The sequence below is a fragment of the Phenylobacterium sp. genome (assembly GCF_031984885.1).
In the GTDB taxonomy this organism is placed as follows: domain Bacteria; phylum Pseudomonadota; class Alphaproteobacteria; order Caulobacterales; family Caulobacteraceae; genus Phenylobacterium.
The window spans coordinates 109,203-163,660 of record NZ_DAMABV010000004.1; the positions used below are offsets into that span (position 1 = coordinate 109,203).

Below are 54,458 nucleotides of genomic sequence, written 5' to 3' on the forward strand. Positions count from 1 at the left end.
TGATCGACCGGACCAACGCCCGCGCCATCCTGGCCGGCGACGGCGGCCCCAATCCGCGCCTCGAATACCTGCGCGGCCAGGACCCGGTGAAGCAGGGCGACCGCATCGTCACTTCCGGCGACGGCGGCGTGCTGCCGCGCGGCCTGCCGGTCGGCGTCGCGGTCAAGGGGCTCGACGGGCGTTGGCGCGCCGTGCTGGCCTCGGACGCCGCCCCGGTGGACTTCGTCCAGGTCATGCTCTTCCAGGACTTCTCGCAACTGGCCGCCGCCGCCGCGGCCGAGCTGAACCGCATGCCCGTGCCGCCGCCGGCCAACCCGGCGCCGACCGTGGGCGTGACCTCGATCCCCGTCGCCGCCGCGACCCAGGCGCCGGCCGCGCCGCGCCCGGCCGGAACCGCGCCTGCGCCGGCTCCGAAGCCGCCCGCGCCGAAGCCCGCCGCGCCCCGGCCCGCGGCCCCGCAGCCGCAGGTCAGCCGCCCCGCGCCGCCGCCCGCCGCGCCGAGCGCGCCGGCGGTCCAGCCGCCGCCGTCGGAGGTTCCGTTCTAGATGGCCGGCGCACGCCCCTTGGCCCCCTGGCGCTGGATCGGCGTCCCGCTCGTCCAGTGCCTGATCCTGACCGTCCTGTTCTCGCTGCCGTTCCGGCCCTTCGGCCTCAGCCTGCCTGAGCCGATCTTCCCGCTGGCGCCGACCTTCGCCTGGGCGGTGATCCGCCCCTCGATGCTGGCCCCGGTCGGGGTGCTGCTGATGGGGCTGTTCCTGGACATCTTCTGGGGCGCGCCGATGGGGCTGTGGGCGCTCTCGCTGCTGCTCGCCTACGGCGGGGGCCTGGTGGGGCGCAGCATGATGGCCGGCCAGAGCTTTCCGGCGATGTGGGCCTGGTACGCGGCCGTCACGGCGCTGGCCATGGGGGCGGCGTACCTGTTCACGATGGTCGGGGCGCATGCGACAGCAGATCCCGTCGCCGTCGGCTGGCAATTCCTCGCCACATTCATATTGTTTCCCTTCGCTCATCTGCTCATCGATCGGTTCGAGGATGCAGACGTGCGTTTCCGTTAGGGTCCCGAAGCGATGGCCGAGCCGTCGATCTTCTTTTCCGAGGTCAATGAACGGCAGGGGGTCTTCCACCGCCGGATGTTCCTCATGGGCGGCATCGCCGGGCTTGGCCTGACCGCGCTGGGCGCGCGCCTGGCCCACCTGCAGATCATCGAGACCCAGCGCTACGAGAAGCTGTCGGCCTCGAACCAGTTCAACTTCCGCCTGGTCCCGCCGCCGCGCGGCCTGATCGTCGACCGCAACGGCGCGGTCCTGGCCTCCAACCGCCCGAACTTCCGGCTCCTCGTCTCGCGCGAGGACAACAACATGGACGTCGAGGGCACGCTGAAGACCCTGGCGACCTTCGTGCCCCTGGACGAGGCGCGCCAGTTGCGGCTGATCAAGGACATTCGGCAGAGCCCCAAGCGGGTCCCGGTCTCCGTGGCCGAGGACATGAGCTGGGACGAGTTCTCGGCCATCAACGTCCGCGCCCCTGAACTGCCGGGCGTCACCGCCGACATGGGCGAGGTGCGGGTCTATCCGTACGGCGGCGCGTTCGCGCACGTCATCGGCTACGTGGCCAAGGTCAACAAGGAAGACCTGACCTCCACCGGACCGAACTCCGATCCCATCCTGCTCAATCCAGGCTTCCGCATCGGCCGCCAGGGGGTCGAGAAGGCCTTCGACCTGCAACTGCGCGGCAAGCCCGGCGCCAGGAAGGTCGAGGTCGACGCCAACGGCCGCGAGGTCCGCCAGGACGAGGCGGGCGACATCCCCAGCATCCCCGGCAAGCGCGTCGAGCTCACCCTCGACGTCGACGTCCAGAACCGCGCGCTCGAGGTGATGGGCGACGAGAGCGGGGCCATCGTCATGATGGACTGCCGCACGGGCGACCTGCTGTGCATGGCCTCCTCGCCCAGCTTCGACGCCAACCGTTTCGTCCGCGGCCTGTCGGGGCCCGAGTACCGGGCGCTGGCGCAGTACGAGCGCAAGCCGCTGCTCGACAAGGTGATGACCGGCACCTATCCGCCGGGCTCGACCTTCAAGCCGACCGTGGCCCTGGCCGCCCTGACCGCCGGGATCGACCCCGAGGCCCGGGTTCACTGCTCGGGCGGCTGGTACTGGGGCGGGCGCACCTGGCGCTGCTGGAGGCATGGCGGGCACGGCTCGCAGAACATGCACGACGCCATCAAGAACTCCTGCGACGTCTATTTCTACCAGACGGCGCTGAGGATCGGGCCGGACCCCATCGCCAAGGCGGCGCACGCCATGGGCTTTGGCCAGATCTTCGACATCGGCATTCCCGGCCAGAAGAAGGGCGTCGTCGGCTCGCGCGAATGGAAGCGCAAGGCGGTCAAGCGCGAGCCGGTCTGGCAGCCGGGCGACTCGGTCAGCTACGGCATCGGCCAGGGCTACGTCGCCGTGAACGCCCTGCAACTGGCGGTGATGACCGCGCGCCTGGCCAATGGCAAGAAGGCGCTCAATCCGCGGCTCATCAAGTCGGTCGGCGGGGTGGAGATGCCGCATGGCGACGACGCGCCGGACCTGCCGTTCACCAAGGAACAGCTCGACTATGTCCGCGGCGGGATGGTCGCCGTGGCCAACGACACCGGCGGCACCGCCTATCGCCAGAGCCAGCTCGGCCTTGGCGACATCCAGATGGCCGGCAAGACCGGCACCGCCCAGGTGCGCTCCTATGCGGGCCTGGCCTCGCGCAGCAGCGCCGGGGTCACCTGGCGGCTGAAGGACCACAACCTGTTCGTCGCCTTCGCGCCCGTCGACGATCCGCGCTACGCGGTGGCCGTCATCGTCGAGCACGGCGGCCTGGGCGGCGCGACCGCCGGCGCGCCCCGCGCCCGCGAGGTGATGCGCGTGGCGCTCATGAAGGATCCCGAGCTGCGTTCGCGCATCGAGACGGCCATGCCCATGCCCGAGGCGCCTGAGCCCGCAGAGGCCGAAGGCGTCGCGCCCGAGGCTCCGACGCCGACGCCCGAGCCGGCGCCCGCAGCGCCGGCCACGACCGCCGGAGGCGCGACATGACCGTCAGCGCCCTGACCCGGCCGGGCGAACGCGATCGCCTGGTCGTCAAGCTCACCGAGGTCGACTGGCTCTTCGCCCTGGCCCTGTGCCTGATCGCTGGCGCCGGCGCCCTGATGATGTTCTCCATCGCCGGGTCGTCGTGGGAGCCGTGGGCCGCGAAGCACCTGACCCGCTTCGCGCTCTGCTTCGTCCTGATGATCGGCCTGGCGATGATCGACCTGCGGGTCTGGTTCGCTATCGCCTATCCCTTGTACGGCATAGGCCTGCTGCTGCTGGTGGCCGTGGAGGTGGCCGGCGACGTGCGCATGGGCGCCCAGCGATGGCTGGCCTTCGGGCCGTTCAGCTTCCAGCCGTCCGAGATCATGAAGCTCGGCATCGTGCTGGCCCTGGCGCGGTTCTACCACGGCATCCCGGCCGACAGCGCCCGGCTGTCCTGGTGGCTGCTGGTCCCGGCGGCGATGATCGGGGCGCCGACCGTGCTGGTCATGCACCAGCCCGACCTCGGCACCGCCATGCTGATCGCCATGACCGGCGTGGCCATCGTGGTGCTGGCGGGGCTGTCCTGGCGGATCATCTTCGCGGGCGTCGCGGCGTTCGTCGCGGCCGTGCCGCCGATCGTGATGTTCGTGCTGCACGACTACCAGCGCAAGCGCGTGCTGACCTTCCTGGATCCCGAGAGCGACCCCTCGGGCTCGGGCTACCACATCCTGCAGTCCAAGATCGCGCTCGGCTCGGGCGGCTTCTTCGGCAAGGGCTACGGGCTCGGGTCGCAGAGCCAGCTCAACTTCCTGCCCGAGAAGCAGACCGACTTCATCTTCGCCACCCTGGCCGAGGAGTTCGGCTTCCTGGGCTGTTTCTCGATCCTGTTCCTCTACGGCGCGGTGATCTTCATGGCGCTGCGGACCTCGGCCCTGGCGCATTCGCACTTCGGCCGGCTGTCGGCCGCCGGCACCACCGCGACCTTCGCGCTCTACGTCCTGATCAACGGGGCGATGGTCATGGGCCTGGCGCCGGTGGTGGGCGTGCCCATGCCGCTGCTGTCCTATGGCGGCACCGTCATGCTGACCGTGATGATCGGCTTTGGCCTGGTCCAGGCCGTGCGCGTGCACCGCTATTCCGAAGTCACCAGCGGCAAGGGCGCCTTCATGTAGGTCAGGCGACCCTGACCACCGTCTCGCCTTCGCCGACCGGCGGCTCGAAGCTCCGCACGAACTCCGCCAGTTTCCGGTCGTCGATCGGCAGGGCGGCGTTGGCGTCGAACCGGGCGGTCCTGGCGCTCAGGCGCAGCCTCAGGACGTCGACGTCCGCCTTCAGATAGATCAGCCGCCAGGTCCCGCCGGCCGCCGCCACGGCCGCCTTGAAGTCCTCGCGATGCGATCGGCTCCAGAAGCTGGAATCGACCACGACCGCGTGTCCCTCCTGCAATTCGTCGTGGAGGCGCGCGCGGATCGCCGCCCGGGCGGCCTCGACGTGCCCGGGGTAGGCTTCGGGCGGATAGTCCAGCCCATAGCGGCCGTGGCGGCGCCAGATCTCCTCGTCGATCGACAGCCGCGAGAAGCCGGCACGCTCCAGCTCCATGGCGAAGGTGGTCTTGCCGCTGCCGGCGATCCCGCACATCAGCACGGCCAGGCCGGGCAGGGGCCTCAGCGAAACCAGCGCATCGGCGAGGGTGACGGCCACGGCCTTGCGGGAGCTCCTACAGCTTGAGCGCCTGATCGGTCGCCCGCACCAGGCCATCGACGATCCCAGGCTCGGTCGAGGCGTGCCCCGCGTCCCAGACGATGTCGAAATTGGCTTCCGGCCAGGCGGTCTTCAGCCGCCAGGCGCTGTCCATCGGGGTGACCACGTCGAACCGGCCCTGGACGATCCAGCCGGGGATGCCGCGGATCTTGTCGATGTTGTTCAGGATCCAGCCGTCTTCCTTGAAGAAGCCGCCGTTGGCGAAGAAGTGGCATTCGATCCGCGCGAAGGCGATGGCGAAGTCGATCTCGTTGAACTTCGAAGGCCGCGCCTCGGGCCCGCGGATCGAGATCGTATCGCCCTCCCACTGGCTCCACGCCGCCGCCGCCTCGGCCTGGATGCGCCGGTCGGAGTGGGTCAGGCGCTTGTGATAGGCGCTCATCATGTCGCCGCGCTCGGCTTCCGGGATCGGCGCGCAGAACCGCTGCCAGGCGTCCGGGAACAGCATCGAGGCGCCCTCCTGGTAGAACCAGCGCAGCTCGCGCTGGGTCAGCAGGAAGATGCCGCGCAGGACCAGCGCCTCGACCCGATGCGGATGGGTGATGGCGTAGGCCAGGGCCAGGGTCGAGCCCCAGGAGCCGCCGAACACCGTCCACTTCTCGACGCCCAGGTGGATGCGCAGCCGCTCGATGTCCTCGATCAGCGTCCAGGTGGTGTTGTCGTCCAGGCTGGCGTTCGGCCGCGACTTGCCGCAGCCGCGCTGGTCGAACAGGGCCATCCGCCACTTCGCGGGGTTGAAGAACCGCCGCATGGTCGGGTTGATCGCTCCGCCCGGACCGCCATGCAGGATCACGCATGGCTTGCCGTCTCGATTGCCGCACTCCTCGTAGAAGATCTCGTGCGCCCCGCCGGTCGGCAGCCAGCCATAGGCGTAGGGCTCGTTGTCCGGAAACAGCCCCTTGCGGTGCGCGGAGGTCGAGACGGTGAGCGGCGGGGTGTTTCGTTCCATCCCCGGCAGTCTACTTCGGGAAGCGCCGCTCCATCCAGTCAAGGATGAGGCGATTGACCTCTTCGGGCTTTTCCTGCTGCGTCCAGTGGCCGCTGTCCTTGATCAGCGCCTTCTCCAGGTCGCCGATCACCTCTTCCATGCCCTCGGCCATGGCGGGCGACAGCACCACGTCCTTCTCGGCCATGATCATCAGGCAGGGCACGCCGTCGATGCGCGTGGGCAGGTCCGCCGAGCGCTCCCAGTTGCGGCTGAAGTTGCGATACCAGTTGATCCCGCCGGTGAAGCCGCTGGCATGGAAGGTCTCGACGAAGGCGGCCAGTTCCTCGGCGTTCAGCAACTGGTTGGCGGTGTCGGACTTGTCCCAGGCCTTCAGGGCGTCGCCGAAGGCAAAGGTCGATCCGCCCTCCGGAGCCGCCGCCGCCTGCGCGACCGCCGCCGGCCGGCGCATGAAGAAGCGGATGGTCTTGTCGACATCGGCGGCCAGGGCGGCGTCGGCGATCCCCGGCTTCTGGAACCAGACGATGTACATGTCCTCGCCGAACACCTTGCGCATGCCCTCGATCGGATCCAGCGGCGCGCGGCGCATGAACGGGGTGTTGAGGCCGATGATCCCGGCGACGCGGTCCGGGTGCATCAGCGGCAGTTGCCAGACGACGATCCCGCCCCAGTCGTGGCCGACGAACACGCCCTTCTCGGCGCCCAGATGGTCCAGCAGCCCGACCAGGTCGCCGGTCAGGTGCTCCATGTCGTAGTCGGTGACGGCCTCGGGGCGCGAGCTCAGGCCATAGCCGCGCTGGTCGGGCGCGATCGCCCAGACGCCGGCCGCCTCGCAGGCCTTGAGCTGATGGCGCCACGAGAACGCCAGCTCCGGAAAGCCGTGGCAGAAGATCAGCGGCGCGCCCCGGCCGCGCGGTCCGACCTCGTAATAGGCCATGTCGATCCCGTTGACCTGGGCGTGCTTCACGGGCGGCATCTGGCGGGCGAGGGCGGACGACATGCGGGCTTCCTCCGGATCTGTTCGCGGCCACCATGCCAGGGTTCCTTGCGCGGAAGGCAAGCGGTGCTTGGCGCCGGCGCGGCGAATGGCGCTAGAAGGGCGCGATGACCAGCCAGCAAGCCGCCGCCGACCGCACGCCCTGGGGACTGGTGTTCCTGCTCGGAGCCCTGACCGCCTTCGCCCCCATGTCGATCGACATGTACCTGCCCAGCCTGCCGGCCATCGGCGCGGACCTGGGGGCCACCGCGGCCCAGACCCAGGGGACCGTCGCGGCCTTCTTCGCCGGCATGGCCATCGGCCAGTTCTTCTATGGCCCGGCGTCGGACCGGTTCGGCCGGCGCGGTCCGATCCTGTTCGGCGTGGTGATCTATGTGGCGGCCTCGATCGCCTGCGCGCTCTCGACCTCCGGCGACATGCTGATCGCCGCGCGGTTCGTCCAGGCCCTGGGCGGCTGCGCGGGCGGCGTCGTGGCCCGGGCCGTGGTGCGCGACCGCTTCAACCACACCGAGACGGCGCGGATGCTGTCGCTGCTGACCCTGATCATGGGGCTGGCGCCGATCCTCGCCCCGATGCTGGGCGGGGTGCTGCTGACGCTCGGCGGCTGGCGGCTGAACTTCTGGGTGCTGGCGCTGTTCGGCCTGGCCTGCGGCGCGGCGACCCTGCTCTGGCTGCAGGAGTCGCGCTCGGACGAAACCGCCGCCCAGGCGGCGTCGGAAAACCCGATCAGGGCCTACCTGGCCCTGCTGCGCCAGCCGCGGCTGGTCGGCTACGCCCTGGCCGGGGCGCTCAACGGCGCGACGCTCTTTACCTATATCTCCGCCTCGCCCGACCTGCTGATCGGGACCTACGGGATTTCGCCCTCGCACTTCGGCTGGGTGTTCGGCCTCAACGCCGCGGCGGTGATCGGCGCCAGCCAGGTCAACCGCTACCTGCTGCGCCGCTCCACCCCCGACCAGGTCCTGGCCCGCGCCAGCAGCGCCGCGGTGCTGGCCGCCATCGCCCTGGCGTTCGCGGCGGTCAGCGGCTTCGGCGAACGCTGGAGCGTCCTGCCGCTGCTGTTCGTGCTGCTGGCCAGCTACGGCTTCATGCAGGGCAACACCATGGCCGGGGCGCTGAACGTCGACCCGCGCCGGTCCGGGTCGGTCTCGGCCCTGATGGGCGGCGCCTCGTTCGGGGTCGGCGCCCTGGCCGCCAGCCTCTCGGGAGCGTTCCATGATGGCACGCCCCGGCCGATGGCGATCGTCATGGCCCTGGCCGTCATCGGCTCGGCCGCGGCCCTGCGCACGCTGGCCCTGCCGCGGAGGGCTCAGGCCTGAGGCTTCTCCAGCGCCGCCCAGGCCAGCATGGCCCAGCCGGCCAGGAACAGCAGCCCGCCGATCGGCGTGATCGCCCCGAACCAGCGCGGCGCGCCCAGGGCCATGGCGAACAGCGAGCCCGAGAAGATCGCCACCCCGGCCAGGAACAGGGGCGGGACCAGCCTCGCGCGCCGTCCGCCCTGGCCGGCCACGACCACGGCGGCGAACACCGCCAAGGCGTGCAGAAAGGCGTAGGTCGCCCCCGTATGCATCCATTCCCTGGCCTTGGGATCGGTCACGCCATGGGCCGCGAAAGCGCCGAAAGCCACGGCGAGAAAACCGCACGAAGCGGCGGCGGACATCCAGGCACGCAGATTGCTCATGCACTCTGCCTAGCGACTCTGGCTAACGATGGCCACAAGTACAGGGGAGGTGGGGAATGAACCCGGCATCGGTTGCGGACTATCGCGAGCTTGCGAAACGACGGCTGCCGAAGATGTTCTTCGAGTACATCGACGGCGGGTCCTACGCCGAGGTCACCCTGGAGCGCAACGTCGCCGACCTCGAGGCCCTGGCCCTGCGCCAGCGGGTCATGCGCGACATGACCCAGCTCGACATGTCGGTGGAGGTGCTGGGCCAGAAGATGACCATGCCCCTGGGCCTGTCGCCGGTCGGCATGGCCGGGATGTACGCCCGCCGCGGCGAGGTCCAGGCCGCCAAGGCCGCCGCCGTCGCCGGGGTTCCGTTCTGCCTGTCCACGGTCGGCGTCTGCTCGGTCGAGGAAGTCGCCGAGGCCGGCAAGGCCCCGTGGTTCCAGCTCTATATGCTCAAGGACCGCGGCTACATGCGCGAGCTGCTGGGCCGGGCCAAGGCCGCCGGCTGCCCGGTGCTGGTCTTCACCGTCGACCTGCCGCTGCCGGGCGCGCGCTATCGCGACGTGCGCTCGGGCTTTACCGGGGCGACCGCGCTGTCGGGCGCCATGAACACGGCATGGCAGGGGGTGACGCACCCCGAATGGCTGTGGGACGTCTGGCTCAACGGCCGCCCGCACAGCCTGGGCTCGGTCGCCGGCGCCATTCCCCAGGGCCGCAGCGTCACCGACTTCCTTAGCTGGATCGCCAAGAACTTCGACCGCTCCGTCACCTGGGCCGACCTCGATTTCGTGCGTGAGATCTGGGACGGCCCCATCGTGGTCAAGGGCGTGCTCGACCCGGAAGACGCCCGCGACGCGGTCCGCGCCGGGGCGCAGGGGCTGGTGGTCTCCAACCACGGCGGACGCCAACTGGACGGCGTGCGCTCCTCGGTCTCGGCCTTGCCGGCGGTGGTCGACGCGGTCGGCGGCGACCTGGAGGTGTTCATGGACGGCGGCGTCCGTTCGGGCCTGGACGTGCTCAAGGCGCTCAGCCTCGGCGCCAAGGCCTGCTTCATCGGCCGCGCCTGGGCTTATGCGCTGGGCGCGGGCGGGCGACCGATGGTCGCCAAGATGCTCGGAACCCTCCGTGCGGAGCTCGCGACGGCCATGGTGCTGACCGGCTGCAATGCCGCGCGAGACGCCGATAAGTTGCTACTAGACGTCGCACCTTAGAAAAACTTTTCAATTCCCGATGCTCGCGCCCATCGACAAGGGCTGATCTTGCCGGGTAAATGCGCGCCGAATTTGCGCGCAACAACGGTCGACGAAAGCCGGCCCTGGCGCGCGCCTGAGTTTTGAGAGCGAGGTATCCTGATGGGAGCTCCCGAGCGGCAAGGTCTGTACGACCCGCGCAACGAACATGATGCGTGCGGCGTGGGTTTCGTGGCCAATATCAAAGGCCGCAAATCGCACGAGGTCGTGACCGCCGGCCTGGAGATCCTGATCAACCTGGATCACCGCGGCGCGGTCGGCGCCGACCCGCTGGTCGGCGACGGCGCCGGGATTCTGATTCAGATTCCGGATCGCCTGCTGCGCGACTGGGCGTCCAAGGAAGGCGTCGACCTGCCGCCGGCCGGCGAATACGCCGTGGCCATGTGCTTCCTGCCCCGCGACGACGCGGCGCGCGAGGTCGTGACCGCGCAGTTCGAGCACTTCCTGAAGGTCGAGCATCAGCCGCTGCTGGGCTGGCGCGACGTGCCGGTGAACACCGAGGGCCTCGGCGCGGCGGTGCTGGCCGACATGCCGGTGATCCGCCAGGCCATCATCGGCCGCGGCCCGAACATCCGTAGCCAGGACGCGCACGAGCGCAAGCTGCTGGCGGTCCGCAAGCAGACCCAGAACCCGCTGGCCGAACTGGCCGTGAAGCACGGCCTTCCCAGCATCGCGGACCTGTACGTGCCCTCGCTGTCGACCCGCACCGTGGTCTACAAGGGGCTGCTGCTCGCCGGCCAGGTGGGGACCTTCTACCAGGACCTCCTGGACGAGCGCTGTGAATCGGCCCTGGCGCTCGTGCACCAGCGGTTCTCGACCAACACCTTCCCGTCCTGGAAGCTGGCGCACCCCTACCGGTTCATCGCCCACAACGGCGAGATCAACACCGTCCGCGGCAACGTGAACTGGATGAACGCCCGCCGGCGCACCCTGGAAAGCGACCTGCTGGGGCCCGACCTCAACAAGATGTGGCCGCTGATCCCGCATGGTCAGTCGGACACCGCCTGCCTCGACAACGCACTCGAGCTGCTGGTCGCCGGCGGCTATCCGCTGGCCCACGCGGTCATGATGCTGATCCCCGAAGCCTGGGCCGGCAATCCGCTGATGGACGCCAAGCGCAAGGCTTTCTACGAGTACCACGCCGCCCTGATGGAGCCGTGGGACGGCCCCGCCGCCGTGGCCTTCACCGACGGCCGCCAGATCGGCGCCACCCTCGACCGCAACGGCCTGCGTCCGGCCCGCTTCATCATCACCGACGAAGACCATGTGATCATGGCCTCGGAAGTCGGCGTGCTGACGGTTCCGGAGGAGCGCATCGTCCGCAAGTGGCGCCTGCAGCCCGGCAAGATGCTGCTGATCGACATGGAAGAGGGCCGCATCATCGAGGACGAGGAGATCAAGCGCTCCCTGTCCGAGGCCGAGCCCTACGCCGAGTGGCTGCGCGACACCCAGTTCAAGCTGGAAGAGCTGCCCGAGATCGCCTTCAACGAGGCGCTGTCGAACGACGCCGCCCAGTTGCTCGATCGTCAGCAGGCCTTCGGCTATACCCAGGAGGACGAGCAGTTCTTCCTGGCCCCGATGGCGGCCACCGGCGAAGATCCGATCGGCTCCATGGGCGTCGATACGCCCATCGCCGTGCTCTCCAAGCGCTCGAAGCTGCTCTACGACTACTTCAAGCAGAACTTCGCCCAGGTCACGAACCCGCCCATCGACCCGATCCGCGAGGAACTGGTCATGAGCCTGGTCTCGATGATCGGCCCGCGTCCGAACCTGCTGGGCCGCCACGCCGGCGCCCACAAGCGCCTGGAAGTGTCGCAGCCGATCCTCACCAACGAGGACCTGGCCAAGATCCGCTCGATCAGCGAACTGCTGGACGGCTCGTTCCGCACGGCCACCATCGACACCACCTGGCCGGCGGACGAGGGCGCCGAGGGCCTGGAACGGGCGCTTGAGCGTCTCTGCCGCGAAGCCACCGACAACGTGCTGGCCGACAAGAACATCCTGATCCTGTCGGATCGCCGCGTCGGTTCGGACCGCATCCCGATCCCGGCGGCGCTGGCCACGGCCGCCGTCCACCATCACCTGATCCGCCAGGGCCTGCGCATGCAGACCGGCCTCGTCATCGAGACCGGCGAAGCGCGCGAGGTGCACCACTTCTGCGTCCTGGCCGGCTACGGCGCCGAGGCGGTGAACCCCTATCTGGCCTTCGAGACGCTGGAGAACCTGCGTCAGCGCGAGGGCATCGGGCTCTCGGCCTACGAGGTCCGCAAGAACTACATCAAGGCCATCGGCAAGGGCGTGCTGAAGGTCATGTCCAAGATGGGCATCTCGACCTACCAGTCGTACTGCGGCGCCCAGATCTTCGACGCCGTGGGCCTGTCGTCCGAGCTGATCGAGACCTACTTCACCGGCACCGCCACCACGATCGAAGGCATCGGCCTGATCCAGATCGCCGAGGAGTCGGTGCGCCGTCACCGCGACGCCTATGGCGACAATCCGATCTACGCGACCATGCTGGACGTCGGCGGCAGCTACGCCTTCCGCCTGCGCGGCGAGCATCACGCCTGGACGCCGGAAACCGTCTCCAAGCTGCAGCACGCCGTCCGCGGCGGCCGTTCGGACGACTACCGGGCCTTCGCCGAGGGCATCAACGAACAGTCCGAGCGCCTGCTGACCATCCGCGGCCTGATGCGCTTCAACTTCGACCAGACCCCGGTGCCGCTCGATGAAGTCGAACCGGCCAGCGAGATCGTCAAGCGCTTCGCCACCGGCGCGATGAGCTTCGGCTCCATCAGCCGTGAGGCCCACACCACGCTCGCCGTGGCGATGAACCGGATCGGCGGCCGCTCCAACACCGGCGAGGGCGGCGAGGAAGCCGACCGCTTCAAGCCGCTGCCCAACGGCGACTCGATGCGCTCGGCCATCAAGCAGGTGGCCTCGGGCCGCTTCGGCGTCACCGCCGAGTACCTGGTCAACGCCGACGACATCCAGATCAAGATGGCCCAGGGCGCCAAGCCGGGCGAGGGCGGCCAACTGCCCGGCCACAAGGTCGACAAGAACATCGCCCGCGTGCGTCACTCGACGCCGGGCGTCGGCCTGATCAGCCCGCCGCCGCACCACGACATCTATTCGATCGAGGATCTGGCCCAGCTCATCCACGACCTGAAGAACGTCAACTCGGGCGCCCGCATCTCCGTGAAGCTGGTCTCCGAAGTCGGCGTCGGCACCGTGGCCGCCGGCGTGGCCAAGGCCCGCGCCGACCACATCACCATCTCCGGCTTCGAGGGCGGCACCGGCGCCTCGCCGCTGACCTCGCTGACCCACGCCGGTTCGCCCTGGGAGATCGGCCTGGCCGAGACCCAGCAGACCCTGCTGCTCAACGGCCTGCGCACCCGCGTCGCGGTCCAGGCGGACGGCGGCCTGCGCACCGGCCGCGACGTGGCCATCGCCGCCCTGCTGGGCGCCGACGAGTTCGGCTTCGCCACCGCGCCGCTGATCGCCGCCGGCTGCATCATGATGCGCAAGTGCCACCTCAACACCTGCCCGGTGGGGGTGGCCACCCAGGACCCGGTGCTGCGCGCGCGCTTCACCGGCCAGCCCGAGCACGTGATCAACTACTTCTTCTTCGTGGCCGAGGAACTGCGCGAGATCATGGCCGCCCTGGGCTTCAGGACGGTCAACGAGATGGTCGGCCGCGTCGACCGCCTCGACGCCCGCGACGCCGTCGACCACTGGAAGGCCGAGGGCGTCGACCTCTCCAAGCTGCTCCACGCGGCGGCTCCCGAGGGCGCCAAGGGCCTCTGGAACATGGATCGCCAGGACCACGGCCTGGGCAAGGCGCTGGACAACACCCTGATCGCCGACGCCGCGCCGGCGCTGGAACGGGGCGAGCCGGTCCTGCTCGAGTACCCGATCAAGAACATCAACCGCACCGCCGGGGCGATGCTGTCGGGCGAGGTGGCCAAACGCTATGGCCATGCCGGCCTGCCGGAAGACACCATCGCCATCAAGTTCCGCGGCCAGGCGGGCCAGAGCTTCGGCGCCTTCGCGGCCCGCGGCGTCACGCTGGAGCTGACCGGCGACGGCAACGACTATGTCGGCAAGGGCCTGTCGGGGGGCCGCGTCGTCGTGCGCCAGCCGCCCGAGGCGCGCCGCGACCCGACCCAGAACATCATCGCCGGCAACACCGTCCTCTACGGCGCCATCGCCGGCGAGGCCTACATCCAGGGCGTGGCCGGCGAGCGCTTCGCCGTCCGCAACTCCGGCGCCGTGGCGGTGGTCGAGGGCGTGGGCGACCACGGCTGCGAATACATGACCGGCGGCGTGGTCGTCGTCCTGGGCGACACCGGCCGCAACTTCGCGGCCGGCATGTCCGGCGGCGTGGCCTATGTCTACGATCCCGCGGGCCGCTTCGCCGAGCTCTGCAACAGGGCGATGGTGGACCTGGAAAAGGTCGAGGCCGCCACGCCGGCGACCCGCGAGGACGAGCCCTTCCGTCCCAGCCAGCGCTCGCTCTCGGTCGAGAACAACGGCATGGGCGACATGCTGCGCTTCGACGCCGAGCGCCTGCGCATCCTGGTCGAGCGGCACCACCTCTATACGGGCTCGGCCCGGGCCCGCGAGATCCTGGAGAACTGGGACCAGGCCCTGACCTCCTTCGTGAAGGTCATGCCCAAGGATTATCGCCGCGCCCTGGTCGAAATGGCAGCGGAACGGCAGGCGGCTGCGGCCGTCGCGGCCGAATAGTTTGAAAGTCGGAGGACAGCATCATGGGTAAGGTCACCGGCTTTCTCGAAATCGAGCGCCAGGAACGCACTTACGTCGCCCCGCAGGAGCGCGTGAAGAACTGGAACGAGTTCGTGCACGCCATGCCGGCCGCCGACGTCGCCAAGCAGGCGTCGCGCTGCATGGACTGCGGGATTCCGTTCTGCCACCAGGGTTGCCCGGTCAACAACCAGATCCCGGACTTCAACAACCTAGTCTATCACGACCAGTGGAAGACGGCGCTGGAGAACCTCCAGTCGACCAACAACTTCCCGGAGTTCACCGGCCGCGTCTGCCCCGCCCCGTGCGAGGCGTCCTGCACGCTGAACATCATCGACACCCCGGTCGCCATCAAGACGGTCGAGTGCGAGATCGTCGATCGCGGCTGGCAGGAAGGCTGGATCAAGCCGCAGATGTCGCCGCGCGGCACCGGCAAGCGGATCGCGGTGGTCGGCTCGGGCCCCGCGGGCCTGGCCTGCGCCCAGCAGTTGGCCCGCGCCGGCCATGCGCCCACGGTGTTCGAGAAGAACGACCGGATCGGCGGCCTGCTGCGCTACGGCATCCCCGACTTCAAGATGGAAAAGCACCTCATCGACCGCCGCATCGCGCAGATGGAAGGCGAGGGGGTGATCTTCCGCACCAACTTCGAGGTCGGCAAGACCGTCTCGGTCCAGCGCCTGCTGGATGACTACGACGTGCTGGTCATGGCCGGCGGGGCGGAAGACCCGCGCGACCTGCCGGTTCCGGGCCGCGAGCTCGCGGGCGTCCATTTCGCCATGGACTTCCTGACCCAGCAGAACAAGCGCAACGCCGGCGACGACGAACTGCGCGCCGCGCCCAGCGGCGGCATCTCGGCCACCGGCAAGCATGTGGTGGTCATCGGCGGCGGCGACACCGGCAGCGACTGCATCGGCACCTCCAACCGCCACGGCGCGGTCTCGGTGACCCAGTTGGAGATCATGCCCCAGCCGCCGGTGCGCGAGAACAAGCAGCTCACCTGGCCCGACTGGCCGCTGAAGCTGCGCACCTCGTCCAGCCACGAGGAAGGCTGCGAGCGCGACTTCGCCGTCCAGACCAAGCGGTTCATCGGCTCGAACGGCAAGGTCGAGGCGATGGAATGCGTCCGCGTCGAATGGGTCGCCGGCGAGGACGGCCGCCAGAGCCTGCAGGAAGTCGCCGGCAGCGAGTTCCAGATCAAGGCCGACCTGGTGCTGCTGGCCATGGGCTTCGTCGGCCCGCGCCACAACGAGTTCATCGCCCAGTCGGGCGCCGACCTCGACCCGCGCGGCAACGTCAAGGCGCCGGTCACCGACTACAAGACCAGCTCGCCGAACATCTTCGCCTGCGGCGACATGCGCCGCGGCCAGTCGCTGGTGGTCTGGGCGATCCGCGAGGGCCGCCAGTGCGCCCAGGCGGTCGACGAGTACCTGATGGGGACCAGCAAGCTTCCCCGCTGACGCTTGGCTTGAAGGCCGGCCCAGGGCAGGGGCGTGATCGCCTCCTGCCCTGGCGCGCTCACGCGCCTCAGCCCATGAAGCGGCCCGCCGCCCAGTAGGCGAGGGCGCTGATGATCGCCGCGGCGGGCAGGGTGATCACCCAGGCCGTCACGATCTCCTTGGCCACGCCCCAGCGCACGGCCGACACGCGCTTGGCCGCGCCGACGCCGACGATGGCGCCGGTGATGGTGTGGGTGGTCGAGACCGGCACGCCCAGGCTGGTGGCGGCGAACAGGGTCATCGCCCCGCCGGTCTCGGCGCAGAAGCCCTGCATCGGGGTCAGGCGGGTGATCCGCGAGCCCATGGTGTGCACGATCCGCCAGCCGCCGAACAGCGTCCCCAGCCCCATCGCCGCCTGGCAGGACAGCACCACCCACAGCGGCACGTGGAACTCGCCGCTGGCCGGGCCCATGCCGTGCGCGATCAGCAGGGCGGCGATGATGCCCATGGTCTTCTGCGCGTCGTTGCCGCCGTGGCCCAGCGAATAGAGCGAGGCCGAGACGAACTGCAGCTTGCGGAACACCCCGTCGACCGCGAACGGCGTCAGCCGCACGAACAGCCACGAGACGATCAGCACCAGGAACAGCGCCAGGATGAAGCCGGTGGCCGGCGACAGCACGATGGCGAACAGGGTCTTGGAGAGGCCGCCCCACATGATGGCCCCCATGCCGGCCTTGGCGACGCCGGCCCCGACCAGCCCGCCGATCAGGGCGTGCGAGGACGAGGAGGGGATCGCCGCCCACCAGGTCAGCAGGTTCCAGCCGATCGCCCCGATCAGCGCCGAGAAGATCAGCCCGTCGCTGATCAGGTCGGGCATGACCAGGCCCGCGCCCACCGTCTTGGCCACGTGCAGGCCGAAGAACAGGAAGGCGATGAAGTTGAAGAACGCCGCCCAGGCCACCGCGGCGAAGGGCGGCAGCACCCGCGTCGCCACGATGGTGGCGATCGAATTGGCCGCGTCGTGCAGGCCGTTCAGGAAGTCGAACGCCAGCGCGACGAAGATCAGGAAGATCAGCAGCGGCCCGTAGCCGGTAAGAAGCTCCACGCGGCTAGACCTGCTCGATCACGATGCCGCTGATGCGGTTCGCCACGTCCTCGAACCGGTCCATGACCTTTTCCAGGTGGCTGTAGACGTCCACGCCGACGACGAACGCCATCGGGTCGTCGTGACGATGGGCCAGGAACAGCGCCTTGCGGCCCGCGTCGTAGATCGCGTCCGAGCGGTCCTCGATGTGGGTGATCTGCTCGGTGAGCTGGCTCAGCCGCGTCACGTTCTGGCGCATGTTGCTCAGCAGGCCGACGGCTTCGCGGGTCAGCAGGGCGGCCTCGACGATGATGTCGGCCATCTCCCGCATGGGGTCTTCGAACTCGCGCAGTTCGAACAGGTTCACGACCTTCACCGTCTTGTGCATCTGGTCGATGGCGTCGTCGAGCGAGGTGATCAGGTCCTGGATGTCGCTGCGGTCGAACGGGGTGATGAACGAGCGGCGGACGCTCAGCAGCACCTCGCGGGTGATCGCGTCGGCTGCATCCTCGTGCGCCACGACGCGCGCGCAGGCCTCGGGAACGCCCTCGCCCCCCTGCAACACCTCGCGCAGTGCAGTCGCGCCCTCCACGAGCTTTTCCGCGTGGGCGCTGAAGAGGTCGAAGAATTTCAATTCCTTAGGCATCAAGGCCTGGAACCAGGTCAGCATCTGTCCGTCCGTGTCTCTACTTGTCGCGACCGCGGCGGCGCGATGATTCTGCGCGCTCTTAGCCGCTTCCTGGCTCCGACTGAAGTCCTCCACCGCCCGCGACCAATGCGCGCGCCGAGACCGCAACCCCCGTTTGACGGGTGAAGACCGTCAACTGCCTGCCCCGGAAAGCGACCCTCCACTCGGCCCCGGGGGCCTGCGACCCGGCGGCGACGACCGTGTCGATCTCGCCCAGTCGGGCGGCGTCGGGCGCCGCCAGGATCGTGATCGGGCGCGCCCGCAGGCGCCAGTAGATCATGCGCGCTTGGATGGGGTCCGGCGAGATCACCGCCACGCCGCCGGGGCGCTGCTCGACGATCACCGCCGCCCCGGCCAGCTCGTCGGCGAGGGCCCGGCGGCTGGCGGCGTTCGACCGCTCCCAGCCGACGTCGAGCACTGTGGAGAGCACGGCCAGCGCCGCGAAGGCGGCCAGCCAGATCGTCTGCACGGGCCGCCGGCCGAAGGCGGTCGCCGCGCCGGCGGCGACGACGGCCAGCGCCGCCAGGCCCGCGGCCACGGGATGATCCAGGGCGAAGGCGCTCAGCGCCGCCGCGTCCCAGGCTCGCGGCGCCACCCCGCCCAGCAGGCAGGCGGCGAGGACCGCCAGCCCGACCACGGGCGCCGCGCCCATGGCCAGCCGCCACCAGCGCCCGCCGGCCCGGTCGAACTCGCCGATGAACGGCGCCGCCGCCAGCCACAGCATCGGAACCAGCGCCTCGAACTGCCGGCCCCAGATGCGGCTCGGATCGGCGCTCTCGCCGGTCGCCAGGAGCGCGGTCAGGCCGAGCGTGGCCGCGAACGAGAACAGCACCAGCAGGAAGGTCGCCTCGTGCGAGGCCAGGAAGAAGCGGCCGCGCCCCCGATGCCAGCGCCAGCGCATCTCCACCCGCAGCAGGCCGGTGAGGGCGGGGACCGCCGCCAGCATGACGCTGGCCGCCGCCATCGCCGCCAGCGCGCGCCCTCCCGCGATCCAGCCGTGCGGGGTGATCGCGCCGGCCAGCAGGGCGTCGTAGCGATGGCCCAGATAGAAGCTGAACGGTTCGCTCGCCGCCTGGCCGGCCGCCAGTTGCAGCAGGTTGACGCTGGCCAGGAAGGCGGCGGCGAACATCGCCGTGCGGCCAAGGAATATCCTCAGGTCGCGCCGGCCCAGCAGCAGGTCAATGAGCGCCAGGAGCAGGAAGGCCGCGCCGATCGCCAGCCCCTGGGGCTTGAGCAGGGTCATCGCGCCCACCAGCGCCCCGGCCAGCGCCGCATGGGCGATCGGCCGCGCGCCGTAGAGCCTGGCCGTCGCGAACACCGCCAGCCCCAGCAGCCCGACGTACCAGCCTTCGGGCAGGGCGGCCGCGGCGAACCGGTAATAGGGATAGGCCAGGGCCAGCAGCAGGGCGCCGACCGCCGCGCTCCGCTCCAGGCTCGGCCGCACGCTGGCCAGCACCAGGGCCAGGCCGCCGAAATAGGCGCAGGCGCTCAGGATCCGCAGCCAGGGCAGCAGGTTCTGCGTGCCGTAGGTCAGGGTGCGGACGATCAGCCCGAACAGCGTGTCGCCCAGGTCGCGGGTCTGCGGCAGCAGGTCGGCACGCGCCGCCAGCGTCTTGCCATACAGCGCCTGGACCAGGTGCGCGCTCTCCGCGCCGGCGTAGAACGGCAGGTCCAGGAAGACGCGATTGGCGTAGACCAGCGCCACGGCCGCGGCCGCCAGCGCCAGCAGGCCATGGGCCGCCGTCGCGCCCGGCCCTCGTGGCCGCCCTGCATCCCCCTGAGTCATAGCTCCACTGTGGCGGCTCCTTGGGCAGGTGGCCATAGCGCGCGGTACGAATGCTCATGCTTGTTTGCGGCGGCCCGCGGATCGTCGATCAATGGGGCTCGGCGAGTCGGACCACGGGGGAAACATGCGCACGGCTTTCGGACTACTGGCCCTGACGGCGGGCCTCGCCCTGGCGGCGCCGGCGAGCGCCCAGGACCTGCTGATCCATGGCGGCCCGATCTATACGGGGAGCACCAAGGTCGAGGCCCTGGCGGTCAGGGACGGCAAGGTCGCCTTCGCCGGGCCGCTGGCCCAGGCCCGCGCCGCGGCGCCGGGCGCCCGCGACGTCGACCTGAAGGGCGCGGCCGCCTATCCCGGCTTCGTCGACGCCCACGCCCACCTGGCCGGGATCGGCTTGCGCGAGATGACCCTGAGCCTGGAGGGGACAGCCTCGATCGAGGCGCTGGTCGATCGGCTCAAGGCCTGGGCCGCCGCCAATCCAGGGACCGACGTCATCTCCGGCCGCGGCTGGATCGAGACCCACTGGCCCGAGAAGCGCTTCCCCACCCGCGCCGATCTCGACCGCGCGGTTCCAGACCGGCCCGTGGTGCTGACCCGCGCCGACGGCCACGCCCTGGTCGCCAACTCCGCCATGCTGGCCCTGGCCGGGATCACCGCCCAGACCGCGGCTCCCGCCGGCGGCCAGATCCTCAAGGACGCCCAGGGCGAACCCGACGGCATGCTGATCGACAACGCCATGGCTCTGGTCCGCGCCAAGGTCCCGCCGCCCAGCCCGGCGGCGCAGGCCGAAGCCGTCAGGCGCGGCGCCCAGGTCTACGCCTCGCGCGGCTGGACCGGCCTGCACGACATGAGCGTCTCCACGGACGAGGTCGCGATCCAGCAGTCCCTGGCCGCGCGCGGCGAACTGCCCGTCCGCATCGACAACTACATGTCCCAGGGGGCGTCCGAGGCGGTGCTTCGCGACGGCCCCTCGCAGGACCCCACCGGCCTTGTCCGCGTGCGCGGCGTGAAGCTGTTCATGGACGGCGCCCTGGGTTCGCGCGGCGCGGCGCTGCTCGCGCCTTATTCGGACGCCGAGGGGACCGGCCTGATCGTCACCCCGCGCGAGACCATCGACGCCATCCTCGTCAAGGCGCGCAGGTCGGGCGCGCAGATGGCCGTGCACGCCATCGGCGACCGCGGCAACCGGGTGATCCTCGACGCCTACCAGCAGGCCTTCGCCGACGACCCCGCGGCGCTGAAAGCCGCCCGCTGGCGGGTCGAGCACGCCCAGGTCCTCGCGCCCGAGGATCTGCCCCGCTTCGCCGGGATGGGCGTCGTCGCCTCGATGCAGCCCTCGCACGCCATCGGCGACCTCTATTTCGCGCCCGCCCGCCTCGGCCCCGAGCGGCTGAAGGGCGCCTATGCATGGGAGAGCCTGCTGAAGTCCGGCGCCGTCGTGGCCGGCGGCTCCGACGCCCCGGTGGAGAAGGGCGATCCGCTGGTCGAGTTCTACGCCGCCGCCTATCGCCACGACCTCAAGGGCTTCGCCGGTCCCGACTGGGGCCTGGACGAGACGGTGACCCGCGCCCAGGCGCTGGACATGCTGACCCGCGGCTCGGCCTATGCCGGTTTCCGCGAGAACGACCTTGGCCAGCTCGCCGTCGGCCGCGACGCGGACGTCTCGGTGTTCTCGGTCGACCTGATGACCGCGCCCTTCGCCGACATCGCCCAGGCCCACGCGGTCATGACCATCGTCGCCGGCAAGGTGGTCTATGAGGCGCCGTAGGCCAGGGCCTGCGGTGGTTCAGCCGGTATAGGCGTCGATCAGCCTGGCGGCCGCGCGGGCGACTTCGGCGGTGGGCCGGTCCTCGTCGAACAACTGGCTGGTCAGGAACGCGCCCTCGATCAGCAGCAGCAGCGCGTCGGCCAGGCCGTGGGCGTCGCCGGCGCCCATTTCGGCGGCCATCGTCCGCAGCCGCTCGCGCAACTCGGCCTTGTGGTCCTGGGCGGTGACGCGGGCCAGATGTCCGCGCTCGGGATACTCCACCGCCGCATTGCTGAGCGGGCAGCCGCGGTAGTCGTCCTGCGCGGCGCGCTGGGCCAGGCCCTCCAGATAGGCCAGAACCTGGGCGCGCGGGTCGCCCGGATGTTCGGCCGCCGCCGCGTCGAAACGGCTCCAGAAGGTGTCGGCGCCTTCGCGCAGCACCGCGGCGGCCAGTTCGTCCTTGGACCTGTAGGTCCGATAGAGGCTGGGCTTGGTCGCCCCGGCCTTGGCGACGATCTCGTCCACCCCCACCGCCCGGATGCCGTCGCGATAGAACAGCTCCTTCGCCGTCGCGCGGATCTTGTCGGCGGCGCGCAGGGAAGGGGCGGTGTCTGGCGTTTTCGGCTCGATCATGAAAGTCTGCTTGACGATGTAACTGACCGGTACGTATTCATCCGCGATGAAACTTACAGGTCAGTAACGTGACGATAGCGCGCCCCAGGCCCTTTGGCCAGAACTACGCCTTCGTCGCCGTCGCGGCGGTGTTCATCGCCCTGATGGCGGCCGCCGGCCTGCGCTCGGCGCCGGGCGTGCTGATGCTGCCGCTGGAGCGGGCCTTCCAGTGGGATCGCGGCACGATCTCGACGGCCGCGGCGGTCGGCATCTTCCTCTATGGCCTGACCGGCCCGTTCGCCGCGGCGCTGATGCAGTCGTTCGGCGTGCGCCGCACGGTGACCATCGCCCTGGCGGTGATGGCCGCCTCGACCGCGGCCTCCTCGCTGATGACCCAGCCCTGGCACTATGTCGCCACCTGGGGCGTGATCAGCGGCGTGGGCTCGGGGGCGGTGGCGATGGTGCTGGGCGCGACCGTGGTCAACCGCTGGTTCGTCGCGCGGCGCGGTCTGATGATGGGCCTGCTCAGCGCCTCGGCCGCCACCGGTTCGCTGATCTTCCTGCCCGGCATGGCGGCGCTGGCGCAGGCCGGCGGCTGGCGGCCGGTCGTCCTGGCGGTCGCCGCGGTCATGGCGGTGCTGACGCCGGTGGTCTGGTTCCTGCTGCCCGAGGCCCCGGCCTCGATCGGCCAGAAGCCCTACGGCGCGCCCGACAGCTATGTCGCGCCCCAGCCGGTCGCGGCGCGCGGCGCCCTGCGCGGGGCCTTCGGGGCGCTGTTCCGGGCCGCCCGCACGCGGACCTTCTGGCTGCTGTTCGGGGGCTTCTTCGTCTGCGGCCTGACCACCAACGGCCTGATCGGCGTGCACATGATCGCCATGTGCGCCGACCAGGGCCTGCCCGAGACCCGCGCGGCGACCCTGCTGGCGGTGATGGGGATCTTCGACCTGATCGGCACCACGCTCTCGGGCTGGCTCACCGACCGCTACGACCCGCGCAAGCTGTTGTTCGTCTATTACGGCCTGCGCGGCGTCTCGCTGATGGTGCTGCCGTTCACCGACTTCTCCATCGTCGCCCTGGGGATCTTCGCGGTGTTCTACGGCCTCGACTGGATCGCCACCGTGCCGCCGACCGTCCGCCTGGCGACCGAGGCCTTCGGCGACCACGACGGGCCGATCGTCTTCGGCTGGATCGCCGCGGGCCACCAGGCCGGCGCAGCCACCGCGGCGATCACCGCCGGCGTCATCCGCGCCGCCCAGGGCCGCTATCTGGAAGCCTTCGCCCTGGCCGGCGTCGCGGCCCTGGTCGCCGCCGTCGCCTCGCTGATGATCCGTCGCCGGACGGCGCCTGCTCCCGCGCTCGCCTAGCGCCGCGAATCCAGCGCCATGCGCACGGCCAGCCCGCCCAGCACCGTGCCCATGATCCAGCGCTGGACCATCGCCCAGGTCGGCCGCGCCGCCAGGAAGCCGGCCACCGAGCCGGCGGCCAGGATCATCACCCCGTTCACCGCCACGCTGGCGGCGATCTGGGTGGCGCCCAGGGTCACGCCCTGCAGCAGCAGGTTCCCGCGCTCGGGATGCATGAACTGCGGCAGCAGCGACAGATAGAGCACCGCCGCCTTCGGGTTCAGCAGGTTGGTGAACAGCCCCATGGCGAACAGCTTGGCGTCGGAATGCGGCGCCAGCGCCCGGATCTCGAACGGCGAGGCCGCGCCCGGCTTCAGCGTCTTCCAGGCCAGCCAGGCCAGGTACATCGCCCCGCCGATCCGCAGCGCGTCGTAGGCCAGCGGCACGGCCATCACCAGGGCGGTCAGTCCGACCACCGCCGAGAGCATGTAGAAGATGAAGCCCAGCGCCACCCCGGCCAGCGACATGAGGCCCGCGCGCTTGCCCTGCGAGATGGATCGGGAGATCAGGTAGATCATGTTCGGGCCGGGCGTCAGCGCCATGCCCAGGGCGATCAATCCGAAAGCGACCCAATCGGTCCAGGCGACCATGCCGTGCTCCTCAAGCTGACGCCCTCACAGCCAAGGTCGCCGGCGCGGTCGCACGACTTTTCCGCAACCGAAGGGCGCTTTAGGCGGGCGCCCAGGAAATAGGCGGCCGCTCAAGCTTACTAAGATGTAATGCAAGCTACCTTGCAATGAACACTACCGTGCGATACACGATAGGCGAACTGGAGGTTCGCCGTGGCGGAAACCGTGCAAGTCCAACTGAAGAAGGGGGTGCTCGAGCTCTGCGTGCTCGCGCTGCTCTCTTCCCATGACAGCTACGCCTACGAGATCGCGAGCCGGCTGGCCGAGGGGATCGATATGGGGGAAGGGACGATCTATCCGCTCATGCGGCGGATGCAGAGCGACGGGCTGGTCGAGACCTATCTGGTCGAGAGTTCGGCCGGCCCGCCCCGCAAGTACTACAAGCTGACCGAGGCCGGAAAAGAGAGCTTCACCGCGCAAAAGGCGGAATGGGCTGCGTTTTCCCGCGCGGTCGCCAACATTCTGGGAGACGCCCAATGAACCGTCAGGCCTTCATCGACCGGCTGCGGTTGGGCCTCTCGGGCCTGCCGCCCGCCGCCATCAAGGACGCCGTGGCCGACTACGAGGCCCACTTCGCCGAGGGCGAGGCCGCCGGCCGCACCGAGGAGGAGGTCGCCGCCGCGCTCGGCGATCCGGCCCGCCTGGCCCGCGAGTTGCGCGCCGAGAGCGGCCTCAAGAAGTGGGAGGAACAGCGCAACCCGACCTCCGCGGCCGGGGCGATCTTCGCGGTGCTGGGCCTGGGCGCCATCGACATCCTGATCCTGCTGCCGATCCTGATGACCGTCGGCGGGGTGCTGTTCGGCCTGATCGTCGGCGCCATCGGCGTGTTCGTGGCCGGCGGCGTGGTCTTCGCGGCGGGGCCGTTCATGGGACCGCCCGGCGGCCCGGCCGCCGCCCTGCTGGCCGGCATCGGCCTGATGGCCCTGGCCGCCTCGGCCGGAGCCGTCCTGACCATCATCGTCATCGGCCTGGTCAACGCCCTGGTCTGGTACGGGCGCCTGCACTACCGGCTGCTGAAGCCGGCCATCGAACCGCAGTCCTGAGCCAGGAGCGCCCCATGATCCGTGTCCTTGTCATGATCGCCGTCGCCGGCTTCTTCGCCGGCGTCGTCGCCCTGGCCGGCGCCGCCGCCATCGGCGGTCCGGAGCTGGCCACCCGCAACTGGGATTGGTTCGTCGACTGGCATGACCACGACCAGCGCCCGCGCCGCGATCGCGATCGCGAATGGCGTCAGGAACGCCTCGGCGACGACGCCGGCGAGATCACCCGCGAACTGGCCTGGGACGGCTCCAGCAAGGTCGAGTTCGGCATCCCCGCCGCCATCGAGTACACCCAGGCCCCCGGCCCGGGAAAGGTCACGATCTACGGCCCCAAGGCGGTGGTCGAGCGCGTCCGGCTCTCGGACGGCCGCCTCAGCCTTGACCAGCCCCCGGTCAGGCACGCCCGCCTGCGCGTGGTGATGTCCGCCCCGGCCGTCACCCGGTTCGAGATCGGCGGCGACGACCGGCTCGAAATCCGCGGCTACAAGCAGGATCAGTTGGCCATCGTCGCCAGCGGATCGTCGGAGGTCGTGGCCAGCGGCCAGGCCCGCGCGGTGGACGTCGAGCTCTCGGGCTCGGGCGAAGCCGACCTCACCGATCTCGTCATGGACACCGCCGAGGCCGACATCTCCGGCTCGGCCGAGGTCACCCTGGGTCCGAAGGAGTCCGCCAGCCTGGAGGTCTCGGGCTCGGCGACCGCGCGCCTGCTGACCCGGCCCAAGCATCTGGAGACCGACGTCGCCGGCGCCGGCTCGGTGATCTTCGAGGACGGCGGCAAGGCCACGGGAACCGGCGCGCGGGCCAGGCCCGTCCCCGGCGGCCCGAAGGAGACCTAGCCGCGCGTGGCCAGCGCCTTGGCCAGGATGGGGGCCAGCCCCTGGGCGATCACCGCCACGCCCTGGGCGTTCGGGTGAAAGCCGTCCTGCTGGTTGAGGCGCGGGGTCTGGGCGACCCCGGCCAGCAGGTTGGGATAGAGCGTGATCCCCTGGGCCTTGGCGACGGCGGGAAACACCGCCTGGAACTCGCGGGCGTAGGCCCGGCCGATCACCGGCGGCGGCGCCAGCCCGGCCAGCACCACCCCGATCTTCCGCGTCTTCAGGCGGGCGACGATCCTGTCCAGATTGGCCTGGGTCCGCTTGGGATCGATCCCCTGCAGCAGGTCGTTGCCGCCCAGCGCCACCAGGCAGACGTCGGTGTCGCGCTGGACGCTGAAATCCACCCGCGCCAGCCCGCCGGCGGTGGTGTCGCCCGACACCCCGGCCCCGCGGACCACCGCGTCCGCCCCCAGCTTGCGCAACTGCGCCTGCACCTGCGCGGGCAGGGCGGCGCTGGCGGGCAGGCCGTAGCCGGCGGTGATCGAGTCGCCGAGTATCGTGACCACCCGCCGCTGCTGGGCCAGGCCATGTGCGGGCCAGGCGGCCAGGGCGCCGGCGATCATCAGGCGGCGGGTCGGAAATCGGCTGGGTGTGGCGTCCATTCTGCTGTCTATCTAAGCGCTAGCCTGTGAAGCTCAATCTCCCCGAGGCCGACTTGTCCGACGCTGTTCCGCCGCTCGCCGTCACCAACGTCTCGCTCACCCTGCCGTCGGCGGCCGGACCGGTGGAAATCCTCAAGGACCTGAGCTTTTCCGTGGCCCCGCGTGAGCGGGTCGCCGTCACCGGCCCCTCCGGCTCGGGCAAGTCCAGCCTGATCGCCGTCGCCGCCGGGCTGGAGCAGCCGACCTCGGGCAAGGTCGAACTGCTGGGCCAGGACCTCGGCCGCCTGGGCGAGGACGGCCGCGCCCGCCTGCGCCGGGGCAAGGTCTCGCTGGTGTTCCAGTCCTTCCACCTGCTGCCCAACATGACCGCCCTGGAGAACGTCGCCGCGCCGCTGGAGATCGCCGGCGTCGCCGGGGCCGACGCCGTGGCGCGCGGCTGGCTCGACCGCGTCGGGCTATCGGCGCGCCTGCGCCACTATCCGCACCAGCTTTCGGGCGGCGAGCAGCAGCGCGTCGCCCTGGCCCGCGCCCTGGCGCCGCGTCCGGCCCTGCTGTTCGCCGACGAGCCGACCGGCAATCTCGACGCCGCCAACGCCGCCAAGGTCGCCGACCTGCTGTTCGGCCTGGTGGCGGAGGAGGGCGCGGCCATGGTCCTGGTCACCCACGACCCGGCCCTGGCGGAGCGCGCCGACCGCCAGGTGCGCCTCAGCGGCGGCCACGCCTGATGAGCCTGCTCGCCTTCCGCTTCGCCGGGCGCGAGCTGCGTTCCGGCGTCAGCGGCTTTCGCATCTTCCTGGCCTGCCTGGCGCTCGGCGTCGCCGCCATCGCCGCGGCCGGCTCCACGGCCGAGGCCTTCCGCCAGGGCCTCGCCAGTCAGGCGCGGGAGATCCTCGGCGGCGACATCGCCGTCACCGTAGAGCAGCGCCGCTTCACCCCCGCCGAGCGCGCGGCGATCGAGAAGGCCGGCCAGGTGTCCTGGGCGGTCGGCAGCCGCGCCATGGCCCAGACCTCGTCCGGCCTGCGCCGCCTGGTCGAACTGCGCGGGGTCAGCGACGCCTATCCGCTGGCCGGCCAGGTCACCCTGGAAGACGGCGGCGACTTTCACAGGGCGATCGCCCCCGCCGCCGACGGCGCGGCCGGGGCGGTGGTGGAGCGCGTGCTGCTGGAGCGCCTGGGCCTGAAGATCGGCGACCGCATCCTGGTCGGCGAACTGCCGGTCGTCGTCCGCGGCGTCTTGGTGAAGGAACCCGACCGGCTCTCGCGTGGCTTCGCGCTCGGCCCGCGCGTCCTGGTGCGGCGCGAGGCGGTGGAGCAGGGCGGCTTCCTGGCGCCGGGCCTGCCGTTCCTCGAAACCGCCCGCATCGCCCTGCCGGCGGACGTCACCCCGGCCCAGGCGCGCAAGGCGCTGCGCCAGGAGGTCAAGGACCGCGGCGTGCGCATCCGCGACCGCGACGACGCCGCGCCGGGGATCCGCTGGCTGATCGACCAGCTCGAATACTTCCTCGGCTTCATCGGCCTGGCCTCGCTGGTGGCCGGGGGCCTCGGCGTCTTCGGCGCGGTCACCGCCTTCCTGGAGGAGCGCAAGCCGTCCATCGCCGTGCTCAAGGCGCTGGGCGCCGAGGGGGCCTTCGTGCGCAACCTCTATCTCATCCAGATCGGCGTCCTGGCGCTGCTGGGCGTGGCCATCGGCCTGGTGATCGGCGCCGCCGCCCCGTTCCTGCTGGCCGGGCTGATCCCCGACGATCTCACCGTGCCGGCGCTGTTCGCGGTCTATCCCGAGCCGCTGCTGCGGGCCGGGGCCTTCGGGTTGCTGTCGGCCGCCGCCTTCTCCCTGGCGCCCCTGGCGCGAGCCAGGGCCACGCCGCCCGCCAGCCTGTTCCGGCGCGACAGCCGCGGCCGCCTGGGGTTCGGCGTCGAGACGGCCGTCGCGGCCCTGGCCGCCGTCGCCCTGGCCGCGCTCTCGGTGCTGACGGCCCCGACGCCGCTCGCCGCGGGGCTGATGATCGGCGGCGTCGCCGTCTCGTTCGTGCTGCTGTGGGGCCTGGGCCTGCTGGCCGCCCATCTGGCGGGCAGGCTGCGCGGCCGCACCCGCGGGGCGGTGCGCATGGGCCTGGCCAACCTCGCCGGCCCGCGCTCGGCCGCCAGGACCGCCGCCCCCGCCATCGGCCTGGGCGTCGGCCTGCTGGCCGCCGTGGTGCTGATCCAGTCCAGCCTGCTGCGCCAGGTCGCCGAGGTCGCGCCGAAGACCGCGCCGGCCCTGGTCTTCACCGAGATCCCCGGCGCGCAAGCCGCCCGTTTCGACCAGGTCGTCCGCGCCGCCTTCGGACAGGAGCTGAACGCCGACAACTACCTGCGCGCGCCGTTCCTCACCGGCCGCATCGTCCGCATCAAGGGAAAGCCGGTCGACCGCAAGGCCATCGCCGAGCGCGAGCGCTGGGCCTACGACAACGACATCTCGGTCTCGGCCATCGGTCCGAAGCCGGCCGATCCGCAGATCGTCGAGGGCCGCTGGTGGCCGGCGAACTACCAGGGTCCGCCGCTGCTGGCGATGGAGGTCGAGGCCGCCCGCGCCGGCGGCCTGAAGGTCGGCGACATCGTCACGCTCTCGGTCCTCGGGCGCGAGATCGAGGCGCAGGTCGCCGTGCTGCGCAAGGTCGACGTCGGCGGCTTCGGGGCCAGCTTCCCGCTGATCCTGACGCCCTCGACCCTGGAGGGCGCCGAGCCGCGCCATGTGGCGATCGCCAAGGCCAGCCGGGAGCAGGAGGCGCGGGTGACCCGCGCCCTCGGCGCCGAGTTCCCGGAAGTGAACGTGATCTCGGTGCGCGAGCAGTTGGAGGCGGCGACCGATCTCTTCGATCGCCTGGTCCTGGCCATCCGCAGCGCCGCGGCGGTCGCGGCCCTGGCCGGGCTGCTGGTGCTGACCGGCGCCATCGCCGCGCGGGCCCAGGCCAGGACGCGCGAGGCCTCGATCCTCAAGGTGCTGGGCGCCTCGCGGCTGCAGGTTTTGGGTGCCTATGTGCTCGAATACGGCGCCGTCGGCCTGATCGCCGGCGTGACCGGCGTCGGTCTCGGCGCCGTCGCCGCCTGGCCGGTGGTCACCCAGGTCTTCAAGGCCGAGTGGGCGGTGGACTGGTCGGGCGTCGCGGCCCTGGTCCTGGGCGCTGCGCTCCTGGCCGGGCTGGGCGGCCTGCTGGCCTCGCTGCACGCCCTGGCCAGGCGTCCGGCCGCCGCGCTGCGATCGGAGTGAAACAGAGTGAACCGGCTTTAAGATTCTGGTCACCGACGCAGGGCGTATTTCCTCCTCATGAGGTCCGCCCGTTCCAATCCTGCTTTCGATCACGGCGCTGCGCTTCGCGTGCCGCCGGCCAACGACACCCGTAGCTGGCACAAGCTCTGGGCCTGGCTGGGCGAGGACGCCCAGGCCATGACCGAGGCCGGCGCCGTGCAGGTCTGCACCCCGGAGGGCTGGGCGATCGCCCAGGCCGGCGACTGGATCGTCCTGTCGGTCAGCGGCGACTTCCACGTCGCCCACAGCGGCCGCGTCTGGGACGCCTGAACGCATCGCCCGTCGGGATTGGTGGGAATTATGTCGTTCCGCCGCTCCGCCGCGTGAAGCTATCTTTCCGGCGTCGAACCCCGGAGAGCCCGATGCTGCTGCTCAAGCCGAACTGCGAATGCTGCGACCGCGACCTGCCGCCCGAGACGGCCGACGCGCGGATCTGCTCGTTCGAATGCACCTTCTGCGTCGACTGCGCCGAGGGGGTGCTGAAGGGCGCCTGTCCCAACTGCGGCGGGAACTTCGCGGCGCGCCCGGTCCGGCCCGCCGCCGCGCTGGCGCGTTTTCCGGCCTCCAGCGAACGCCATCTGGGTTCGGCCGCCGCCTGCCTTGAGAGGCGAACCGCAGCCTAGGCGGCGCGCAGGGCTTCCCAGGCTTTCTGGACGCCGGCCAGCCGCTCTTCGGTGTTGGTCTCGATCTGGGTCTGGGCGTCGAACGAGACGCCGGTCATGTCGCCCCGCCGCCAGCGCACGCGCACGTCATAGACCACGCCGCCCAGCAGTTGCAGCACCACGAAGCGCGAGGGCAGGGGATAGATCGCCGAGATCTGCAGCCGCGCCCCGCCCTTGCTGAGGTCGACGATCGTGCAGTCGGCCCAGTGCGCCATGTCCTTGCCATAGAAAACGCGCGCGCGAAGGTTCGTCGGCTCGCGCGGGTGCTCTCGGCGGTCGGTGTAGTCTGGGGCGCTCACGAGAGCATCCTGGCAGGAAACGCTTTAGGCAGGCTTAATTATCCGCTCGCCGCGACGGGCGTCGCCCCGCCTGAAAAACTCCACCGGCGGATAGAGATTCCAGGGGGCGCAAAGCCGCGGCTTTGGGCATAAGCGCCGCGATGTTCAGCAGGTTCTTCAGGTTGCTGACGGGCAGGGCCCCGATCAGGTTCGACGACGTGTTGCGCGCCGGCGTGGGCAGCCTGCTCGGCGTGGCGCTGGCCGGGGTGGCCGCGCGCCTGGCGTCCGGCGGCGACCTGGCGCTCGGGCCGCTGCTGGTCGGGCCGATCGGCGCCTCGGCCGTGCTGCTGTTCGCGGTGCCGGCCAGCCCGCTGGCCCAGCCGCGCGCCGTGCTCGGCGGCAACGTCGTCTCGGCCCTGGTCGGCGTCGCCTGCGCCATGTTCGTTCCTGAGCCGGTCGTCGCCGCCGCGCTCGCCGTGGCGCTGGCCATCGTGGCGATGCTGCTGCTCGGCTGCCTGCACCCGCCCGGCGGCGCCATGGCGCTCACCGCCGTCATCGGCGGCCAGGCGGTCAGCGAGCTCGGCTTCGGCTTCGCCCTGGTCCCGGTGGGTCTCTGCTCGCTGCTGCTGGTGCTGGCGGCGGTCGGGCTCAACCGGCTGATGGGCCGCTCCTATCCGCACCGCGTCCCCGCCGCCGTCAGCCCGCACGCGACCAGCGACCCGGCCCCGCAGGCGCGGGTGGGCTACACCCCCGCCGACCTCGACCAGGCCCTGGCCCAGTACGGCGAACTGCTCGACGTCAGCCGCGAGGACCTGGACGCCCTGTTCCGCCAGGTCGAGCTGCAGGCCCACAAGCGGCTGCACTCGGCCATCCTCTGCGGCGCGATCATGTCCCGCGACGTGATCGCGGTCGATGTCGACCAGAGCGCCGCCAGCGCCCTGGCCTTCCTGCGGGCCCACGACCTGCGCACCGCCCCGGTGATCGACGCCCAGCGCCGGGTGGTCGGCATGGTCCGCCGCGCCGAGCTGCAGGCCGCCGGGCAGCGGCCGGTCGAGGTCGCCCTCGACCCCTTCGTGCACAAGGTCCGCGAGCGCACCCCGATCGAGGCGCTGCTGCCGCTGCTGTCCAGCGGCGCGGTGCACGAGGCCCTGGTCGTCGACGAGAACCGGGCCCTGGTCGGCATCATCACCCAGACCGATCTGCTGGCCGTCCTCTACCGCGCGCACATCGTCGAGGCGGTCGTGGCCGAGCGCACGGCGGCCTGATCGGCGATAAGTCGGCATCACGGCTAGGAATTCGGTCGGCGTGGGCTAGAAACCTGCCTTCGCCCCGTCGTATCGAAGGCCCGCGCGGGACCAAGCCCCCGCGCGTGGGTCGCTGTATGGAAGGAACCGGCTTTGGATGACGCCCTGCGGCGCGCTGCGCTCGCCTATCACCAGTTCGGACGACCGGGGAAGCTGAGCGTCGAGCCCACCAAGCCCATGGCCACCCAGCGCGACCTGGCCCTGGCCTATTCGCCCGGCGTCGCGGCGGCCTGCGAGGCGATCGTCGAGGACCCGGCCTGGGCCGAGCGCGTCACCGCCCGCGGCAACCTGGTGGCGGTCATCACCGACGGCACCGCGGTCCTTGGCCTTGGCAACATCGGCCCGCTGGCCTCCAAGCCGGTGATGGAGGGCAAGGCCGTCCTCTTCAAGAAGTTCGCCGGCATCGACGTCTTCGACCTGGAGGTGACGTCCTCCGACCCCGATCACTTCGTCGAGGTCGTCGCGGCCCTGGAGCCGACCTTCGGCGGCATCAACCTCGAGGACATCAAGGCTCCGGAGTGCTTCTACATCGAGCGCGCCCTGCGGGCCCGGATGAACATTCCGGTCTTCCATGACGACCAGCACGGCACCGCCATCGTCTGCGCCGCGGCGGTCCGCAACGCCCTGACCATCCAGGGCAAGCAGCTCGGCGACGTGAAGCTGGTCACCTCGGGCGCCGGCGCGGCGGCCCTGGCCTGCGTCGACCTGCTGGTCAGCATGGGCCTGCCGGCCGACAACGTCACCCTGACCGACATCAACGGCGTCGTGCACAAGGATCGCGGCGACCTGACGCCGGAACTGGCGCGCTACGCCCGCAAGACCGACGCGCGCCTGCTGCCCGACGTGCTGGCCGGGGCCGACATCTTCCTGGGCCTCTCGGCGCCCCGCGTGCTGAAGGCCGAATGGCTGCCGCTGCTGGGCAAGAGCCCGCTGATCATGGCGCTGGCCAATCCCGAGCCGGAGATCCTGCCCGAGCTGGTCATGGCCAGCCGCCCGGACGCCATCGTCGCCACCGGCCGCTCGGACTATCCCAACCAGGTCAACAACGTCCTCTGCTTCCCGTTCATCTTCCGCGGGGCGCTGGACGTCGGCGCCACCGAGATCAACGAGGCGATGAAGAAGGCGGCGGCCGAGGCCATCGCCGAACTCGCCCGGGCCGAGATCAGCGACGTCGTGGCCAGCGCCTATGCCGGCCAGGTCCCGCTGTTCGGCCGCGACTACGTGATCCCCAAGCCCTTCGACCCCCGGCTGATCCTGGAAATCGCCCCGGCGGTGGCCAAGGCGGCCATGGACTCCGGCGTCGCCCGCCGTCCGATCGCCGACTTCGCCGCCTATCGCCGCGAGCTGGAGGGTTACGTCTACCGCTCGGGCCAGCTCATGCGCCCGGTGTTCGCCCAGGCCCGCGACTGCAAGCGCCGCATCGCCTATGCCGAGGGCGAGGACGAACGGGTCCTGCGCGGGGTGCAGACCGTGGTCGACGAGCAGTTGGCCCGCCCGGTGCTGATCGGCCGCCGCGCGGTCATCGAGGCCAAGGTCCGCGAACTGGGCCTGCGCCTCACCCTCGACCGCGACATGGAGATCTTCGATCCCGCCACCGACGAGACGGTCGGGGCGATCACCGCCGAATACCAGGCCATCGTCGAGCGGCGCGGCGTGCCGCCGGCCGCGGCCAGCCGCCGTGTGGCGACGCGCCCGACCGTCACGGCGGCGATGCTGCTGCGCCGGGGCATGGTCGACGGCGCCCTGGTCGGCGGCGGCGGCGACTGGTGGCGGCACTTCACCTACGCCACGCCGGTGGTTCCGGCCCGTCCGGGCGTCTCGCGCATCTCGGCCCTGTCGGGGGTGATCATGCCCAAGGGCGCGCTGTTCTTCTGCGACACCCACGTCAACGTCGACCCGACCGCCGAGCAGATCGCCGAATCGACCATCCTGGCGGCCGAGGCCGTGCGCGGCTTCGGCATCACGCCGAAGGTGGCGCTGCTGTCGCATTCCAGCTTCGGCTCCTCCAACTCGCCCTCGGCCCGCAAGATGCGCCAGGCCCTGGCCATCGTCCGCCAGTTGGATCCGGGCCTGGAGGTCGACGGCGAAATGCACGGCGACGCCGCGCTGAACGAGCAGGTGCGCACCCGCTACATCTCCGGCGGCGCCTTCGCCGGCGACGCCAACCTGCTGATCGCCCCCTCGCTGGACGCGGCCAACATCGCCCTGACCCTGGTCAGCGCGGTGACCGAGGGCATCGAGGTCGGCCCCCTGCTGCTCGGCCTCTCCAGGCCGCTGCACGTGCTCAGCCCCACGGCCACCGCGCGCGGCGTCGTCAACATGACCGCCCTGGTGGCCAGCCAGGCCGCCGCCAAGGCCTAGCTTCGGCGGCGGCCCGCCGTAAGTCGTCTTCGAACCGAGAGAGGTCACCATGCCTGCAGACCTTCCCCCGCTTGTCGACGTCGTCACGGTCGAGGCCGCCCGCCTGCCGCCGTCCCCGGCCGAGAAGGCGTTCGCCATCGTCACCATCGGCGGGGAGGCCATCGCCACGGCGCCGCGCCTGGACGAGGCGCTGACCGCCACGCCCGGCGTGCAGCTCTTCCGGCGGACCTCCAGCCAGGCGTCCAACCCGACCACCCAGGGGATCAGCGTGCGCTCCATCGCCGGGTCCGGCGCCAGCCGCGCCCTGGTGACCCTCGACGGCGTGCCGCAGAACGACCCGTTCGGCGGCTGGGTGCTGTGGACCGGCCTGCCGGCCATCGGGGTGGAGCAGGCGCGCGTCGTGCGCGGCGCGGGGGCGGGGCCCTACGGCGCCGGCGCCCTGACCGGCGTCATCCAGCTCTCCGAGCGCACCACCGCCCCCAGTGGCGGCGAATACGAGGTCTATGGCGGCGAGCGCGGCCTGGCCGGCGCGGCCGCCGCCGGCGCCGTCGGCGACCTCTTCCTCTCGGCCGCGACCGAGCGCAGCGACGGCTGGATCCCGCTGGGCGAGGGGCGCGGCGGCGCCGACACCGAGCTCTACTATCGCGGCCTGGGCGGCGCCCTGCGCTGGACGCCCGACCTCGGCGGCCGGCAACTCGCCCTGCGGCTGTCGGGCTATCAGGAAAAGCGCGGCGCCGGCCTGGTCGGGGCCGATTCCCGCGCCACCGGCGCGACCCTGTCGGCCACCCTGGCCCAGGCCCCGGTCGAGGACGGCCTGGGCTGGCGCGTCCAGGGCTGGCTGAAGCGCTCCGACTTCGAGAACCGCTCCGCCGCCGTCGCCGCCGGCCGCAACGCCACCACGCCGGCCAGCGAGCAGTACGCCACGCCCGCCACCGGCTATGGCTTCAACGCCGCCCTGCGCCGCGACGGCGCGCAAGCCGGCTGGGAGCTGGGCGGCGACGCCCGCGTGTTCGACGGCGAGACCCGCGAGAAGTTCCGCTACATGGCCGGCGCCTTCACCCGCGACCGCGTGGCGGGCGGCGCGCAGTCGGTGCTCGGGGCCTATGGCGAGGCCTATCGCAATCTCGGCGGCTGGCTGCTGACCGGCGGCGTGCGGCTGGACCGCTGGGCCACCTATGACGGCCAGCGCATCGAGCGCGACGCCGCCAACGGCGCGGTGACCCTCGACGACCGCCCGCAGGACCGCGACGGCTGGCTGCCCACCGGCCGCCTGGGCGCGCGCTATGACCTCTCCGACCAGGCCTATCTCCGCGCCGCCGCCTATGCCGGCTTCCGCCCCGCCACCCTCAACGAGCTCTACCGGCCCTTTCGGGTCGGCAACGACGTGACCGAGGCCAATGCGGCCCTGGAGCCCGAGAAGCTCTACGGGATCGAGGTCGGCCTGGGCGGGGAGGGCGACCGGCGCTGGGACGTCACGGTCTTCGCCAATCGCCTGGACGGCGCGGTGGCCAACGTCACCGTCGGCTTCGGCCCCGCCACGTTCCCGATCGCCGGTTTGATCCCGGCCGGCGGCGTGCTGCGCCAGCGCCAGAACGCCGGGCAGGTCGACGCCTATGGGATCGAGGCCGAGGTCGAGCGCCGCTGGGAGACGCTCTCCCTGCGCCTGGCCGGCGCCTATACGAAGGCCGAGGTCGACGGCGGCTCGGCCGCGCCGCAGCTCACCGGCCTGCGCCCGGCCCAGACGCCCCGCGTCACCGCCACGGCCGAGGCGACCTGGCGCCCGCTCGACGCCCTCAGCCTGCGCGCGGTGGCGCGCTACGAGGGCGACCGCTTCGACGACGACCTCAACACCCGCGAACTCGCGGCCGCCACCGACGTCAACCTGCGCGCCGACTGGGCGCTGTCGCGCGCCGTGACCCTCTACGCCGCCGCCGAAAACCTCTTCGACGCCAGGATCGAGACGGCGCAGACGGGCGACGGCCTCGAAAGCTACGACCAGCCCCAGACCTTCCGCCTGGGGCTCGTCCTGCGGCGCTGAGCGGCCGGGCCATCGCGCGCGATCAGGCCCGCTGCGCCGGCCGCCGCTTTGTCGGAGGGGGAGTTTACGCCGGGTTGGTCACGGCGAAGGAATGGTGGGTGCAGTAGGATTCGAACCTACGACCCGCTGATTAAGAGTCAGCTGCTCTACCAACTGAGCTATGCACCCATAACCGTTACGCCATAAGGCTTTGCGGTTGGTTCTCCGGTGGTTTCGAAGAGGTGGTTTCTTCGGCCCCGCTGGGGAGGCGTCCTGTTAGCGGGTCTCGCCGAGCGTTGCAAGCGTCTTCTGGCGCTGCTGTCGATCCGGGCTGCTCCAGCCGGAATCTTCATGTGCGCAGCCGCTTGTCAGGCCCGCGGCGATCCAGGCAAGTTCGCTCCGGGCGGGTGCGCGTGGCCGCCGAGCGGGAGGATGACAATGGCGAGGCGCGATCTCACCGGGGCGGTCGACTTCCAGTATCTGGAGAGCTTCACCGCCGGCGACGGCGACGTGATCGACGAGGTGCTGAGCCTGTTCCGCGAACAGGCGGCCATCTGGGCTGGCCTGCTCGACCCGGCCTCGGAAGGCTGGCGCGACGCCGTCCATACGATCAAGGGCGCGGCGCGCGGCGTCGGGGCCTTCCAGCTCGGCGACGCCTGCGCCTACGCCGAAGCGCAAGGCCCCGCCGGCCTGGAGAGCGTGAAGAACGCGCTGGACGCGGCGCTGGCCGACGTGGCGGCCTATGCGCACGAGCGGGCGCTTCAGTCGTTGCGCACGCCGCGCAACTGATCCCAGATCCCGAACTCGTAGGCGATGCAGCGGTCGATCAGCAGCCGCCAGACCGGCTCGGCGATCTCTTCCGACAGGCCCGCCTCGCGGGCGGCGGCCTTGACCTTGGTCACCACGTCCTCGATCCGCGCGGTGTCCAGCACCGTATGGCGTTCGGACTTGATGCGGGCGGCGGCGTCCATGTAGCGCTGGCGCTCGGCCAGCATCAGCACAAGCGCGCGGTCCAAGGCGTCGACGCCCTTGCGGACGTCGAGCATGGTCTCGCAGTCGGCCGGCAGCGGCCGCTCATCAACAACGATTTTCATGGGCGCTTAGGACTAAATCCCGGCCCCGTTGTCCAGCGCTCTTAGCGCCGCCTCATGGGCTTCGGCCTCGGCGGCGATCCAGTTGATGAACGCCTTGACCTGCGGAAGCCGGCCCTTGGCCTTGGGATGGACCACGTAATAGGCGAAATCGACCGCCGTCGCGATCTGCAGCGGCACCACCAGGCGCCCGGCGTCCAGGTCGGCCTGGGCCAGGGTCCGCTTGGCTAGGGCCACGCCGCGTCCGTTCACCGCCGCCTCGATCACCAGGCTCGACTGGTTGAACCGCGGGCCGCGGGCGCCGTCGATGCCGCGCAGGCCGCGGGCCGCCAGCCACATGGTCCAGTCGGGGCACGAATCGTCGGGCTCGGGCGAGCCGTCGTGCAACAGGATATGATTGGCCAGGTCGGCTGGCTCATTGAGCGGGATATTCGCCGCAAGCTCCGGAGAAAGCACGGGAATCACCGTTTCGCCGATCAGCCGGCGGACCTCCAGCCCGGGGTAGCGGCCGGCCCCGTAGCGGATCGCCACGTCCACCTCGCCGGCGGTCAGGTCGACCAGTTCCAGCCCCGCCGACAGCCACACGTCGACCTGCGGGTGCAGTTCCTCGAATCGGCCCAGCCGCGGCACCAGCCACTTGGCCGCGAACGACGGCGCCGCGGTCAGGGTCAGGCGCCGGCCGTCCACCGCCGCGGTCAGCATCGAGGCGGCCTCGGCCAGCCGGTCGAAGGCCTCGCGCAGGGCGGGCAGGGCGGTCTGGGCCGCGTCGGTCAGCAACAGACCCTTGGGCGTGCGCTTGAACAGCGCCGCCCCGACATAGTCCTCGAGATTCTGGATTTGCTGGCTGACCGCCCCAGGGGTCACCGACAACTCGTCGGCGGCCCTGGAGAAATTCAGGTGCCGCGCAGCCGCCTCGAACGCCCGCAAGGCGTTGAGTGGCGGCAATCGGCGGCGTTCCGCGTTACGCTCCATCGAGTTTTCCTGACACCCCCGGCAGAAGTCCTTGGGTTGCGAATTGGCGCTTTCACGACCAATTTGCAACCGTTCGCCGAGGTATTGGCCCTTTTCGTCGGCGGATAATGTGGCGGGGCGGGTGCGAGCCCGTCCCGCTCTCACATTCAAGCTAGGCGTTTAGAGAAGCTAAAAACAATGCCCGACCGCAAGCCCAAAAACGAGAGCGACAAACGCCTCGTCGTGCTGGGCGGGGCGCGTCGCCGCGCGGCGGGCGCGGTCTGGCTGGTGGGCGCCGGCCCCGGCGATCCCGAGCTGCTGACCATCAAGGCCCTGAAGGCGCTGCAGGGCGCCGAGGTCGTGGTCCATGACGGCCTGGTCACCGGCGAGATCCTCGACCTTGCGCCCGCCTCGGCGCGGCGGATCTCGGTGGCCAAGCGCAAGTCGCGCCATTCCTACGCCCAGTCCGAGATCAACCGCATGCTGGTCGCCTTCGCCCAGGAGGGGCTGAAGGTCGTTCGGCTGAAGGGCGGCGATCCGTTCATCTTCGGCCGCGGCGGCGAGGAGCTGGAAGCCTGCCGCGAGGCCGGCGTCGAGTGCCACGTCGTTCCCGGCGTCACCGCGGCCCTGGCCGCCAGCGCCAACGCCGGCGCGCCCCTGACCCACCGCGGCTCGGCCCAGGCGGTCACCTTCGTCACCGGCCACGCCGCCTCGGGCGGCGAGCCGGACCTCGACTGGGAAAGCCTGGCCAAGGCCAACCAGACCGTCGTCATCTACATGGGCGTCTCGACCGCGGCCGGCGTCGCCGCGCGCCTGATCGGCGCGGGCCGCCAGGGCTCGACCCCGGCCCTGATCGTCGAGAACGCCAGCCGCCCGGACGAGCGCCGCATCGTCACCACCCTGGCCGGCCTGCCGCAGGCCGCCGGGCAGGTGGCCGGCCCGGCCCTGCTGATCGTCGGCGAGGCTATGGCCTTGGCGCAGTCTTCCGGCGATACCGCCGTCCTTGAATCGAAACTTGAGCGGCGCGTGAAATGAAAGCCCTGACCGGAAATCGCCTGACCGACGGCGAAGTCGTCTTCTGGAAGCAGGGGGCCTGGGTCGAGCGCTTCGCCGACGCCGAGCTCTTCGCCGACGCCGCGGCCGGCGAGGCCGCCGAGGCGCACGCCAAGAGCCAGCAGACCGTCGTCGTCGACCCCTACCTGATCGACCTGGTGGAGAGCGAGGGCCTCTGGGCGCCGCTCAGCTATCGCGAGCGCCTGCGCGCGCTCGGCCCCACCAACCACCTGCACCACGGCAAGCAGGCCGAAGGCGGCGCCGCCATCGAGGCCTTGCAGCATGCATCCGGCTCGGCCCGTTCCACCGGCCGCGTCAACCTGATCAAGCGTTAGAAGAGGGGAGGGCCATGTATCAGTACGACACCCTCGACAAGGAATTCCTGGCCGACCGGGCCGCCGAGTTCCGCGAACAGGTCGGCCGCCGCATGCTCGGCGAGATCACCGAGGACCAGTTCAAGCCGATCCGGCTGATGAACGGCCTTTACCTGCAACTGCACGCCTACATGCTGCGGGTGGCGATCCCCTACGGCTCGCTGAACCCGACCCAGTTGCGCGCCCTGGCCGAGATCGGCCGCAAGTACGACAAGGGCTACGGCCACTTCACCACCCGCCAGAACCTGCAGTTCCACTGGATCAAGCTGGCCGACACGCCCGACATCCTGGACCGGCTGGCGGCGGTGGACATGCACGCCATCCAGACCAGCGGCAACTGCATCCGCAACACCACGGCCGACCCCTATGCCGGCGCCACCGCCGAAGAGATCGACGATCCGCGCGTGTGGTCCGAGGCGATCCGCCAGTGGTCCAGCCTGCACCCGGAATTCTCGTTCCTGCCGCGCAAGTTCAAGATCGCCATCACCGGGGCGGCCAAGGACCGCACGGCGGCGAAGGTGCACGACATCGGCCTGATGATGCGCCGCGGCCGCGACGGCACGCTGGGCTTCGAGGTCATCGTCGGCGGGGGCCTGGGCCGCACGCCCTTCGTCGGCCCGACGATCAAGGAATTCCTGCCCGCCACCCGCCTGGTCTCGTACCTGGAGGCGATCCTGCGCGTCTACAATCGCCACGGACGCCGGGACAACAAGTACAAGGCCCGCATCAAGATCCTGGTCTCGGCCCTCGGCGCCGAGGAGTTCGCCCGCCAGGTCGAGGAGGAGTGGGCCAAGATCGGACCGGAGGGCGACCTGCCGGACGGCGAGATCGCCCGCATCCGCGGCGCCTTCGCCCCGCTCGCCTTCGACACCCTGGTCAACCGCTCCGAAGCGTTCGAAGCGGCCAAGGCCTCGAACCCCGGCCTGGCCCGCTTCGCGCGCAACAACCTGCGTGAGCACAAGCGCGCCGGCTACACGATCGTCGAGATCTCGCTGAAGGGCATCGGCGACACCCCCGGCGACGCCACCTCCGACCAGATGGACGTGATCGCCGACCTGGCCGAACGCTACGGCCAGAACGACATCCGCGTGACCCACGAGCAGAATCTGGTCCTGCCGCACGTCAAGCTGGACGACGTGCCGGCGCTGCACGCGGCGCTGCAGGCGGCCGGCCTGGCGACGCCGAACGTCAACCTGATCACCGACATCATCGCCTGCCCGGGCCTCGACTACTGCGCCCTGGCCAACGCCCGGGCCATCCCGATCGCCCAGGACATCGCCCGCACCTTCGCCGACCAGGACCGCGCCGAGCTGATCGGCGAGCTGAAGATCAAGATCAGCGGCTGCATCAACGCCTGCGGCCACCACCATGTCGGCCACATCGGCATCCTGGGCGTCGATAAGAAGGGCGAGGAATTCTATCAGCTCACCCTGGGCGGCTCGGGCGCCGAGGACGCCGCCGTCGGCTCGATGCTCGGCCCGGCCCTGCCGGCCGACCGCGTGGCCGGCGCCATCGACACCCTGGTCGACGTCTATCTGCGCGAGCGCCAGGGGCAGGAGCGCTTCCTCGACACCTTCCGCCGCACCGGCGTCGTCCCGTTCAAGGAGGCCGTCTATGCCGACGCGAATTAAGCTGACGGACGGCCAGTTCTCGCTGGTCGAGGACCCGTTCACCTACGTCACCGACGACGAGGACCTGGTCCGCGGCGACCTGATCATCTCGCTGACCCGCTTCCAGAGCGAGGGCGAGCGCCTGCTCGCCGAGGGCCGCTCGGTCGGCGTGCGCCTGGAGCCGGCCGAGGAGGTCGAGGTCCTGGCCTACGACCTGCCGCGCCTGGCCCTGGTCGCGGTGGCCTTTCCGAAGTTCAACGACGGCCGCGCCTACACCGCCGCGCGCCTGCTGCGCGAGCGCTACGGCTTCAAGGGCGAGGTCCGCGCCGTCGGCGACGTCCTGCGCGAGCAGGCCGGCTTCATGGTCCGCGTCGGCTTCGACGCCTACGAGCCGGCCGATGGCTCGACCCCCGAACAATGGGCCCACGCGGCCCATCGCCAACGCCACGTCTACCAGCGCGCCGCCGACCATCGGCCGCCGGCCTTCGCCGAAAGGGAGTGAGCTGACCATGGCCTTCGATCAGTTGGAGCGTCCGTCCCCCGCCGCGCGGCTCGACGCCGAGCTGCGCCACGCCCATCCGGCCACGGTGCTGGAATCGGCGGTCGAGGCGTTCGGCGACAAGCTGGCCCTGGTCTCGTCCTTCGGGGCGGAGTCCGCGGTGCTGCTGCACATGATCTCGAAGATCAAGCCGGACGTCCCGGTGCTGTTCCTCGACACCGGCATGCTGTTCGGCCAGACGCTCGACTATCGAAAGAATCTGGCGGCCCGGCTCGGCCTGACCGACGTGCGCGACCTGCGCCCGGCCTATAACGACCTCGCCGTCGCCGATCCGAACGCCAAGCTCTGGCAGACCGACACCGACGCCTGCTGCGAGGTGCGCAAGGTCGTCCCGCTGGACCGGGCGCTCGCCGAGTTCGACGCCTGGATCACCGGGCGCAAGCGCTTCCACGGCGGCGACCGCCTGTCGCTGCCGGTGGTCGAGCAGGCCGACGGCCAGGTGAAGTTCAATCCGCTGGCCAACTGGGGCAAGGCCGAACTGGACGCCTATATGAGCGAGCATGACCTGCCCGCCCATCCGCTGGTCGCGCAAGGCTTCCCCTCGATCGGCTGCTGGCCCTGCACCAAGCCGGTGGAGGAGGGCCAGGACGTCCGCGCCGGGCGCTGGGCCGGCCAGGACAAGACCGAATGCGGCATCCATGTCGCGCGCGCTCCGGGCGCCGTCGCCAATGTCGGCGGCGACATCTGAAGCCTGAATAGCTAAAGACGCATCATGACCGACGTAATCGCTCCGGCTCCGGCCGCATCCAAGGCGCGCGGCGCCTTCATGGTCGAGACCGTGACCTGGGTCCAGCACTGGACCGACGAACTGTTCTCGTTCCGCACCACCCGCGACCCGGGCCTGCGCTTCTCGTCCGGCCAGTTCGTGATGGTCGGCCTGGAGGTCGAGGGCAAGCCGCTGGTCCGCGCCTATTCGATCGCCAGCCCGTCCTGGCACGACGAGCTGGAGTTCTACTCGATCAAGGTCGCCGACGGCCCGCTGACCTCGCGCCTGCAGAAGATCAAGGTCGGCGACGAGGTGCTGATCGGCAAGAAGCCCACCGGCACCCTGGTGCTGGACGGCCTCAAGCCCGGCAAGCGCCTCTACATGGTCGGCACCGGCACCGGCCTGGCCCCCTGGCTGTCGCTGGCCCGCGACCCGGAGGTCTACGAGCGCTTCGACGAGGTGATCGTCACCCATACCGTGCGCAACGTCGCCGACCTGAACTATGCCGAGCTGTTCGAGAAGGACCTGCGCGAGGACGAGATCCTCAGCGAGGTGATCGGCGACAAGCTGCGCTACTACCCGACCGTGACGCGCGAGCCGTTCCGCACCCAGGGCCGGATCACCGACCTGATCACCTCGGGCAAGATCTTCGAGGACCTCGGCGTGCCGCCGCTGGACCCCGCGGTCGACCGCCTGATGCTCTGCGGCGGCCCCTCGGTGCTGGCCGACCTCAAGACCCTGCTGCTCGAGCGCGGCTATGTCGAAGGCTCGATCTCGGCCCCCGGCGACTTCGTGCTGGAAAAGGCCTTCGTCGAGACCTGAGGCGGCTCAGGCGCCCTCGAACAGGCTCGGCGGGTCGCTGCGCCCGGCCAGCCGCGCGCGCATCGTGCAGACGAGGCCGCCCGGCTCATAGCTCATCCTCGCCGTCCCGCGCAGGTCGCCGCGCAGGCCGCGTTCGATCAGCCGCGTCCCGAACCCCTTGCGCGTGGGCGGCGAGACCGGCGGCCCGCCGTGCTCGGCCCAGGTCAGGGCCAGGTCGGCGCCGTCCAGCGTCCAGGTCAGGTCGACCCGCCCGCCCTCGACCGACAGCGCCCCGTACTTGACGGCGTTGGTCGCCAGTTCGTGGAAGATCAGCGCCATCGACAGCGCCGCGCCCGGCTGCAGCCAGGCCGAGGGCCCCTGCAGCACGATCTGGCCGGGCGTCGAGCCCAGGAACGGCCCCAGCGCCCGATCGGCGACGTCCTGCAGCTCCGCGCCATGCCAGCGCTCGCGGGTCAGCACGTCATGCGCCTGCGACAGCCCCATCAGCCGGGCTTCCAGCTTCTCGTAGACCACGCGCGGATCGCTTTCGCCGCGCAGGGTCTGCGAGGCCATCGACTGCACCGTGGCCAGGGTGTTCTTCACCCGATGGTTCAGCTCGTTGATCATCAGCCGTAGCTGGTCCTGGTAGCGCTTCTGCTCGGCCTCGGCCTGCTTGCGCGCGCCGATGTCGTCGATGATCGAGATGAAGTAGTCCGGCTCGCCGGCGCTGGTGCGCACCAGCGCCACGGTCAGGTTGTTCCAGACCACCTCGCCGTCCTTGGTCAGGTAGCGCTTCTCCATCGAATAGGTCTCGATGGAGCCGGCCAGCAGGGCGGCGGTCAGGGCGATGTTGGAGTTCAGGTCGTCCGGATGGGTGATCTGCTGGAACGTCATGTCCTTCAGTTCGTCGCGGCTGTAGCGCAGCATCGCGCAGAACCGGTCGTTGACCTCCAGGAAGCGCCCGTCGGGCATCACCCGCGCGACCCCCATCGCCGCCTGGTCGAACACCGCGCGATAGCGGGCCTCGGCGGCCTCCAGCCGCGCCCGGGCCTCCACGCTCGGGGTCACGAACTCGGTATAGAGCACCAGCCCGCCGATCTCCCCGTCGTCGGTGCGCCAGGGTTTCAGCGACCAGCGGATCCAGTCCACATGGCCGTCGGCGCGCTCGAACGGGTCGGCGTCGTGGCTGAGCTCGGCGCCCTCCATCAGGGCGCGGGTGTGGATCTCGCGCCAGCGCTGCGGGATGTCGGGAAAGACGTCGTAATGGCGCCGCCCGACCAGCGGCAGGTCGCCCGGCAGTCCCTGTTCGGTGAGATACCGGCTCGAGGCGGCGAGATAGCGCATCTCGCGGTCGAAGATGGCGATGCCCAGCGGCGCCTGGCTGAGCGCCGTCAGCACGCCCGCAGACACCTGCAACGCCGTTTTCGTCTCGCCGACCACGCCTGGTGTCTGCCGTTTCGCGCCCACAGCCGCCAGCGACGACGGTCGCTGGACGCAACCTAAAGGATACAGCCCAGGCCCATGGGTCAAGGGGCGTCAGGCTTCCTACGCGCCCCGATCGCCCATCCCCGTGGCGCGCGCGCCCGGCCGCGCCCCGGACCCCAGGCTCGCGGCGGTCTCCAGCACGAACCTCGCCCGCGCCTCCACCGGGCCGGGCGGTATCTCCACCGGCTCATAGCCCAGCGACCTCAGCCGCCGCGTGACCGCCTCGTGCGTGGCCAGGCAGTCCTCGAAGCTCTGCCTGCGCTCGGCGTCCTGGGTGTAGATCTCGCGCCAGGGCGGCGGGACGAAGACTCTGGCGTTGTAGCGGTGGGTCCGCGCGGCTTCCTCCATCCAGGCCGGCGCCTGGCGGTCGATCAGGCTGTCGATGATCCCGCGGTCGAAGAACACCGGCTCCTCCACGCCCGCCATCGCCTCGAATATGGCGATGTCCTCGCGCGCCGTGCGGGCCAGATAGGCGTCCTGGTCCAGCCAGGGCAGGGCGCTCCCGCCGCTGGCCGCCTGCTCGCGGATCACCCGCCGGTGCGTCTCCTCCACCACGCGCGCGCCGCGCCGGCGCAGGTCCTCGATCAGGGCGGTCTTGCCCACCCCCGGCCCGCCGGTCAGCAGGAAGAAGTTCGGCTTGTCGAGGATCATGCGCGCGGCTCCGTCCATTTCGCCGATCACGGTTCGGTTTTCTCGGGGGAAGACCCGATGGTCAGGCCTTGGTCGCGCCTCGCAGATCAACGAGGCGATCAGGTTGGCCTTGACGGGTAGATCTTGCGCAAGCGACCGGCGTCCCAGCCGCAGTCCGCTGCAGGCTGCAGCAGCTCGGTGTCAGCCCCTTGAGGCGGACGCGGGCGCCGTTCCCCACGGGGCGGATGCTGGTGACGATGTAAAGCGCCCGGCGGTCGGTACGGCGAGATGCTCAAGGCGCGGGGACGGTCCCGCGCCGTCGAGATCATTCAACGGCTGAAGGAGCTGGGCCATGCGGCCTGTCGCCGCTTGGCGGCCTAGGCGGGCGGGCAGCCCTTGAATTCGCCGACCTTGGCGACGGAGAGCTTGGCCAGGTTCAGGGCCATCAGCGGGCGCATCGAGGACGAGCCGTGGCCGGTGAACAGGTCGATCTTCTCGCCCTTGATCGCGCCGCCGGTGTCGGAGGCGTACCAGAAGCCGTCGTGCTTGGAGCCGTCGGGCATCGGCAGGCCGACGGTTTCCTTGATGAACAGGCGCGTGCGGCGGGGGATGACCTTGGTGTCGACGGCCACGGTGCGCATGGCGACCACCTTGCAGCCGAGCGAGTCCAGGGCGCCCACGCCCTTGGCGCCGGCGTGGTAGAGCGTGGCCTTCATGCTGAAGTCGGGCGTGCCCGGCAGCGCGCCGGTCAGGGCCGAAACGATCAGCTCTCCGATCGGGTCGGATTGGGGCGCGGCTTGTGCGCTTTGTGACAGCCCAAGGAAGAAAGGAAGGGCGGCAAGGGCGGCGAGGCGACGTCGCATGACGGCGGCTCCTTCGTCGTTGATCTTGGCAGCGACGGGCTTCCTACCCGGAATCCGAGCGCCTGATCAACCCCGCGTGAACGGCGGCCCTTCGCGACAAATCGACACCATCACTTTTCCAGCGGCCGCCGAACGGCTATCAACCCGTTGCTGAGCAAGGGGTTGAGGCATGCGCATCTATGGCGATTCCATCTCGGGCAACTGCCTGAAGGTAAAGTGGGTGGCCGACCATCTTGGCCGTGAATACCAGTGGATCGAGACCGATATCCTCCAGGGCGAGTCGCGCACGGCGGCGTTCCTGGCGATGAATCCGGCCGGCCAGGTGCCCGCCGTGATCCTCGACGACGGCCGCCCCCTGGCCCAGTCCAACGCCATCATCATCCACTTGGCCGAGGGCTCCGACCTGATCCCGGCCGACGCCTACGACCGCGCCCGGATGCTGGAATGGATGTTCTGGGAGCAGTACAGCCACGAACCCTATGTCGCGGTCGCGCGCTTCCACGTCCGCTATGGCGGCAAGGCGGTCGCCGATCTGGAGCCGCGGCTGGTGGAGCGGGGCGAGGGCGCCCTGCAGCGGCTGGAGGACGGCCTGGCGGCCTCGTCCTTCCTGGTCGGCGAGGCGCTGACCCTCGCCGACGTCGCCCTGGTGGCCTACACCCGCGTGGCCCACGAGGGCGGCTTTGACCTCGCCCGCTACCCGCGCGTGCAAGCCTGGGTGAAGCGGGTAGAGGGCGCGCTCAAGATCGCCTAAACGGGTGCCCATGAAAGCTCTGCTGCTCGCCGCCGTCGCCGCGCTCTCGCTTCTTCCCGCCCAGGCCCTGGCCTGGGGCGCGATGGGGCATCGGATGGTCGGGGAGGCGGCGGCCCAGGCCCTGCCGGCCGAGGTCCCGGCCTTCCTGCGCACGCCGCAGGCGGCGCGCGACATCGGCGAGCTCTCGCGTGAGCAGGACCGCTCCAAGGGCGCAGGCCGCATCCACGACCACAACCGCGACGCCGGCCACTTCCTCGATCTGGACGAGGAGGGCAAGCTGCTGGGCGGCCCGTCCTTCCTGCCCCTGCCGGCCAACCGCGCCGAGTACGAGAAGGGCCTGCAGGCCGCCGGGCTCGATAGCTGGAAGGCCGGCTATCTCCAGTACTCGATCATCGACCGCCATCAGCAGTTGGCCAAGGACTTCGGCTACTGGCGGGTGCTGACCTACGCGGCCGCGCGCGAGCAGAACCCCCAGCGCAAGGCCTGGTACGAAAGCGACCTGGTCCGGCGCGAGGCCCAGATCGCGCAGACCATCGGCGACCTCTCGCACTTCGTCGGCGACGGGGCCCAGCCGCTGCACGTCACCGTGCACTACAACGGCTGGGGCGAGTTCCCCAATCCGAACGGCTACACCACCGCGCGCGTGCACGGCCCGTTCGAGAGCGAGTTCGTCTTCGCGAACGTCAAACCTGCCGATGTGACGGCAAGGATGGCCCCGCTGAAGTCGTGCGACTGCCCGATCGAAAGGCGCACGGTGGATTATCTAATGGAAACAAGCACTCAGGTGATCCCGTTCTATGAACTGGAGAAGGCCGGCGGCCTGGCTCCACGCGATCGGCGCGGGATCGAGTTCGCCGCCGAGCGCCTGGCGGCGGGCGCCTCGGAGCTGCGCGACATGATCGTCTCGGCCTGGCGGGCCAGCGAGCAGGTGACGGTCGGCTGGCCGGTGCTGCGGGTCGACGACGTGCTCGCGGGCAAGGTCGACCCCTACGACTCCTTGTACGGCAAGGACTGAGCGGGTGCGCGCGGTCCCGCAGTTCGGAGAGCGCAGGGCCGGGCGGACCTATGCCGACCGCCCCGCCGCCTTCGGCATCCTGGAGCGCGACGGGCAGGTTGCTGTAGTGCGCATCGAAAAACCTGACGGTGCGGTGTGGGTCGACCTGCCCGGCGGCGGGGTCGATCCGGGCGAAACGCCCGAGCAGGGCGTGGTCCGCGAGTACGGCGAGGAGGCCGGCCTCAAGGTCGCCGTCCGCGAGGGCTACGCCCTGGCCGACCAGTTCTTCGTCAACACCGAGGGGGAGGCCTGGAACAACCGCAGCGCCTTCTTCGTCCTCGACCTCGTGGCTGAGGACGCCTCGCTGAAAATCGAGGAAGATCATACGCTTATGTGGATTTCGCCGCTGGAGGCGATCGCGTCCCTGCGCCACGACTCGCACGCTTGGGCCCTGGCCGCCTGGCTGAGGCTCTAGCCGGCTCATGCCGCGGACTCCCGCCGCATTGCGCGGCGCAGGCTGAACGGGTAGTGGCGGGGCCAGTTCCGACCAGGAGAGCGCATGTCCCAGGCCCAGATCATCGACGGCAAGGTCACCGCCGAGCGCTTGCGCGCCGAGGTGGCGCAAGAGGTTGCGGCGCTCAAGGCGCAGCACGGCCTGCAGCCGGGCCTGGCCGTGGTGCTGGTCGGCGAGGACCCCGCCAGCCAGGTCTATGTCCGCTCCAAGGGCGAGCATTCCAAGGCCGCGGGCATGCACTCGGTGACCCACCGGCTGCCCGCCGACGTCGGCCAGGACGAGCTGCTGGCCCTGGTGCGCCAGCTCAACGCCGACCCGCTGATCCACGGCATCCTCGTGCAACTGCCGCTGCCCAAGGGCCTGGACGAGAAGGCGGTCATCGAAACCATCGACCCGAACAAGGACGTCGACGGCCTGCACGTCGTCAACGCCGGGCGCCTGGCCCAGGGCCTGCCTTCGCTGGTCCCGTGCACGCCGCTCGGCTGCATGATCATGCTCCGCGAGACCCTGGGCGACCTCGCCGGCAAGCGCGCCGTGGTCGTCGGCCGCTCGGTGCTGGTCGGCAAGCCGGTGGCGCAACTGCTGTTGCAGGCCGACTGCACGGTGACCATCGCCCACTCGCGCACCCAGGATCTGGCCGCCGTCTGCCGCGAGGCGGACATCCTGGTGGCCGCGGTCGGCCGCCCGCAGATGATCAAGGCCGACTGGATCAAGCCGGGCGCCACGGTGATCGACGTCGGCATCAACCGCGTGCCGTTCCGCGATCCGGTGAAGGCGGCCGAGGGCAAGACCAAGCTGGTCGGCGACGTGGCCTACAAGGAAGCGCTGGGCGTCGCCGGCCACATCACCCCGGTTCCGGGCGGGGTCGGGCTGATGACGGTGGCGTGCCTGCTGCAGAACACCGTCACCGCCGCCAAGCGGATCGCGGGCCTGACGGCCTAGGCGCCCTTGCCGTTGGTCCAGGCGACCAGCTCGCCCAGGGCCTGGGCCACGGCCTGATCGTAGGCCGCGACGATCGCCGAGACGCGGTTGCTGCCGGCCCGCACGCGCGCCTCGAAATGGGTCGAGCCGGCCAGGCTGCGGTTGGCGCCGGTCAGGGTCGCGCGCATCGACACGACCACCTCGGGCGCGGCCTTGGCCCCGCGGTCGTAGTTGGCCTCGAACTGGGTCACGTCGACGCGCAGGATGTAGTCGGCCTTGCCCGCGTCGCCGCGCGTCAGCAGCCGCGCCGGGCCGGCGTTGGCGTCGAACGCCCGCGACAGCGCCTCGTTGAACAGCACCGAAGCCGGCGAGACCCAGCGCGACTGGGCGATATAGGCGACCTGGCTGCCGGTCGTGGTCATGATCCGGTCGTTCGACGCCGCCTGCACGAACGAGCCGCCGAGCCGCGCGACCGTGAACTGCGAGCCCTGGGCTGCGACGGGCGGGGCGATGTCGCCGTCGAAGCGATAGAGCTGGGCGGCCTTCTCCTCGGGCAGCAGCGTGATGCAGGCCGCCAGGCTCGAGGCCAGGGCCGCCAGGCTCAGGGCGGCGAGCGTGCGTTTGAACATGTTCATGGCTTGACCTTGACCTCCTGGGCCGGGGACTTGCCCACCAGGCCGCGGGGATTGGCTTCGACGTCGCGGATCAGCCGGTCCAGGGAATCGGCGGTCTGCTGAAGGGACTGGATGGCCGAGGTGAGCTGCGGCAGGCCGTTGCTGGCGAAATCGTTGGTCGGGCCGTCCAGGCGCCCGACCATGGTGCGGACGTCCTTGGCGGCCACCTGCGCCTCCTGGGCGGCGTCGGCCAGGTTCTTCAGGGTGCGTTTGCCGTCGGAGTCGAGCAGGTCCTGGCTGGACTTGCTGAGTGCGGCGATCTGGGCGGCGGCCGCGTCGATGTTCTGCAGCGCCTTCTGGGCGTCGCCGATCAGCGCCTTGCGCGCGCGCAGTTCGGCCGTCACCGACTGGGCGTCCTCGATCGCCGCGCCGAACTTCTGGATGTTCTGGTCGGACAGCACGCGGTTGACCCGGTCCAGGGCCTCGACCGTCCGCGTCAGCACCGTGCCGCCGCCCTCCAGCAGGTCGGAGAGGGCGCTGCGCTGGGTGCGCAGCTTGGGCACCTTGCCCGGATCCACCGTATCCTTGAGCAGCCGCTTGGCCGGGGTGCCGGCGGTGATCTGGACATAGTTGATGCCGGTGATGCCCTGCGGCTCCAGAGTGGCGTAGGAATCGACCCGGATCGGTACGTCGGAGGTGACGCGCGCACGGGCGATGACCCGGTTCGGATCGGCCGGATCGAGCTGGATCTTGGTCACTTCGCCGACCTTGATGCCGTTGAAGTGCACTTCGCCGCCCTGGCTCAGCCCGCGGACGGGCCCCTGGAAGATGATGTCGTAGAGATCGTAGTCCTGGGCGAAGCTCAGGCGCGCCAGCCAGACCACGAAGATCAGCAGGCCGGTCACCAGCAGCAGGGTAGAGAAGCCCACCAGGGCGTAGTTGGCGTCTTTTTCCATCAGGCTGACGTCCCGGCTTGCTTGGCCGCGACAGCCGCAGCGCGACCGCGCGGACCAAGGAAATACTCTTGGATCCACGGATGTTGTGAACGCTCAAGCTCGCCGACCGGCGCCGTCGCGATGACGTGTTTGTCGGCCAGCACCGCCACTCGGTCGGTGATGCTGTAGAGCGTGTCGAGATCGTGGGTGATCATGAACACAGTCAGGTCCAGGCTGTCGGAGAGGTCGCGGATCAGTTCGTCGAAGGCGCCGGCGCCGATCGGGTCGAGGCCGGCCGTGGGCTCGTCGAGGAACAGGAGCTCGGGGTCCAGGGCCAGCGCCCGGGCCAGGCCGGCGCGCTTGCGCATGCCGCCCGAGAGCTCGGCCGGCTTCAGGTCGCCGGCTCCCGCGCGCAGGCCGACCAGGGCGATCTTGAGGTCGGCCAGTTCGTGGATGATCCGCCGGGGCAGCTTGGTGTGCTCGTACATCGGCGCGGCGACGTTCTCGCGCACCGTCAGGTTGGAGAACAGGGCGCCCTGCTGGAACAGCACCCCCCAGCTACGCTCGATCTCGGACCAGCGGCGGCGGCTGGTGCGCTGGATGTCCTGGCCCAGGACCTTGACCGTCCCGGCGTCCGGCTTGCGCAGGCCGATGATGGTGTTGAGCAGGACCGACTTGCCGGTGCCCGAGCCGCCGACCACGCCCAGGACCTCGCCGCGCCGGACGGTCAGGTCGAGATCGTCGTGCACGACATGATCGCCGAACTGCGAGCGCAGGCCGCGGACCTCGATGGCCGGGCCATCATCATCGAGCAGGGATTGTTCTGCCAATTCCGCCATCTAGACGTTCAACTGCATGTAGATCAGCGCGAATATGGCGTCGATCAGGATGATGGCGAAGATGGCGTGGACCACGGCGGCGGTGACCCGGCGGCCCAGCGATTCCACGTCGCCGCCGACCTCCATGCCCTGCCGGCAGCCGATTCCGGCGATGACCGCCGCCATGATCGGCGCCTTGGACAGGCCGATCCAGAAATGGGTCGGCCCGACATTGTCGAGGATGCGCTGCAGGAAGAAGGCGGGGCCAAGATCCAGGACCGTCCAGGTGACCAGCAGCCCGCCCATCAGGCCGGCGATGGTCGCCACGAAGGTGAGCAGCGGGATGATGGCCAGCAGCGCCGCGAAACGGGGGAACACCAGGGCCTCGAACGGATCGACGCCCAGTACCTTCATGGCGTCGACCTCCTGGTTCATCTTCATCGAGCCGATCTCGGCCGCGAAGGCCGAGGCCGAGCGGCCCGCCAGCAGGATGGCGGTGATCAGGATGTTGAATTCACGGAAGACCGCGATGCCGATGAGCTCGACGGCGAACACCTCCGCCCCGAACTGGCGCAGCATGTTGGCGCCCAGCAGGCCGACCACCGCCCCGATGAAGAACGAGGTCAGGGTGACGATCGGAATGGCGTCCAGGCCGGCGCGCTCGGCCAGCGATATGCACGCCGCCCATCTGATGCGGGCCGGATTGACGATGATCCGGCCGACCACCACCAGCAGGTGGCCGACGAAGACCATGGTCTCGAAGATTTCGGCGCCGAGGTTGAACACCCCCCGGCCGGTACGGATCGCCAGCTCGTAGAAGCCGCGCGGCTCCTGGCGCTGGGGGGGCTTCTCGCGGGCCGCCGCGCCGACCAGTTCGAGCAGCCGATGGGTCTCGGGCCGGGCCTGGATGGCGTCGGCCGCGGGATGGTCGGCCACCGCCTGCAGGATGCCGTAGGCGCCCGCGGTGTCGAGGCGGCGGATGGTGGTCAGGTCGAGGCCGGAGAGAGCTTCGGAGCGCACCGCTTCGCCCAGCCGCTTGACGGCGTCGCCCGCGGCGGTCGCCGTCCAGTCCCCCGACAGCACGGCCTGCTGGCCGCCTTCGGTCTGCGTCAAACTGAAATCGGCGGGTCGTTCCATCGGCTCGCGTCGTGGCCTCACCAGGGGTGCGTCTACCAGAGTCGAAACGCCTCGAGCTTGAAACTAGCAGAACCGCCTCATGACGCCGAACGCCTTATGGCGAAGGTTGTTCCGAGATTCCAGGGCGCCTTTTGCGTATCGCGACAAGGTGATCCTAGGTCGCAGTCCGCGGCCTAGATTTCGCCCAAGTCGCAAGCCTTACAGGGGCGCGGGGGCGGCTCGTCCGGCCCCGGAACATCTGTCTCAAGGTCGGGAGCGTGCATTGGCCCGTCAGATCGAAATCGCCGGCAAGTCCGGCGCCCTCTACCGGTATACAGCCCTTGAGGAGGACCGCATCCTGCCGCCGGCCGGTGCGAACTACGTCATCTGCAAGCCCGCGGAGCGGGGCGTCGACATCCTGTTCGTCGGCGAGACCGACAGCCTGGCGCGCCTGGCCTGGCGCGAACAGCTCGCCTATGCCCGCGACACCTATGGCGACGAGGCCAACGTGCTGACGCGCCTCAACGTGCGCAGCGCCGTGCGCCTGGCCGAGCAGGAAGACCTGCTGGAAGAATACCGGCCGCCGATGAACGCCGGGGCCTAGCGTCTGGCGCGTCCGGCGGCCATTGTCCGGGCCGTGTCAGATCCTCTCATCGTCATCCTCGGCGCGGCCGTCCGACCCGACGGCCGTGCGAGCCCGGCCCTGATCCGTCGGATCGACGGCGGCTTTCGCCTGGCCGCGGCCCATCCGCGGGCGCTGGTCTTCTGCTCGGGCGGGGTCGGGCGGCATGGCCCGTCCGAGGCCTCGATCATGGCCGAACGCCTGACGGCCATGGGGTTGGCGCGCGAGCGGCTGGTGCTGGACGAGGACAGTCTCGACACGCTGCAGACGGCGGTCGCCGCCACGCGCTGCATCCGCGCTCGCGATCTGCCCGGCGCCGTCGTCTGCACCGACAGCTATCACACGCCGCGCACGCGGCTGATCTTCGCCGCGCTGGGGGTGTCGACGCTGGACGGATCGGTGAAGGCGGGGCCGCGGCAGATGGGCTGGCCGGCCTGGGTCCGCATGCGCCTGCGCGAAATCCCGGCGATCCCCTATGACGGCGTTCTGGCCCTGACCAAGCGCGGCGGGCTCTAGCCACGCCCTAGATCGGCTCGGTCCGGAAATACCGTTCGGCCTGCTCGCTCCAGCCATAGGCGGTGTCGTTCAACTGTTCGCGGTCATAGGCTGGGCTAGTCTTCAGCAGGTCCCTGGAGAGGTCGGTCAGGTAGCTGTCCGACGTCTCGTCGTAGCGCAGCGCCCGCCAGGGGATGGGGTGGTACTTGCCGCTGGTCCCGAACAGTCCGCCGAACTCCAGCGCCACGAACCGGGCCTGGCCGGTGTCGCGCTCGAAATAGATCTCGCGGATCGTGCCGAGCTTC

General features: G+C 70.5%; 54 protein-coding genes and 1 tRNA gene (2 of these 55 cut by a window edge). 33 read left to right on the forward strand and 22 right to left on the reverse strand.

Annotation, left to right across the window (positions count from 1 at the left end; translation table 11 throughout):
- The 4 genes in view from mreC to rodA are tightly spaced (at most 12 nt apart) and all read left to right on the forward strand, a layout consistent with a single transcriptional unit that may run on beyond the window.
- Positions 1-545 carry the end of a rod shape-determining protein MreC gene (gene mreC / locus RTL41_RS08005; RefSeq protein WP_312163099.1) on the forward strand. The gene continues 586 nt to the left of window position 1, outside the view, so the window shows 545 of its 1,131 coding nt (coding positions 587-1,131); the start codon falls outside the window, past its left edge; it ends in the stop codon at positions 543-545.
- Positions 546-1,055 (forward strand): hypothetical protein, encoded by a 510-nt coding sequence (locus tag RTL41_RS08010; RefSeq protein WP_312163101.1) that lies wholly within the window; start codon positions 546-548, stop codon positions 1,053-1,055.
- A 12-nt stretch (positions 1,056-1,067) separates the two neighbouring features.
- Entirely contained in the window at positions 1,068-3,071 is a 2,004-nt protein-coding gene (mrdA, locus tag RTL41_RS08015) for a penicillin-binding protein 2 (protein WP_312163103.1), read from the forward strand.
- Positions 3,068-4,222 carry a rod shape-determining protein RodA gene (gene rodA / locus RTL41_RS08020; protein ID WP_312163105.1) on the forward strand — a complete coding sequence of 385 codons (1,155 nt, stop codon included), beginning with the start codon at positions 3,068-3,070 and terminating at the stop codon, positions 4,220-4,222. Before mrdA ends, rodA begins: the two co-directional genes overlap by 4 nt.
- 1 nt (position 4,223) lies before the next feature.
- On the opposite strand, the gene RTL41_RS08025 is transcribed toward rodA, so the two are convergent.
- The 3 genes from RTL41_RS08025 to RTL41_RS08035 are packed head-to-tail and all read right to left on the reverse strand — an operon-like array spanning position 4,224 to position 6,757.
- Positions 4,224-4,751, reverse strand: coding sequence for an ATP-binding protein (locus RTL41_RS08025; protein WP_312163106.1), 528 nt, complete (start codon positions 4,749-4,751; stop codon positions 4,224-4,226).
- Between the two features lie 16 nt (positions 4,752-4,767).
- On the reverse strand, positions 4,768-5,760 hold the full coding sequence (gene pip / locus RTL41_RS08030) for a prolyl aminopeptidase (RefSeq protein ID WP_312163107.1): 993 nt from the start codon (positions 5,758-5,760) through the stop codon (positions 4,768-4,770).
- A 10-nt stretch (positions 5,761-5,770) separates the two neighbouring features.
- On the reverse strand, positions 5,771-6,757 hold the full coding sequence (locus tag RTL41_RS08035) for an alpha/beta hydrolase (RefSeq protein WP_312163108.1): 987 nt from the start codon (positions 6,755-6,757) through the stop codon (positions 5,771-5,773).
- Between the two features lie 104 nt (positions 6,758-6,861).
- Between RTL41_RS08035 and RTL41_RS08040 the strand changes: the two genes are divergently transcribed.
- Complete coding sequence (locus RTL41_RS08040; RefSeq protein ID WP_312163111.1) at positions 6,862-8,073, forward strand: multidrug effflux MFS transporter; 1,212 nt, start codon at positions 6,862-6,864, stop codon at positions 8,071-8,073.
- On the opposite strand, the gene RTL41_RS08045 is transcribed toward RTL41_RS08040, so the two are convergent.
- Positions 8,064-8,435 (reverse strand): DUF423 domain-containing protein, encoded by a 372-nt coding sequence (locus RTL41_RS08045; RefSeq protein WP_312163114.1) that lies wholly within the window; start codon positions 8,433-8,435, stop codon positions 8,064-8,066. The genes RTL41_RS08040 and RTL41_RS08045 overlap by 10 nt on opposite strands.
- A gap of 56 nt (positions 8,436-8,491) precedes the next feature.
- Here RTL41_RS08045 and RTL41_RS08050 point away from each other — a divergent pair, with 56 nt between their 5' ends.
- From RTL41_RS08050 to RTL41_RS08060, 3 genes are all read left to right on the forward strand, one after another.
- Positions 8,492-9,637, forward strand: a complete 1,146-nt coding sequence (locus RTL41_RS08050; RefSeq protein WP_312163115.1) for an L-lactate dehydrogenase — start codon at positions 8,492-8,494, stop codon at positions 9,635-9,637.
- Positions 9,638-9,778: 141 nt separating this feature from the next.
- Positions 9,779-14,422: a glutamate synthase large subunit gene (gene gltB, locus RTL41_RS08055; protein ID WP_312163117.1), complete on the forward strand. Its 4,644-nt coding sequence runs from the start codon at positions 9,779-9,781 to the stop codon at positions 14,420-14,422.
- Between the two features lie 23 nt (positions 14,423-14,445).
- Positions 14,446-15,897, forward strand: a complete 1,452-nt coding sequence (locus RTL41_RS08060) for a glutamate synthase subunit beta (RefSeq protein WP_312163118.1) — start codon at positions 14,446-14,448, stop codon at positions 15,895-15,897.
- Between the two features lie 67 nt (positions 15,898-15,964).
- On the opposite strand, the gene RTL41_RS08065 is transcribed toward RTL41_RS08060, so the two are convergent.
- The 3 genes from RTL41_RS08065 to RTL41_RS08075 are packed head-to-tail and all read right to left on the reverse strand — an operon-like array spanning position 15,965 to position 19,434.
- Complete coding sequence (locus RTL41_RS08065) at positions 15,965-16,981, reverse strand: inorganic phosphate transporter (RefSeq protein WP_312163120.1); 1,017 nt, start codon at positions 16,979-16,981, stop codon at positions 15,965-15,967.
- A 4-nt stretch (positions 16,982-16,985) separates the two neighbouring features.
- Complete coding sequence (locus RTL41_RS08070; RefSeq protein WP_312163122.1) at positions 16,986-17,630, reverse strand: DUF47 domain-containing protein; 645 nt, start codon at positions 17,628-17,630, stop codon at positions 16,986-16,988.
- 58 nt (positions 17,631-17,688) lie between these two features.
- A complete protein-coding gene (locus tag RTL41_RS08075) occupies positions 17,689-19,434 on the reverse strand; it encodes a hypothetical protein (RefSeq protein ID WP_312163124.1) in 1,746 nt (581 codons plus the stop codon).
- A 124-nt stretch (positions 19,435-19,558) separates the two neighbouring features.
- On the opposite strand from RTL41_RS08075, the gene RTL41_RS08080 reads away from it, so the two are divergent.
- Positions 19,559-21,202, forward strand: a complete 1,644-nt coding sequence (locus tag RTL41_RS08080; protein WP_312163125.1) for an amidohydrolase — start codon at positions 19,559-19,561, stop codon at positions 21,200-21,202.
- Between the two features lie 18 nt (positions 21,203-21,220).
- Here RTL41_RS08080 and RTL41_RS08085 read toward each other — a convergent pair whose 3' ends face one another.
- Positions 21,221-21,814 (reverse strand): TetR/AcrR family transcriptional regulator, encoded by a 594-nt coding sequence (locus RTL41_RS08085; RefSeq protein WP_312163128.1) that lies wholly within the window; start codon positions 21,812-21,814, stop codon positions 21,221-21,223.
- Between the two features lie 68 nt (positions 21,815-21,882).
- Between RTL41_RS08085 and RTL41_RS08090 the strand changes: the two genes are divergently transcribed.
- Positions 21,883-23,157 carry an MFS transporter gene (locus RTL41_RS08090; protein ID WP_312163130.1) on the forward strand — a complete coding sequence of 425 codons (1,275 nt, stop codon included), beginning with the start codon at positions 21,883-21,885 and terminating at the stop codon, positions 23,155-23,157.
- On the opposite strand, the gene RTL41_RS08095 is transcribed toward RTL41_RS08090, so the two are convergent.
- The gene (locus tag RTL41_RS08095; protein WP_312163132.1) at positions 23,154-23,786 is read right to left on the reverse strand and encodes a LysE family translocator; all 633 of its coding nucleotides are present in this window, start codon (positions 23,784-23,786) and stop codon (positions 23,154-23,156) included. The two genes, RTL41_RS08090 and RTL41_RS08095, sit on opposite strands and share 4 nt — an antisense overlap.
- Positions 23,787-23,978: 192 nt before the next feature.
- Here RTL41_RS08095 and RTL41_RS08100 point away from each other — a divergent pair, with 192 nt between their 5' ends.
- Genes RTL41_RS08100 through RTL41_RS08110 form a run of 3 tightly spaced genes read left to right on the forward strand, consistent with a single transcriptional unit; the run spans position 23,979 to position 25,701 of the window.
- Complete coding sequence (locus tag RTL41_RS08100) at positions 23,979-24,305, forward strand: PadR family transcriptional regulator (protein WP_312163134.1); 327 nt, start codon at positions 23,979-23,981, stop codon at positions 24,303-24,305.
- Entirely contained in the window at positions 24,302-24,868 is a 567-nt protein-coding gene (locus tag RTL41_RS08105; RefSeq protein ID WP_312163136.1) for an HAAS signaling domain-containing protein, read from the forward strand. Before RTL41_RS08100 ends, RTL41_RS08105 begins: the two co-directional genes overlap by 4 nt.
- 14 nt (positions 24,869-24,882) lie before the next feature.
- Positions 24,883-25,701, forward strand: coding sequence for a GIN domain-containing protein (locus RTL41_RS08110; RefSeq protein ID WP_312163138.1), 819 nt, complete (start codon positions 24,883-24,885; stop codon positions 25,699-25,701).
- Here RTL41_RS08110 and RTL41_RS08115 read toward each other — a convergent pair.
- Positions 25,698-26,342 (reverse strand): arylesterase, encoded by a 645-nt coding sequence (locus RTL41_RS08115; RefSeq protein ID WP_312163141.1) that lies wholly within the window; start codon positions 26,340-26,342, stop codon positions 25,698-25,700. The genes RTL41_RS08110 and RTL41_RS08115 overlap by 4 nt on opposite strands.
- A gap of 53 nt (positions 26,343-26,395) precedes the next feature.
- On the opposite strand from RTL41_RS08115, the gene RTL41_RS08120 reads away from it, so the two are divergent.
- From RTL41_RS08120 to RTL41_RS08135, 4 genes are all read left to right on the forward strand, one after another.
- Complete coding sequence (locus RTL41_RS08120) at positions 26,396-27,067, forward strand: ATP-binding cassette domain-containing protein (RefSeq protein WP_312163143.1); 672 nt, start codon at positions 26,396-26,398, stop codon at positions 27,065-27,067.
- Positions 27,067-29,589, forward strand: coding sequence for an FtsX-like permease family protein (locus tag RTL41_RS08125; RefSeq protein WP_312163144.1), 2,523 nt, complete (start codon positions 27,067-27,069; stop codon positions 29,587-29,589). The genes RTL41_RS08120 and RTL41_RS08125 overlap by 1 nt, the downstream gene beginning before the upstream one ends.
- 57 nt (positions 29,590-29,646) lie before the next feature.
- Positions 29,647-29,898 carry a hypothetical protein gene (locus tag RTL41_RS08130; RefSeq protein WP_312163146.1) on the forward strand — a complete coding sequence of 84 codons (252 nt, stop codon included), beginning with the start codon at positions 29,647-29,649 and terminating at the stop codon, positions 29,896-29,898.
- Positions 29,899-29,990: 92 nt separating this feature from the next.
- Positions 29,991-30,251 carry a DUF1272 domain-containing protein gene (locus tag RTL41_RS08135; protein ID WP_312163148.1) on the forward strand — a complete coding sequence of 87 codons (261 nt, stop codon included), beginning with the start codon at positions 29,991-29,993 and terminating at the stop codon, positions 30,249-30,251.
- On the opposite strand, the gene RTL41_RS08140 is transcribed toward RTL41_RS08135, so the two are convergent.
- Entirely contained in the window at positions 30,248-30,589 is a 342-nt protein-coding gene (locus RTL41_RS08140) for a PilZ domain-containing protein (RefSeq protein ID WP_312163150.1), read from the reverse strand. The genes RTL41_RS08135 and RTL41_RS08140 overlap by 4 nt on opposite strands.
- 140 nt (positions 30,590-30,729) lie before the next feature.
- Here RTL41_RS08140 and RTL41_RS08145 point away from each other — a divergent pair, with 140 nt between their 5' ends.
- The 3 genes from RTL41_RS08145 (at position 30,730) to RTL41_RS08155 (ending at position 36,271) form a co-directional block, all read left to right on the forward strand.
- Positions 30,730-31,833, forward strand: coding sequence for an HPP family protein (locus RTL41_RS08145; protein ID WP_312163152.1), 1,104 nt, complete (start codon positions 30,730-30,732; stop codon positions 31,831-31,833).
- Positions 31,834-31,965: 132 nt separating this feature from the next.
- Complete coding sequence (locus RTL41_RS08150; protein ID WP_312163154.1) at positions 31,966-34,233, forward strand: NADP-dependent malic enzyme; 2,268 nt, start codon at positions 31,966-31,968, stop codon at positions 34,231-34,233.
- A 49-nt stretch (positions 34,234-34,282) separates the two neighbouring features.
- On the forward strand, positions 34,283-36,271 hold the full coding sequence (locus tag RTL41_RS08155; RefSeq protein ID WP_312163156.1) for a TonB-dependent receptor domain-containing protein: 1,989 nt from the start codon (positions 34,283-34,285) through the stop codon (positions 36,269-36,271).
- A gap of 92 nt (positions 36,272-36,363) precedes the next feature.
- Here RTL41_RS08155 and RTL41_RS08160 read toward each other — a convergent pair.
- Positions 36,364-36,439, reverse strand: a tRNA-Lys gene (locus tag RTL41_RS08160).
- A gap of 249 nt (positions 36,440-36,688) precedes the next feature.
- Between RTL41_RS08160 and RTL41_RS08165 the strand changes: the two genes are divergently transcribed.
- Positions 36,689-37,039, forward strand: a complete 351-nt coding sequence (locus tag RTL41_RS08165) for an Hpt domain-containing protein (RefSeq protein ID WP_312163158.1) — start codon at positions 36,689-36,691, stop codon at positions 37,037-37,039.
- Here the strand turns inward: RTL41_RS08165 and RTL41_RS08170 are convergent.
- Together RTL41_RS08170 and gcvA are read right to left on the reverse strand one after the other, a co-directional pair.
- Positions 37,012-37,344, reverse strand: a complete 333-nt coding sequence (locus RTL41_RS08170) for a chorismate mutase (RefSeq protein WP_312163161.1) — start codon at positions 37,342-37,344, stop codon at positions 37,012-37,014. The two genes, RTL41_RS08165 and RTL41_RS08170, sit on opposite strands and share 28 nt — an antisense overlap.
- 12 nt (positions 37,345-37,356) lie before the next feature.
- Complete coding sequence (gcvA, locus tag RTL41_RS08175; RefSeq protein WP_312163163.1) at positions 37,357-38,313, reverse strand: transcriptional regulator GcvA; 957 nt, start codon at positions 38,311-38,313, stop codon at positions 37,357-37,359.
- A 177-nt stretch (positions 38,314-38,490) separates the two neighbouring features.
- Here gcvA and cobA point away from each other — a divergent pair, with 177 nt between their 5' ends.
- From cobA to RTL41_RS08205, 6 genes are read left to right on the forward strand one after another with little or no spacing between them, the layout of a single operon-like run.
- Positions 38,491-39,327 carry a uroporphyrinogen-III C-methyltransferase gene (gene cobA, locus RTL41_RS08180; protein WP_409418317.1) on the forward strand — a complete coding sequence of 279 codons (837 nt, stop codon included), beginning with the start codon at positions 38,491-38,493 and terminating at the stop codon, positions 39,325-39,327.
- The gene (locus RTL41_RS08185; RefSeq protein ID WP_312163165.1) at positions 39,324-39,680 is read left to right on the forward strand and encodes a DUF2849 domain-containing protein; all 357 of its coding nucleotides are present in this window, start codon (positions 39,324-39,326) and stop codon (positions 39,678-39,680) included. The genes cobA and RTL41_RS08185 overlap by 4 nt, the downstream gene beginning before the upstream one ends.
- A 14-nt stretch (positions 39,681-39,694) precedes the next feature.
- Positions 39,695-41,350 (forward strand): nitrite/sulfite reductase, encoded by a 1,656-nt coding sequence (locus tag RTL41_RS08190; RefSeq protein ID WP_312163168.1) that lies wholly within the window; start codon positions 39,695-39,697, stop codon positions 41,348-41,350.
- A complete protein-coding gene (locus tag RTL41_RS08195) occupies positions 41,334-41,831 on the forward strand; it encodes a DUF934 domain-containing protein (RefSeq protein ID WP_312163170.1) in 498 nt (165 codons plus the stop codon). Before RTL41_RS08190 ends, RTL41_RS08195 begins: the two co-directional genes overlap by 17 nt.
- Before the next feature lie 7 nt (positions 41,832-41,838).
- Complete coding sequence (locus RTL41_RS08200) at positions 41,839-42,576, forward strand: phosphoadenylyl-sulfate reductase (RefSeq protein WP_312163172.1); 738 nt, start codon at positions 41,839-41,841, stop codon at positions 42,574-42,576.
- A 24-nt stretch (positions 42,577-42,600) separates the two neighbouring features.
- On the forward strand, positions 42,601-43,416 hold the full coding sequence (locus RTL41_RS08205; protein ID WP_312163174.1) for a ferredoxin--NADP reductase: 816 nt from the start codon (positions 42,601-42,603) through the stop codon (positions 43,414-43,416).
- Between the two features lie 6 nt (positions 43,417-43,422).
- Here RTL41_RS08205 and RTL41_RS08210 read toward each other — a convergent pair whose 3' ends face one another.
- The 3 genes from RTL41_RS08210 to RTL41_RS08220 form a co-directional block, all read right to left on the reverse strand.
- Positions 43,423-44,805 carry a PAS domain S-box protein gene (locus RTL41_RS08210; RefSeq protein ID WP_312163507.1) on the reverse strand — a complete coding sequence of 461 codons (1,383 nt, stop codon included), beginning with the start codon at positions 44,803-44,805 and terminating at the stop codon, positions 43,423-43,425.
- A gap of 135 nt (positions 44,806-44,940) precedes the next feature.
- Positions 44,941-45,531, reverse strand: coding sequence for an AAA family ATPase (locus RTL41_RS08215; RefSeq protein ID WP_312163175.1), 591 nt, complete (start codon positions 45,529-45,531; stop codon positions 44,941-44,943).
- Between the two features lie 356 nt (positions 45,532-45,887).
- Positions 45,888-46,373 carry a 3D domain-containing protein gene (locus RTL41_RS08220; protein WP_312163177.1) on the reverse strand — a complete coding sequence of 162 codons (486 nt, stop codon included), beginning with the start codon at positions 46,371-46,373 and terminating at the stop codon, positions 45,888-45,890.
- Between the two features lie 169 nt (positions 46,374-46,542).
- Between RTL41_RS08220 and RTL41_RS08225 the strand changes: the two genes are divergently transcribed.
- The 4 genes from RTL41_RS08225 (at position 46,543) to folD (ending at position 49,574) form a co-directional block, all read left to right on the forward strand.
- Positions 46,543-47,124 carry a glutathione S-transferase family protein gene (locus RTL41_RS08225; protein WP_312163179.1) on the forward strand — a complete coding sequence of 194 codons (582 nt, stop codon included), beginning with the start codon at positions 46,543-46,545 and terminating at the stop codon, positions 47,122-47,124.
- A 10-nt stretch (positions 47,125-47,134) separates the two neighbouring features.
- Positions 47,135-48,139 (forward strand): S1/P1 Nuclease, encoded by a 1,005-nt coding sequence (locus tag RTL41_RS08230; RefSeq protein ID WP_312163180.1) that lies wholly within the window; start codon positions 47,135-47,137, stop codon positions 48,137-48,139.
- A 4-nt stretch (positions 48,140-48,143) separates the two neighbouring features.
- The gene (locus RTL41_RS08235; protein ID WP_312163181.1) at positions 48,144-48,593 is read left to right on the forward strand and encodes an NUDIX domain-containing protein; all 450 of its coding nucleotides are present in this window, start codon (positions 48,144-48,146) and stop codon (positions 48,591-48,593) included.
- 84 nt (positions 48,594-48,677) lie between these two features.
- Positions 48,678-49,574 (forward strand): bifunctional methylenetetrahydrofolate dehydrogenase/methenyltetrahydrofolate cyclohydrolase FolD, encoded by an 897-nt coding sequence (folD, locus tag RTL41_RS08240; RefSeq protein ID WP_312163183.1) that lies wholly within the window; start codon positions 48,678-48,680, stop codon positions 49,572-49,574.
- On the opposite strand, the gene RTL41_RS08245 is transcribed toward folD, so the two are convergent.
- Genes RTL41_RS08245 through RTL41_RS08260 form a run of 4 tightly spaced genes read right to left on the reverse strand, consistent with a single transcriptional unit; the run spans position 49,571 to position 53,057 of the window.
- Positions 49,571-50,188: an ABC-type transport auxiliary lipoprotein family protein gene (locus RTL41_RS08245; RefSeq protein ID WP_312163185.1), complete on the reverse strand. Its 618-nt coding sequence runs from the start codon at positions 50,186-50,188 to the stop codon at positions 49,571-49,573. The genes folD and RTL41_RS08245 overlap by 4 nt on opposite strands.
- Positions 50,185-51,123 (reverse strand): MlaD family protein, encoded by a 939-nt coding sequence (locus RTL41_RS08250; protein ID WP_312163187.1) that lies wholly within the window; start codon positions 51,121-51,123, stop codon positions 50,185-50,187. The genes RTL41_RS08245 and RTL41_RS08250 overlap by 4 nt, the downstream gene beginning before the upstream one ends.
- Positions 51,123-51,941 (reverse strand): ABC transporter ATP-binding protein, encoded by an 819-nt coding sequence (locus tag RTL41_RS08255; protein ID WP_312163189.1) that lies wholly within the window; start codon positions 51,939-51,941, stop codon positions 51,123-51,125. Before RTL41_RS08255 ends, RTL41_RS08250 begins: the two co-directional genes overlap by 1 nt.
- On the reverse strand, positions 51,942-53,057 hold the full coding sequence (locus RTL41_RS08260) for an ABC transporter permease (RefSeq protein WP_312163191.1): 1,116 nt from the start codon (positions 53,055-53,057) through the stop codon (positions 51,942-51,944).
- A 262-nt stretch (positions 53,058-53,319) separates the two neighbouring features.
- Between RTL41_RS08260 and RTL41_RS08265 the strand changes: the two genes are divergently transcribed.
- A complete protein-coding gene (locus RTL41_RS08265; RefSeq protein ID WP_312163192.1) occupies positions 53,320-53,640 on the forward strand; it encodes a hypothetical protein in 321 nt (106 codons plus the stop codon).
- Between the two features lie 33 nt (positions 53,641-53,673).
- On the forward strand, positions 53,674-54,174 hold the full coding sequence (locus tag RTL41_RS08270) for a YdcF family protein (protein ID WP_312163193.1): 501 nt from the start codon (positions 53,674-53,676) through the stop codon (positions 54,172-54,174).
- 7 nt (positions 54,175-54,181) lie between these two features.
- Here RTL41_RS08270 and RTL41_RS08275 read toward each other — a convergent pair whose 3' ends face one another.
- Positions 54,182-54,458, reverse strand: partial view of a PRC-barrel domain-containing protein gene (locus RTL41_RS08275; RefSeq protein ID WP_312163195.1) — the 3' portion only. 71 nt of this gene lie beyond the right edge of the window; the window shows 277 of its 348 coding nt (coding positions 72-348); its start codon lies off the right edge, out of view — the gene reads right to left on this strand; its stop codon occupies positions 54,182-54,184.

Excerpts from the sequence above, each read along its gene's own strand:
- RTL41_RS08050 (WP_312163115.1), top strand. The coding sequence starts at position 8,492 with ATGAACCCGGCATCGGTTGCGGACTATCGCGAGCTTGCGAAACGACGG.
- RTL41_RS08125 (WP_312163144.1), top strand. The coding sequence starts at position 27,067 with ATGAGCCTGCTCGCCTTCCGCTTCGCCGGGCGCGAGCTGCGTTCCGGC.
- rodA (WP_312163105.1), top strand. The coding sequence starts at position 3,068 with ATGACCGTCAGCGCCCTGACCCGGCCGGGCGAACGCGATCGCCTGGTC.
- RTL41_RS08220 (WP_312163177.1), bottom strand. The coding sequence starts at position 46,373 with ATGCGACGTCGCCTCGCCGCCCTTGCCGCCCTTCCTTTCTTCCTTGGG.
- RTL41_RS08195 (WP_312163170.1), top strand. The coding sequence starts at position 41,334 with ATGCCGACGCGAATTAAGCTGACGGACGGCCAGTTCTCGCTGGTCGAG.
- RTL41_RS08010 (WP_312163101.1), top strand. The coding sequence starts at position 546 with ATGGCCGGCGCACGCCCCTTGGCCCCCTGGCGCTGGATCGGCGTCCCG.
- RTL41_RS08085 (WP_312163128.1), bottom strand. The coding sequence starts at position 21,814 with ATGATCGAGCCGAAAACGCCAGACACCGCCCCTTCCCTGCGCGCCGCC.
- RTL41_RS08170 (WP_312163161.1), bottom strand. The coding sequence starts at position 37,344 with ATGAAAATCGTTGTTGATGAGCGGCCGCTGCCGGCCGACTGCGAGACC.
- RTL41_RS08230 (WP_312163180.1), top strand. The coding sequence starts at position 47,135 with ATGAAAGCTCTGCTGCTCGCCGCCGTCGCCGCGCTCTCGCTTCTTCCC.
- RTL41_RS08255 (WP_312163189.1), bottom strand. The coding sequence starts at position 51,941 with ATGGCGGAATTGGCAGAACAATCCCTGCTCGATGATGATGGCCCGGCC.
- folD (WP_312163183.1), top strand. The coding sequence starts at position 48,678 with ATGTCCCAGGCCCAGATCATCGACGGCAAGGTCACCGCCGAGCGCTTG.
- RTL41_RS08105 (WP_312163136.1), top strand. The coding sequence starts at position 24,302 with ATGAACCGTCAGGCCTTCATCGACCGGCTGCGGTTGGGCCTCTCGGGC.
- RTL41_RS08245 (WP_312163185.1), bottom strand. The coding sequence starts at position 50,188 with ATGAACATGTTCAAACGCACGCTCGCCGCCCTGAGCCTGGCGGCCCTG.
- RTL41_RS08225 (WP_312163179.1), top strand. The coding sequence starts at position 46,543 with ATGCGCATCTATGGCGATTCCATCTCGGGCAACTGCCTGAAGGTAAAG.
- RTL41_RS08045 (WP_312163114.1), bottom strand. The coding sequence starts at position 8,435 with ATGAGCAATCTGCGTGCCTGGATGTCCGCCGCCGCTTCGTGCGGTTTT.
- RTL41_RS08130 (WP_312163146.1), top strand. The coding sequence starts at position 29,647 with ATGAGGTCCGCCCGTTCCAATCCTGCTTTCGATCACGGCGCTGCGCTT.
- cobA (WP_409418317.1), top strand. The coding sequence starts at position 38,491 with ATGCCCGACCGCAAGCCCAAAAACGAGAGCGACAAACGCCTCGTCGTG.
- RTL41_RS08040 (WP_312163111.1), top strand. The coding sequence starts at position 6,862 with ATGACCAGCCAGCAAGCCGCCGCCGACCGCACGCCCTGGGGACTGGTG.
- RTL41_RS08110 (WP_312163138.1), top strand. The coding sequence starts at position 24,883 with ATGATCCGTGTCCTTGTCATGATCGCCGTCGCCGGCTTCTTCGCCGGC.
- RTL41_RS08155 (WP_312163156.1), top strand. The coding sequence starts at position 34,283 with ATGCCTGCAGACCTTCCCCCGCTTGTCGACGTCGTCACGGTCGAGGCC.
- gcvA (WP_312163163.1), bottom strand. The coding sequence starts at position 38,313 with ATGGAGCGTAACGCGGAACGCCGCCGATTGCCGCCACTCAACGCCTTG.
- RTL41_RS08075 (WP_312163124.1), bottom strand. The coding sequence starts at position 19,434 with ATGACTCAGGGGGATGCAGGGCGGCCACGAGGGCCGGGCGCGACGGCG.
- RTL41_RS08080 (WP_312163125.1), top strand. The coding sequence starts at position 19,559 with ATGCGCACGGCTTTCGGACTACTGGCCCTGACGGCGGGCCTCGCCCTG.
- RTL41_RS08215 (WP_312163175.1), bottom strand. The coding sequence starts at position 45,531 with ATGATCCTCGACAAGCCGAACTTCTTCCTGCTGACCGGCGGGCCGGGG.
- RTL41_RS08205 (WP_312163174.1), top strand. The coding sequence starts at position 42,601 with ATGACCGACGTAATCGCTCCGGCTCCGGCCGCATCCAAGGCGCGCGGC.
- RTL41_RS08190 (WP_312163168.1), top strand. The coding sequence starts at position 39,695 with ATGTATCAGTACGACACCCTCGACAAGGAATTCCTGGCCGACCGGGCC.
- RTL41_RS08115 (WP_312163141.1), bottom strand. The coding sequence starts at position 26,342 with ATGGACGCCACACCCAGCCGATTTCCGACCCGCCGCCTGATGATCGCC.
- RTL41_RS08035 (WP_312163108.1), bottom strand. The coding sequence starts at position 6,757 with ATGTCGTCCGCCCTCGCCCGCCAGATGCCGCCCGTGAAGCACGCCCAG.
- RTL41_RS08095 (WP_312163132.1), bottom strand. The coding sequence starts at position 23,786 with ATGGTCGCCTGGACCGATTGGGTCGCTTTCGGATTGATCGCCCTGGGC.
- RTL41_RS08250 (WP_312163187.1), bottom strand. The coding sequence starts at position 51,123 with ATGGAAAAAGACGCCAACTACGCCCTGGTGGGCTTCTCTACCCTGCTG.
- RTL41_RS08185 (WP_312163165.1), top strand. The coding sequence starts at position 39,324 with ATGAAAGCCCTGACCGGAAATCGCCTGACCGACGGCGAAGTCGTCTTC.
- pip (WP_312163107.1), bottom strand. The coding sequence starts at position 5,760 with ATGGAACGAAACACCCCGCCGCTCACCGTCTCGACCTCCGCGCACCGC.
- RTL41_RS08060 (WP_312163118.1), top strand. The coding sequence starts at position 14,446 with ATGGGTAAGGTCACCGGCTTTCTCGAAATCGAGCGCCAGGAACGCACT.
- RTL41_RS08165 (WP_312163158.1), top strand. The coding sequence starts at position 36,689 with ATGGCGAGGCGCGATCTCACCGGGGCGGTCGACTTCCAGTATCTGGAG.
- RTL41_RS08145 (WP_312163152.1), top strand. The coding sequence starts at position 30,730 with ATGTTCAGCAGGTTCTTCAGGTTGCTGACGGGCAGGGCCCCGATCAGG.
- RTL41_RS08260 (WP_312163191.1), bottom strand. The coding sequence starts at position 53,057 with ATGGAACGACCCGCCGATTTCAGTTTGACGCAGACCGAAGGCGGCCAG.
- mrdA (WP_312163103.1), top strand. The coding sequence starts at position 1,068 with ATGGCCGAGCCGTCGATCTTCTTTTCCGAGGTCAATGAACGGCAGGGG.
- RTL41_RS08135 (WP_312163148.1), top strand. The coding sequence starts at position 29,991 with ATGCTGCTGCTCAAGCCGAACTGCGAATGCTGCGACCGCGACCTGCCG.
- gltB (WP_312163117.1), top strand. The coding sequence starts at position 9,779 with ATGGGAGCTCCCGAGCGGCAAGGTCTGTACGACCCGCGCAACGAACAT.
- RTL41_RS08200 (WP_312163172.1), top strand. The coding sequence starts at position 41,839 with ATGGCCTTCGATCAGTTGGAGCGTCCGTCCCCCGCCGCGCGGCTCGAC.
- RTL41_RS08070 (WP_312163122.1), bottom strand. The coding sequence starts at position 17,630 with ATGCTGACCTGGTTCCAGGCCTTGATGCCTAAGGAATTGAAATTCTTC.